The following is a 56,623-nucleotide window of genomic DNA, read 5'->3' as shown; positions in this document are numbered from 1 at the left end:
CCCCGCCGCTGCGCGACGAAGCGCTCCTCGACTGGTGCGCCAAACTCCTGCAGAACCTCACCCGCCAACCGGCCCCCACCCCCGCCTGACGTCACCAGTGGGGGTGCGTCTGCAAGTACCACCAAGCAAGATCAACATCGTCGCTAAGTGCCACCAACCCCGATGCCGTCTCTGCGGCAGGCAGGGCGAGTTGGCTGTAGTTAGCGCCCGTGATGATCTTGCTTGGGCGTACTTGCAGACACTCCAGGCTGGTGAGTGGGGCGTGGGGTGGGTTCGCCTCGCGGGGGTGACCGCCACCTTGATGGGGGCTACGAATCGGCTGATTCGCCGCGCTTTCCCGGGAAAGTGCGACTCCAGACCGCGCGCTTTCCCGGGAAAGTGCGACTTCGGTCGAATGGTGACCACCCGGTCTTGCGATTGCCCTGCGGGGCTGTGAGAGGGTAAGGCCTGTGACGAGGATCATCGGTCGCCCTCGGGTGCTGCTTACTGCTGTTGCCACCGCTCTTGTGCTCGCCGGATGCGGGTCAGGACCAAGTCAGGCCACATCCGCCGCGATCGTCGGTGATCAGTCCATCGGCCTTGGCGAGGTTCAGCATGAGATCCAGTGGCTACTGGACAACGTGCCCGAAGCCCAGCAGGCCAAGCAGCAGCGCAAGTTCGACATCGAGTCGCGCAGGATCGTGCAGAGCCGGATCATCCACCAGTTGCTCACCGTCGCCGCGCAGCGCAACGGGTTGCGGGCCGACGACCAGCAGATCGCCGAACTGATCAACTCCAGCGGGGGGCGCGAAGCCGCCGCACGAGCCGTTCAGGTCGAACCGGACCGCCTCGACGACGTCGCCGGCGATCAACTGCTGTTGCAGCAGCTGGGCCAGAAGTTCGTCGACCGCCTCTCGGTCAGTCTGGTCGGCACCACGATCAGCAGTGAGCGTCCCGGCGCCACCGCCGAGGACCAGGCGCTCGATCTCGGCCACAAGATCGCCGCCGACCCCGCTAACGCGGCGGCGGTCATCCAGGCCGGCGGCCACCAGGTGCTGGACGAGCGATTCAGCCTCGCGGAGGCGCTCCAGGCCAGCCCTGAGCTCGCCGTCAGCGCGGTGTTCGGTGCGGCAGAAGGCACCGTTCTGGTTATCCAGCCCAGCAGTGAACAGACCGGCTGGCTGGTCGCTTCCGTGCAGGAGCGGACGGTGACCGATGCGGCCGACTCCGGTTCGGCTGCCGCCCAGCAGAGTGATCCGCAGATGCTGTACCGGGTCGGCCTGCGGATGTTGCAGCCGCTGGCCGGTGAACTCGGCGTACGGATCAACCCGCGCTACGGCGTATGGGACGAGACCGCGATGACCATCGCACCCAGCGAGGACGAGGTGACCGGCTACCAGTTGCAGCCGCGTACCGTGCAGCCATGACCGTGTCACCCCCCACCGTGGTGCTCGTCTCGGCCACGCTGCCGGGGGTGCTCCCGGCAGCCGCGTGGCCGGCGCTGCGGACGGCCGAGGTGGTGTTCGCCGCCGCGGACCTGCCCGAGCCGACGAGAACCCAGCTGGACGCCAAACCGGCGCCGAGCCCGGCCGAACTCGTCCGCCTTCCCGGGGTCGTCCTCGTCGCTGGCGACGCCGAGGAGCCCGGTGCGGCGGCGCTGATCGCGGCGGGAGCCGCCGTGCTCACAGTGCCCGTGCCGCCACTCGTGCGCGCAGCCGAGGTGATGGATCGGCTCCGGTCACCAGGCGGGTGCCCGTGGGACGCCGTACAGACCCACGACTCGTTACGCCAGTACCTCGTCGAGGAGACCTACGAGTTGCTCGACGCGATCGAGGAGGACGACCGGGGCGCCCTGCGCGAGGAACTCGGCGACGTCCTGCTCCAGGTGCTCTTCCACGCACGGGTCGCTACCGAGCACGAGGCCGACCCCTTCGGTATCGACGAGGTCGCGGACGAGCTGGTCACCAAGCTGGTCGGCAGGCACCCGCACGTCTTCGCCGACGGCGAGCGGGTGGACACGGCCGAGCACCAGCAGGTCCGCTGGGAGGAACTCAAGCAGACCGAGAAGCGCCGCGAGTCCGTTGTGGACGGTGTCGCGCTCGGTCAGCCCGCGGTCGCGCTCGCCGGCAAACTGGGGCATCGCACCGGACGCGCGGGCGTGCCGTTCGACCTGATGCCCGCCGCGACCGACGAGGCCAGCCGGATCTTCCGTCTCGCCGCCGCCGCGCGCAGGGCGGGGGCCGACCCCGAGGGCGGGCTGCGGTCCGTGGCCAAGGAGTTCGCCCTGCGGGTACGTGCCGCCGAGCGTGCGGCCCGCGCCGACGGTGTCGAACCCGCCGCATTGGACGCGGACGGGTGGCGTCGCTACTGGCCCACGTAACCTGAACGGGTGGTAGATCCCACTCCATCAGGTTCCGCCGCTCACGCTGGGGAGACCGGCGAGGCGCAGCAACCCCCACGCCGATACCTGGGCCGGATCCTGCTCGCGCTCGGACTGGTCGGGACCAGCCTCGTGCTCATCCTGACCATCGGGATTCACCCGTACGGCGACGGCGGTGGCGATGCCGACATCGTGGTGCAGGAGCGACGCCCGCAACCACGTGCCGAGGTTCCCCAGCGCGCCCGCGCCGCGCCGGAGGACCGTCTCAACGCCTCCGACCAGGCCGAACTCGACAGTTGGGCCGAGGAGGTCTCGGCGGCTACCGAGATTCCCGCCCGCGTGCTCGTCGCCTACGGCAGGGCCGAGATGTGGATGCGCTCGGCCGCACCGGACTGCAGGCTCTCCTGGGGCACGCTCGCCGGAATCGGCAGGGTGGAGTCGCGGCACGGCAACATCGGCGGTGCGGATGTCGGCACCGACGGGATGACCACCAAGCCGATCATCGGCGTCCCCCTCGACGGCTCGTCAGGAGTGCGGGCCATCCCGGATTCCGACGGCGGCAGGCTGGACGGGGACACCCGGTGGGACAGAGCCGTCGGGCCGATGCAGTTCCTCCCTGCCACCTGGGCGAAATGGGGCACCAGGGCCGGCAGGGACGGCGCCGAACCGGATCCACAGAACATTGACGACGCCGCGTTGTCCGCCGCCACCTATCTCTGCTCCGCAGGCGCCGACCTGAGCACTCCACAGGGCTGGTGGGACGCGGTGCTCGCCTACAACCAGTCGTTGGAGTACGGCCAGGACGTGTTCAGCGGCGCTGCCGCGTACGCGGCAGCGACCATTGGATAGGCCGGCTCACGCGGCGGTGTAGATCCCCTCGTGTACCAGTTCGGCGTTGATCGACATCGCCGCCCTCGAGCCGTCCCCTGCCGCGCTGATCAGTTGTGCGGACAGATCCACGGCATTGCCCGCGGCCCATACCCAGGGCACGCTGGTGCGGCCGAAACGGTCCACCCGCACCTGGCCGTTCTCGTCCCGCGCACAGCCGAGGCTGCCCAGCAACGCGTCCTTCGGGGCGAACCTCGGACCGACGAAAACGGCGCTCCTGGGAACCTCTGTCCCGTCCGTCATGCGAACGCCACGCAGGCGATGCCCCTCGGTGAGCAGCCGCTCGACCTTGCCGGGAACCACCTCGACACCGCGTGATCGCAGATTCGCGAGGTCGTCTCCGGTCAGGTCCATCGAGTGCGGAAACAGTGTGACGTCCTTGCTCCACTGCCTGATGAGCTGCGCCTGATGCATCGTCAGCGGGGAACCGCCGAGCACGCCGATCGGCTGGTCGCGAACCTCCCAGCCATGGCAGTACGGGCAGTGCAGAACGTCGGAGCCCCACAACTCGCGGACGCCGGGGATCTCCGGCAACTCGTCGATGAGCCCGGTCGTCACGAGCACCCGGCGAGCCGCGAGCACGGAACCGCCCGCCAGTTCCACCGACCGGTCGTGCCGGATCCGGGTCACGACGTCCTCGACGAACTCGCCGCCGTAGCCCTCGATCTCCGCCCTGCCCGCGCGCAGCAGTTCCCGTGGCTCAAGCCCGTCGCGGGACAGGAACCCGTGCAGGTGCGCGGCCGGGGCGTTGCGCGGATTTCCCGCGTCCACGACCACTACCTTTCGCCTCGCCCTGGTCAGTACGAGTGCGGCGCTGAGCCCCGCCGCGCCGCCGCCCACGATCACCACGTCGTATGTCTCGGTCATCTCGACCACCTCCACCGACGAGAGTGCGCGCGACCCGAGCATATTGGCAAGGTTCTTTGCCAATATGGCAAGTTTTGGGATCAGCGGTTGTCGAGAGTGAGGCGTGCGCTCACTTCACCGATGGCGTCCTGGTACTCGGGGGTGGGATGCATCGCCGAGGCCATCCGCATCTGGCCCAGTGCCTCGACGAGACGGCCTAGGCGTTGCAGGGTCTTGCCGAGTACGAACCGCGCATAGTGATCGGCGGGGTCGAGTTCGACGACCCGCGTCAGTGCCCGCTCCGCGCGGCGCAGCTGGGCGGAGTGGAAGTAGGCGCGTCCCGCGAGCAGCTGCACGCTCGGCTTGTCCGGATCGGCATCCAGCACGGGTTCCAGTGCCTTCAGCGCGTCGAGCGGACGCTTGCGAACCAGATCCTCGGCCTGCCGGAACGCCCGGAGCGGATCTTCTCCGGGCCCCTGCGGTGCTGGTTCCTGCTCAACCATGGTCCGATCGACGTTACCGTCTTCCACGACCCGCTAACACCCTTGACAGCAGTGCCGATCACCAAGCGAAACCGAACTGGGAGGACTTCGTGCATGGTGCGCGTAGGGAGGTCGCGCCCGGCGCCGATTCGGGGCGGCGCTTCCGATCGGTGCGTTACGCCCTGCTGGCCGGGATCGTTCTGGCGGTCGCAGCGGGCGGATTCCAGTTGGCCCGCTGGAACAGTGACGAACCCGCGTCCGGTGGCTCCGCTGGCGACCGGCAGGCCTGGGTGCTGGACCGGGAGGATCCGTTCGCCGGGACCCCGGCACAGGACTGGCCGGACGGCGCGGCCGGGATAGTGCTGCCGGAGGCCACGCCGGTCGGCGAGCATTCGGCCGCGGAGGTCGCGGCGGCACTTGCGGACGTACGCGAACTGCTGGTCGTGTCGCGACTGGAGCGCTCGGTCATCGAGGGCGGTGACGTGGAGCCCTACCTGTCCATGCTGGCACCCGCCGAGCGGGAGGCGCGCCGCGCCGAGTTCGCGGGCGAGGGTGATCGCGGGCCAGGAACGCTTGCCACCCGCATCGATCCGCGCTTCCGGCTGTTGCCCGCGGAGCCGAAGGTCAGCGGCAGGATGTGGGCCGAGGAAGGCGCGGACGGTGCGTTGCGGATTCGCACGAACTACGTCTTCGCCTACGCTTTCGACCCCGGTGAGCAGGCACGGCCCGCCGCGCCGCTCGATCTGGTCGCGATGGTCAGGGCCGACGTCGACTACGACGTGCGCACCGGTCCTCGGTGGTACGAGCGGGATCAGGGGATCGCCTTCGGCGGCGGGCAGATCGGCGTCTACTCCATGGCGTGCGAGCCGACCCGTCGCGGTCTGCTGGCGCCCGCGTACAGCGAGTCGGAGTTCACCGGACTGCCCGAAGGACGTGGGCCTGGCACGTATTTCGACCACTCCCGGCCGATGAATTTCGGCAACAGTTGCGCGTGACCCGCGGGTCAGGTACGAGCGGATGAATCAGGTGTGATGAACTTGTCCGCCATGACGGACCCCGAGAACACCGAGTCGGCGCCGCGCTACCTCGGACTGGCGCCGTACCTGTACTACGCCGACGCCAACGCGGCCGTCGAGTGGTTGACCCGCGTATTCGGTTTCACCGAGAAGGTGCGATACGTGGACTCGGCAGGCGCGATCTTCCAGGCCACCCTCCTGGCTGGCACCGCGGAGATCCAGCTGACCGGCGTCGGCTCGGACTACTGGGATGGCAAGGGCGTCGACGGACCGGTCGGCCAGCTCAACGTCATCTACGTGGACGACGTCGACGCCCAGTACGAGCGGGTGTGCGCGGCGCTCAGCGAGCAGGCCGAGGTCTCCCAGCCCCAGGACCAGCCCTACGGCGCGCGGCTGTTCACCGTGCAGGACTGTGGCGGCAACAACTGGGCGTTCTGGCAGTGGATCTCCGACACGGTCGACCTGCCGACCGGCTGGCAGGAAGTACGGCCCGACTGAGGCGGTGACCTCCATCACCTCCCGCTCGTCCTGGCGCGACGAGCCTGCGTGCCTCCAACGGGTGATCATCGATGGCCGCTACGCTTGGTTCGAACTGGCTTGGCACAACCGGGTGAGGAGCAAGGCGTGGCTGTCATCGAGCAGGTAGGCGCCCGTGAGATTCTGGACTCGCGGGGCAATCCGACCGTCGAGGTGGAGGTGGCTCTCGACGACGGAACGCTCGCACGTGCTGCGGTGCCCTCCGGGGCTTCGACCGGGGAGTACGAGGCCGTCGAACTGCGCGACGGTGACAGCGGCCGCTATCTCGGCAAGGGTGTCGAACGCGCGGTGGCCGCCGTGCTCGACGAGATCGGCCCCGACCTGGTCGGCGTCGACGCCGTCGACCAGCGGATCGTGGACCAGAAGCTGGTCGACCTGGACGGCACTCCGGACAAGTCGCGCCTGGGCGCCAACGCCATCCTCGGCGTATCGCTGGCAGTGGCGAAGGCGGCGGCCGACTCGTGTGAACTGGAGCTGTTCCGCTACCTCGGCGGGCCGAACGCGCACGTGCTTCCCGTGCCGATGCTCAACATCCTCAACGGTGGCGCACATGCCGACACCGACGTGGACATCCAGGAGTTCATGATCGCGCCGATCGGCGCGGAGTCCTTCCGCGAGGCGCTGCGCTGGGGCACCGAGGTCTACCACTCGCTCAAGTCCGTGCTGAAGGGCCGCGGCCTTTCCACCGGTCTCGGTGACGAGGGCGGCTTCGCGCCGAGCCTGGCGAACAACCGCGAGGCGCTCGACATCATCCTCACGGCCATCGAAAAGGCGGGCTACGTCCCCGGCCGCGACGTGGCGCTCGCGCTCGACGTCGCCGCGACCGAGTTCTTCTCCGACGGCGCCTACACCTTCGAGGGCAGCAAACGCAGTGCCGAGCAGCTCATCGGCTACTACACCGAGCTGGTCGATGCGTATCCGCTCGTCTCGATCGAGGACCCGCTCGGTGAGGACGACTGGGACGGCTGGGTCCGGATGACCGCCGAGCTGGGCGAGCGCGTGCAGCTCGTGGGCGACGACCTGTTCGTCACCAACCCGGACCGGCTCGAGGAGGGCATCACCCGCCGCGCCGCCAACGCGCTGCTGGTGAAGGTCAACCAGATCGGCACGCTGTCCGAGACCCTGGACGCGGTGTCGCTGGCCACTTCCTATGGCTACAAGAGCATGATGAGCCACCGTTCCGGCGAGACCGAGGACACGACGATCGCCGACCTCGCCGTCGCGACCGGGGTCGGCCAGATCAAGACCGGCGCGCCTGCTCGCGGTGAGCGGGTCGCGAAGTACAACCAGCTGCTGCGGATCGAGGAGACCCTCGGGGACGCGGCTCGTTATGCCGGAGATCTGGCCTTCCCGAGATTCACCCCCGAGGGCTGATCCGCCGTGGCGGAGCGGGGCAGGCCGCGGAGCCGGCGCGGCGGGGGACGGGCGCAGAGTTCGTCCCCACGCCGTCCTGAGCGCGAACGGACCCAGCGCGACTGGACCCGGCGTGTCGGCAGGCGGGCCCGGCTCAGGAAGGGTCTGAACGCGACTCGTGCCTCCAGCGCGGCCAAGGTGCTCGGCCTCTCCAACACGAGGCGGGCGGCGGTGGCGGCCATCGTGGTGTGCGCACTGGCCTTCACCGTCGCCGTGCCGCTGCGTACGTACCTGACCCAGCGCTCCGACATGATCGTGCAGGAACAGCGGCAGGCGGAACTCGAGGCAGAGGTCGCCGAGTGGGAGCGACGCAAGGCCCAGGTGGAGGATCCGGCGCAGATCGAGGCCGAGGCCAGGCGCAGGCTTCGCTACGTGATGCCGGGCGAGACGCCGTACCTGGTGCAGTTGCCAGAGGACAAGCGGGAGGCGGAGCAACCCCCGCCCGGGCAGAAGCCGGAAGTGGACGGCGCCTGGTACCAGCGTCTGTGGGAAGGCACGGCCGGCCGGTAGGGACTGCCGGGACTGCCGCAGGCCCACGTCTCACACGGCGTGGACGCCCCGCGCCGGTGCTCGCGCGGAACCACTCGGAACCGCCGGGGCGCCACGCGGCTAACCTTCCCGCGTGAGTAACAGCGAGGAGCAGCAGTTCGAACCGGTCAGCGAGCAGGACCGGGAGGTGATCGCGCAGCAACTCGGCAGGCCGCCGAGGGCGCTGCGGGCGGTCGCCGCGCGCTGCCCCAGCGGCCATCCCTGCGTGGTGCAGACCAGTCCGCGGCTGGAGAACGGCACCCCCTTCCCGACCTTGTACTACCTGACCTGCCCGCGCCTGGCCTCACTTGTCGGAAAGCTGGAGGCCTCCGGTGTGATGCGGGAGATGACCGACCGGCTGGCCGAGGACCCCGAACTGGCCGCGGCCTACCAGCGCGCCCACGAGTCGTACCTCGCCGAGCGTGACGCCATCGAGTCGCTCGGGCACGAGGTGACGGCGGGCGGGATGCCGGGACGGGTCAAGTGCCTGCACGTCCATCTGGCGCACACCCTCGCGAAGGGGCCAGGGGTGAACCCGTTCGGCGACGAGACCGTGCGGCTGTTGAGCGAGGAATGGCCGTCCGGTGACTGTGCGGTGGACACGGCGACGTAACAATCCCGCCGCAGTCGGGGGCACTGCTCCAGATGGAGCAATTCGCCGGCGAATTTCCAGCGGGAACTTCGTTCGAAGGCGGCCGGGTGCGAGTCTGTCAGGGTCCGGCTACGGGGGCTTCACACCGAGCGGACGAGTATCGGGATTCCGGACAGGTTCGAGTGTTCGTCAGGGGAGGCCGGGGCGTGCGGGTTTATCGAGGGCCCAAAGCGGTGAGCGGTGCGGTCCGAAAGGCTGCAGTGCGCCACAAGGCCGCCAGTGCCGCATTGGCCGGCACCCTCGCGGTACTGCCCGCGGTCGCGGCGACCGGTGGGGCGGCCAGCTGGGTCAACCTGGCCAGCGTCCAGAACATCAACGACGCTCCGGGCAGCTCCGATGTCCTCGCGTTGCAGGGTGGCTACGACACCGGGCTCACGCCGGTCGCGGTCAACGGCAGCCTGCCCGATGCCGCGCAGCCACAGACGCTGCCCGCCTATGAGCTGCCCGAACCCTCGACAGGTCCGTTGGGGATTCCGGGATCGGCGTTGAAGGCTTACCGCAATGCCGCCGAGCGGATGGCCGCCGAGCAGCCCGGCTGCGGGATCGACTGGGCCCTGATCGCCAGCATCGGCCGCATCGAGTCCAACCACGCCCGCGGCGGCTATGTCGACGCCCAGGGCACTACGCGAGAGCCGATCCTCGGCCCGGTGCTCAACGGTATCGGTCCCGTCGCCGCCATCCGTGACACCGACGGCGGCCGTCACGACGGCGACACCGTGTGGGACCGCGCGGTCGGCCCCACCCAGTTCATCCCCTCCACCTGGGTCCACTACGCCGCCGACGGCACCGACGACGGCGCCGCCGACCCCAACAACATCTACGATGCCGCCCTCGCCAGCGCCCGCTACCTCTGCTCCGGCGGCTTCGACCTCACCGACCCCGAGCAACTCCGCGCCGCGATCTACCGCTACAACCACTCCGACACCTACGTGAACACCGTCATCCTCTGGGCGAAGGCCTATCGCGAGGGCGTCACCCCCACGCCTGACAGCACCGTTCCCACCGGCACCACCAGCAACGCCACCACCACCGGCGCTCCCGAACCGACGGCACCCCCGGTCGCCGGCAGCACATCCCCGGCCCCGAGCCCGACCGGGCAGCCGCGTGCCGACATGCCGAGCAGCGAGCCGGGTACGAAGCTCCCGCCCGAGGTGATCGCGCCGTCGGAGGACGGGTCCGAGCCGGAGCCGCCGCCATCCTCCACAAAGGATCCGGATCCGTCGACGACACCACCTTCCGACGACGAAACGGACACGCCACCCCCGTCCACCGACGATCCCGCCAAAACCTGCGAGCCGGTTCCGGTCGAGGAGGAGACGGGTGAGCCGGAGACCGACTCCTCGACGGACCAGTCCGGGGAGGAGTCCGGTGACGAGCTACCCCCGTGCGATGAGGACTCCGACGGCGACGGTATGACGGACAAGCTGCGCGAGCAGCCGTCCGGCACCGAGGAGAACAGGGACGACACCGGGAACACCGACGACACCGAGGCCACGGAGACCGCCACGCCGACCACGTGACGCTGTGCCGGTTAGGGTGACGGCATGCCTCGCGTAGCCGCCATCGACTGTGGAACCAACTCGATCCGTCTGCTGGTCGCCGAGCTGACCATTCGGCACGACGGCACTGTCGACCTGCGCGATCTGCATCGGGAGATGCGGATCGTCCGGCTCGGCCAGGGTGTCGACGCCACCGGGCGGCTCGCGCCCGAGGCGCTGGAGCGCACTCGCGCGGCGCTTGTCGACTACACGATCGCCGCCCGGCGCAAGGGTGCCGAGAAGGTGCGGATGGTCGCCACCTCGGCGACTCGGGACGCCGCGAACCGCGACGAGTTCTTCGCCATGACCCGCGAAGTGCTCGGGGTCGAGGCCGAGGTGATCACCGGCGACGAGGAGGCGCGGCTGTCCTTCGCGGGTGCCGTCGGGGAGCAGGAGCCCGACGACGGCCCGTTCCTGGTGGTCGACGTCGGTGGCGGCTCCACCGAACTCGTGCTGGGCAACTGGGACGGCAGGAGTGTCGACGTCATCTCCGCACGGTCGGTGGACATCGGTTGTGTCCGGATCACCGAGCGCACGCTGCTTTCGGATCCGACGACAGGCGACGAGGTCGCCGCGGCTCGTGAGCTGGCCGGTTCGGTACTCGAGGACGCTTTCGGTGTCGTGGATGTCGCCAAGGCGCAGACCTGGATCGGAGTGGCGGGAACGGTCACAACCCTGGCCGCGGTGGCACAGGAGTTGCCGGAGTACGACTCCGAGCGCACCCACCTCTACCGGTTGTCCCGCAACGAGATCGACTCGCTCGCGCAGCGGCTGCTGAGCGTGGATCACGAGACCAGGGCGGCGAATCCGGTGATCCATCCAGGACGGGTGGACGTCATCGGTGGCGGAGCGGTGATCGTCCAGGTCCTCGCCGAACAGTTCGCGGCCCGTGGCGGTCCGAGCGATCTGGTGGTCAGCGAGCACGACATCCTCGACGGAATCGCTCTCTCCCTGGCCTGATTCCGGCCCGCCCGAAGCCCACCGCGCCCCCAGGAATCGCACTTTCCCGGGAAAGTGCGACTCCGCCGAGTCCCCGCCCCAGCTCAGGGGCTTTTCCTCGCGCGCTTTCCCGGGAAAGTGCGAACAGGTGCGCGGCGAAACCACGCCGCTTTCCCGGGAAAGCGCGGCGGGTTGTACGGGTGTCCGAATAGGCCGAACGGACCCGCTACTTTCGTCGGAACTTCCGGCTCACGCGTGTATCTCTCAGTAGGTTCTTCTCACCATTCTCGAGGAGGAAACCGCGTGAGAAGATCCAGACTTCTGCTGGCGGCACTGACCGTGCCGCTGGTGGGTGGCATCGCCGGCTTCGCCGCACCGACGGCTGCGGCACAACCGCAACTGTCCGGCCCGGCCACCGAGTTCACCGTGCTGGCAGCCGAGGGACAGAGCGTGTTCGCGGCCGAGCGGGCTGTTCGTGCCGCGGGCGGAACCGTCGTCCGAACGAACAGGGCCGTCGGCCTGATCACCGCGACCGCGCCCGAGCAGGGCTTCACCGAGCGCATGTCGGACGATCCGGCCGTGTTCGGTGCGGCCGAGGCGCGTCCCATCGGGCAGGCCCCGAAGCGCGCGGGTGGCCCTGCGCCGGACGAGGTCGAGAAGGAGAACCGGCGCGTCGCGCCGAACAAGGCGCCGAACGGGCCGAAGCCCGCCGCTGAGCCGGTCGGCACCGACCCGCTCGACGAGGAGCTGTGGGGCCTGAAGTCGGTCCGCTCGGATATGGCGCGCACCGTGCAGCCCGGCGACAAGCGGGTCAGGGTCGGCATCATCGACACCGGTGTGGACGGCTCGCACCCGGACATCGCGCCCAACTTCAACAAGGGGATCTCCCGCAACTTCGTCCGGGACATCCCCGCGGACGAGAACGGCAACGAGGTCGACGGGCCGTGTGAGTTCCGCGGTTGTATCGACCCGGTGGACCACGACGGCAACGGCCACGGCACACACGTCGCGGGCACGATCGGCGCCGCGGCAAACGGCTTCGGCCTCTCCGGGGTCGCCCCTGGCGTGACGCTGGCGAACCTGCGCGCGGGCCAGGACTCGGGCTACTTCTTCCTGCAGCCCTCGGTCGACGCGATCACCTACGCCGGTGACGCGGGCATCGACGTGATCAACATGTCGTTCTACATCGACCCGTGGCTGTACAACTGCGCCGCGAACCCGGCCGACACCCCGGAACAGCAGCAGGCGCAGCGTACGACGGTCGAGGCCGTCAACCGCGCCCTGAGCTACGCGCACCGCAAGGGTGTGACGAAGGTGGTTTCGCTGGGCAACTCGCACAGCGATCTCGGCGACCCGAAGCCGGACTCCAGCAGCCCGAACTTCCCGGCAGGCAACGAGCACGACCGGGAGATCGACAACAGTTCCTGCCTGACGATGCCGGTGGAGGGCGACCACACGATCACCGTGGCCGCGTTCGGCCCATCGCAGGCGAAGGCGGATTACTCCAACTACGGCACCGAGCAGATCTCGGTATCCGCACCAGGTGGGTACTACCGCGATTACTTCGGCACGGACTGGTACCGCACCAACGAGAACCTGATCCTCTCGGCCTACCCGCACAACATAGCGGTGGCCGATGGCACGGTCGACGAGAACGGCGACATCACGGACCTCGGCACGCAGCTCGGGGTGCGTAAGGCGACGGCGGAGGACGGCCGCGTCGGCTACTACCAGTGGCTGCAGGGCACCTCGATGGCCGCGCCGCACGCCAGTGGTGTCGCGGCACTGATCGTGTCCGAGTACGGCAAGGCAAGGTGGGGCGGCTTCGGAATGCGGCCGGACGCGGTGCAGCGGGTCCTCGAGGGCACCGCGGCCGACATCGCCTGCCCGGTCCCGCGGACCGTCGACTACCTCGACGAGGGCAGGGACGAGTCGTACACCGCGACCTGTGCTGGCACGCCCGAGTTCAACGGTTTCTACGGCCACGGTGCCGTCGATGCCTGGGCAGCGGTGACCAGCGGCAAGCGCTACGCGCGCGGCTGATCGGCTGGTTTCGATCCGAATGGCGTTCTCCGGTTTACTCCGGAGAACGCCATTCGGCGTTTGGTTTCGCGCCCTAGCGGGCCTGGAGCGCGTCGACGGCGACGGCCTGTGCGATGACCAGCCGCCGGTCGAGCGCCGAGTCCTCGATCCGGATCGTGTAGTGGTCGCGGATCCAGGTGTTCTTGTCCACGCTGAAACTCTGCTTGCCTTCGCGGGCGAAGTCGAAGTGATAGCGGAACGGGAACGGGAGGTTCTCGATCAGCGGGATGAAGTTCCACAGCCGCCGCAGGATCGCGATCCCCGAACTACGCTCGCTACCGGTGATCGGCGGCTGCCCCGGCTGTTCCAGGTGCCAGGTGGAGCTGGTGAGTGACTTCTTGAAGTCCTTGCGGAACAGACCGATGGCGTTGCCCTCGCCGTCCAGGATGTCGTAACCGCTGCCGAGGTCGATCATCTTGCGGGCGCGGAAGCCCGCGAGTTCGCGGGACTTCGTGCTGTCCGTGTAGATCGTCACCTGCTCCTTGAGCTTCATCCGTTTCTGTTCGACGAAGGCGATCAGGTCGCCAGGTGCCCCGTTTCCGTCATCGGCGAAGATCTCGTACCGGTTCACCATGAAGGTGACCTTCTGGTGCATATGCAAGGTGTTCAGTGCCTGCAGAGGCATGTGCTTTCCTTTTGCGGTTGTCTGGTTACCGGTTCGAGGCGGACTTGACGAATGCCCCGAGGTCCTTGCCCTGCTGCACGCGGGAGGCCTCGTGGACGTACATCATGTGTCCGGCCGGGTAGTAGGCCGACTCGATGTTGCCGCGTAGTTCCTCCGGGATCTCCAGCTGGGAGAGGATGTGCTCGGCCGCGTAGTACGGCGTCGCGCCGTCGTAGTGGCCGAGTGCCACATGCACCTTCAGATGTGGGTTCGCGCGCATGGCCGAGCTGAGACTGTCTACAGCGGACACGGATCGGCCCTCGAAGTCGGAGTACGACCAGGCCTGGTTCACAGCCATCGAAAGGATCTCGTACGGCAGATCGTTCTCGTATTCCAGTTCGGCGCGAACGAAGTGGTTGAAGGCGGCGGAGTACGCGCCGATGATCCGGGAGATCGCCGGGTCGTCACTCATGTGCTCCCGGCCGCCGTCGGGCTCCCACGTGGTGAAGCGGCCATCCATCCGGCCGACCGTCAGTCCCCGGTCCCGCAGGAGTTCGGTGAAGAAGCGGATGTGCTCGATGCGCAGGTTCACCCTGTCTACATAGGACTCACTCAGTCCGGTGATGGCGGCGAGCCTGCGCACGGCGTCGGCGCGCTCCTCTGGAGACAGTCGTGACCCGCGCCGTAGTGCCCACGGCAGATCCTTCGAGGCGAACTCCTCGGCCTCGGCCAGCACGTCCTCCAGCGGCCGGTCGCCGTGCAGACCGTGGTAATGCGCGATCGCGGCGTAGGTCGGGACGTACAGCGAGTAGGGCAGGTCGTTGCCCGAGGAGAAGAACACACTGCCCAGGTCGAGGACCGAGGAGATCAGCAGCAGTCCGTTGAGGTAGAGACCGTGCCGTTGCTGCAGGTGTGCGGACAGGGCCGCCGCCCGGAGGGTGCCGTAGGACTCGCCCGCCAGGAACTTGGGCGAAAGCCAGCGTCCGTTGCGGGAGGTCCACAGGCGAATGACCTCGCCGATGGACTCGATGTCGGGGGTGAAACCGTGGTAGTCCTTGGGCTTCTCGCCCGCCGCGGCGCGGGAGTATCCAGTGGAGACCGGGTCGATGAAGACCAGATCGCTGTGTGCGAGCAGGGTGTCGGGATTGTCCGCGAGGCCGTAAGGCGGTGGTTCGGGGGAGTCCACGTCACCGGAAACCACCCTGCGTGGGCCGAGAACCCCGAGGTGCAACCAGATGCTCGACGCTCCGGGCCCGCCGTTGAAGGCGAACGTCACCGGCCTGCTGCCCGGCTCGGCGCCGTCCAAGGTGTACGCGGTCAGGAACACCTCGGCCTTGGGGAGGTGCCCGTCGAACTTCCCGTCGGTGAGGACCTCTTTACGCAGCACGACGCGCCCGGTCTGGGCGGTGTAGGCGAGCTTGCGGCGCTTGACCGTGACGGTGTGCTTGGTGGTGACGAGGTCGTCAGTGGGTTCGGGCTTGGCGTTCTCCGCCTCGGCTTGTGGCTCGGCGGACTCGTCGGGTGGTGTCTGTGGCATGTCCACCAACCTAGAGCAGACACAATGGAGGGGTGACCGACTTCGCCGCACCGATGGCAGCCCTTGATGCGGCTGTGTCCGAGTGCCGTGCCTGCCCACGCCTGGTGGCGTGGCGCGAGGAGGTGGCCACGACCAAGCGGGCCGCCTACGCCGACGAGGAGTACTGGGGCCGTCCGGTGCCCGGCTTCGGGCCACCGGATGCGGCGCTGGCGATCGTCGGCCTCGCCCCCGCCGCGCACGGCGGCAATCGCACCGGCCGGATGTTCACCGGGGACCGTTCAGGAGACGTGCTCTTCCAGGCCATGTACGACGTCGGGCTCGCGTCACAGCCGACGTCCACCCACCTCGGTGACGGGCTCGAACTGCGCGGCACGAGGGTGACGGCCCCGGTGCACTGCGCCCCGCCGGCCAACCGGCCGACGCCCGGTGAGCGGGACACCTGCAGGCCGTGGCTGTCCCGGGAACTGGAACTGCTGCGTCCGAGGCTGCGCGCGGTGGTGGTCCTTGGCGCGTTCGGGTGGCAGGCACTGCTGCCGGTGCTCGCCGAAGCGGGGTGGCAGGTGCCAGTGCCACGACCCAGATTCGGCCACGGAGCGCAACTGGTCCTGCACGGTCCGAGCGATTTGCGGGTTTTCGGGTCGTACCACGTGTCCCAGCGCAACACGCAGACCGGAAAGCTCACTCCCGCGATGCTCAGGGAAGTCCTGACTCAGGCGGCCGAGGTCGCGTTCGCGGCGTGAGGGCGCGGCTCTGAATCGTTTCCAACCGGGGGGCGACGCCGGTCACAAGCGGCCCGGGGTGCGCGAGCGTGATGGGGGTGGAGGTGGGAGCATATGCGTATGGCCGCAGTGAAGTCGGAACCGACTCGGATCTTGGTTCTCGGTGGTGGATACGTTGGGCTGTACGCAGCCCTGGGTCTGCAGAAGAAGCTCCGAGCCAACGAGGCGTCGGTAACCGTCGTGGACCCCCAGCCGCACATGACCTACCAGCCGTTCCTCCCGGAGGCGGCAGCCGGAGCGATCGAGCCCCGGCACGTGGTCGTCCCGTTGCGCAGGGTGCTGCGGCGTTGCCATGTGCTCACCGCACGGGTGACCCAGATCGAGCACGAGCGCAAGGTCGTGACGGTCGAAGCCGCCGACGGGCATGTCGAGCAGCTGTCTTATGACGTGCTGGTGGTGGCACTTGGTTCGGTGGCGCGCCTGCTGCCGATCCCCGGCCTCGCCGAGCAGGGGATCGCCTTCAAGACCATCGGTGAGGCGATCTACCTCCGTAACCACGTGATGACGAAGCTGGACGAGGCGGCCAGCACGCTGGATCCCGAGCTGCGCAAACGCTTGCTCACGTTCACCGTGGTCGGCGGCGGCTTCGCCGGTATCGAGGCACTCGCGGAGCTCGAGGACATGACTCGCTTCGCGACCAGGTACTACGAGAACATCGATCCCGAGGACATCCGCTGGGTGCTGGTTGAGGCCGCGGGCCGGATCCTGCCCGAGGTGCGAGAGACGCTCGGCGTCTGGACCGCGGAGCAGCTGGAGAAGCGCGGTATCGAGGTGTACCTCTCGACTGCTGCCAAGTCGTTCGAGAACGGTCGCGTCGTGCTCTCCGACGGGACGGAGTTCGACAGCGACACGATCATCTGGACCGCGGGTGTGAAGGCCAACCCGGTGCTGGCCAGCTCAGATCTGCCGATCGACAAGCGCGGCCGGCTGCAGGCCACCGCGACGCTGCAGGTTCCGGGGCACCCGGATGTGTGGACGGCGGGCGACAACGCGGCCGTGCCGGACCTGTCGAGGACCGAGTCGGACCCGACGGCGGTCTGCCCCCCGAACGCCCAGCACGCCGTGCGTCAGGCCAGGCACCTGGCGAAGAACATGATCAAGGTGCTGCGCGGGGAGAAGCCGCAGGACTACTGCCACAAGAACGTCGGTTCGGTGGCCAGCCTCGGTCTGCACAAGGGCGTCGCCGATACGTTCAACGTCAAGGTCAAGGGCTTCCCCGCCTGGGTGATGCACCGCGCCTACCACGTCAAGGCGATGCCGACGTTCAACCGTAAGGTCCGCATCACCTTCGACTGGCTGCTCGGTGGGCTGTTCCGCCGCGAGGTCGTCTCGCTCGGCCAGATCAACAAGCCGAAGGAAGAGTTCGAGAGGGCCTCGAAGTCCTGACCCACGGCCCCATCCAATAGGCTCTCGGGTGCCCCCGTAGCCCAATTGGCAGAGGCAGTCGACTTAAAATCGACCCAGTGCGGGTTCGATCCCCGTCGGGGGCACTTCAAGGATGGGAACAGGTGGGGTGTCTTCGGGCATGGTGTCCTCCTGGCTCTTTTCGTTGTGTTTGCGCCGATTTTCCCGTTTGGTGTGGTTGATGGGCACGATGACGGCGTCTTTCGCGGCGTCGTGTGTGGCGGTGAGGGTGGGGGCGCTGGGTGTTGCGGTGCACGGGAGCTGGTTTCGGTTCTTGTCGTAGCGCAGTTCGAGGCGGAGCGCTTCGAACAGTCGTCGGGCGAGATCGGCTGGTAGGTCCTCGATAGCTATGTTGCCGATGGGCAGGGTGTCGAGCAGGTCGGGGTTGGGTGCCTGCTGGTTGTCGTGTTCGGCCTCGGCGAGTTGGGTTTCGAGGTCGACTTTGCGGCGGTGCAGCTCGGTGCGTTGTTGCTTGATGTCTCGGACGAGGTCTTCGGTGGGTTCGTCGACGAGGGCGAAGTTGCGCATGAAGTTTTTGATCATGCGGTTGGTGTCGTCGAGTTGGCGGCGGAGCGCGGCGAGGTGCTGCTCGCGTCGTTGGGTGGCCGCGTTGTCCAGTGTTCGCGTTCGCGTCGAGGAGGTTGCGGCGGTAGTCGGGTACGTAGCCCTTGGCTGCTGAAGGGTTATGTGACATCTGATTTCGCTTGCCGAGACGTAAGCGTGGGGAAGGATGTCATCGTGCTCAAGCCTTATCCGCGTGAGTTCCGTGAGGGCGTTGTCCGTGTCGCGCGTAACCGTGAGTCGGGTGTGACGATCGAGCAGGTCGCCAGCGGCTTCGGGGTCCATCCGATGACGTTGCAGAAGCGGCTACGAGCGGCCGAAGCCGAGGACGGCGTCAAGCCGGGCCTGACTGCTGATGCCGCGGCCGAGTTGCGGGAGCTTAAGCGCCGGAACCGGTTGTTAGAGCGTTCAGTTCCGCGAGTTGGCGTTGAAGTCGTCGAACTCGAGTATGAGGGAGACGCCGAGGCCGGCGAGGAGTGCCCAGAATGGGCTGGAGATGCCGAAGATGGTCACGTCTCCCATGGCGACGACAAGGGCGATCAACGCGCCGAGCTTGTATCGCCCCTCGGAGAACGCGCCCCGGAAGGCGATGATGAGGACGCCGAACATCGCCAGTCCGGCGACGGTGGCGATAAGTTCGCCCGGGAGCGCGGTGACCAGTCCCACGGCGATGCTGGCGAAGAAGCCGAATACGACGAAGATGACGCCGTTCACGACGGCCGCGGCATAGCGCCGGTCGTGGTGGGGACCGGCCTGACCTGAGCCGCAGATGGCGGTCATCGGGCCGGCGATGCTGGCGTTGTGACCGCCGAATCCGGAGACGAGGAGGCTGGCAGCTCCGCTGACCACAGTGATGTTGTTGACCGGGGGACGGTACTTCTCGGCGATGAGGACACCCATGGATTGGATATTCTCCGCCTGGATCACCAGTGCGAGCGGGATTCCCACACCCAACATGGTCAGTGGGTTGAAGTCCACACCGACCCACGTCGGCAGGGCGAGGTCGGCGCCGATCTGGGCCGACGCGAACGAGTCCGTGAGAATGGCTGCGACGATGCCGAATGCGAGGGCGCCGATCACTCCCGGGACCGCCTTGACGAAGCGGCTCAGCAGCAGGAAACCGACGATGGCGGCACCGACCAGGAATGGTCGGGTTTCAGCGGCGCCGACGATGTTGAGGGCGTACTTGAACAGGACACCGCCGATCATGGCCATCAAGATCGGCATGGGGAGCCAGCGCACCAGAGTGCGGACGAATCCGGAGAGTCCGAGGAGTAATACCAGTACGCTGGCGGTGAGGTAGGCGCCGACCATCTCCGGGAGGGAGTGGTCGGCCAGGCTGGAGACGACCAACGCGGCAGCCGGAATGCTCCAAGCGCCGACGATGGGCTGCTTATAGTACAGCGCCATGATCAGCGAGATGAAACCTCCGACCAGGTAGACCGTGCTGACCCAAGACACCGTTTGTGCGGTGGTGAGTCCGGCGTCGGTGGCACCGTTGACAACGATCAGCGCCGGGCCGGTGCAGCCGAAGACCGCCGCGACGACACCGGCGCCGATCGTCGAGATGTCGAGGGAACGCGGGAGGCCCCGCAGCCCGGCCCGGTAGCCCGGGCCGCGCTCGATGAGCCGGTCGGGCTCGTCAGAGCCGTCGATCTCATGGTCTTCGATGCTCTGGGACATACGTGATCCATTCGTCAGGCTGCACAGCGTCGTGCAGGTCAGCTGATTCGGAGAGCGCCGACGTGGCCCGTCCCTGGTGATGCGGGTGCGGGGGTGCCGGTGAGAGACGCCGAAAGGATCGAAACTTGAGCGACTGGCGTCGCGAGGAGAGGCGTCGGGTCGCCCGGGACCGCCTCGAGCCGGGGGCTGCCGGCTCGAGGCGAGGGCGATCAGAAGAACCAGTGCTCCGGTTCGGCTCCGTGGGGAGTGATTTCGCTGAACCGACCTTGATAGAAACCGAGCGGGTCGCCGTCCCTGGTGCACACGTCGGTGACCTTGCCGAAGACCACCGTGTGGTCGCCGGCTTCGACGATCTGGCCGACCTCACATTCGAGGTGGGCCAAGGCATTCGGTACCACCGGAACACCGTGGTTGCCGTAGTCCAGGCCGAGGCCGCCGAAATGGTCCTCGCCACGCTTCGCGAACCGTAGGGCGATCGGTTGTTGCCGTTGCGAGAGAAGGTTGACGACGAAGCGTCCCGAGGCGGTGACCGCCGTGGTGCTGCGCGCGCCGTGGTTGAAGCACACCAGTAGCAGTGGCGGATCCAGCGACACCGAGGTCAACGAGTTCACGGTCATGCCATGGGGGGTGCCTGCGGACTCGGTGGTGATGACCGCGACACCGGTGGCGAACCGCCCCATGGTCTGACGCATCGTGGTGGGGTCGATGAGATGCGGAGTCATGGCGGGCATCTCACTACTCCGTTGGGGCCGGGTATCGGACCTCGTAGGTGGTCACGCCCTCCTCGGAGCGCCACGGTCCGTGAGGCATGCCCGGAGGCCGGCAGGCGAACTGGCCGGCGTAGAAGGTCTGGCCCAGCGTCAGGTCGGTGAAGGATCCCTCGATGATGTAGACCTCTTCCCAGAACTCGTGTTTCTGCACGCCCATCGGGGTCGAGTCGGCACCCGGCTCGTAGCGCAGGATCCGGGTGGCGAAGCCGGTCACCGGATCGGTGGCGAGGATCCGTTCCTTGATCAGCGGGTTGTCGCCGGGACACACGGTGTACTCGATATCGGTGATATCGGTGAACTCGATCGTGGGCTTGCTCATCGTGTTGCCTCCGTGCCGGTGGAGTCGTAGCTCGCGAGGAAGTCGTCGACCTCGGCGAGCGGCTGGTCGTAGCCGTAGTTGCGGTAGGCGTAGCCCTTCACCACGAAGGGCGCGCCCGCATAGAAGAGTTCGTACTGCTGGTGCCGTCCGGCGAACTCCGAGCCGATGGCGTCCCAGACAAGCTTGAAAAGCTTGATTCGTTCCTCGGCGGACGTACCGGGGCTGCTGACGTAGCGGTCCATGTGAGCCCGGGTCGTCTCGTTGTGCAGTTCGGCGACACTCGCAGGCAGTTGCAGGACCCCACCGCCTGCGAGATCTCGCAGGATCCCGATCACACGTGGGTGGATCTCCGACTGCAGCCCCATGGCCCCGTAGAGTGCGCGGGCTCCAGGACGGCACAGTCCCCGGTCGTCGTTGCCAGCGGTGTGTTCGGCGGCGAGCACGCCCGATTCGACCACGGACACCAGGCTGGCCAGTTCGCCCAGCTTCTCAACGACCCCGGGAAACTTGTCGACGCCGTTGACCTCGGCGACCTTGCGGGCCAGCCCGGCCAGGAAACGCAGTTTGGTGGCGAATCGGATCTGAGCCTGCCAGTTTCCGAGAATATGAGCGCCGGTATCGAAGAACTGCCGGCGGAGTCCGGGCACGTCCCGGTAGACGAAGACGTTCTCCCAGGGGATGAAGACTTCGTCGAACACCAGGAGCGCATCGGTCTCGTCGTAGCGCGACGTGAGCGGGTAGTCGTACTCGCTGCTGGCGCCGGGGGCGTAGGGGCGCCGGCAGTACAGCGTCAGCCCGTCGGTGTCGACCGGAACGGTGAAGCTGACCGCGAAGTCTTCGTCCTCGGCCTGCAGCGGTTTGATGCAGGACACCAGGATCTCGTCGGCCACGGCGCCGCCTGTGGCAAGCATCTGCGCACCCTGCACGACGATGCCGTCGGGCCGTTCCTCCTTCACGCCGACCTGGATGAAGTCGCCTTCCCAGGCATGTGCCGTCGTGGCGCGCGAAACCTGTGGCGGGATGATCGCGTAGGAGACGTAAAGATCGTGCTCGACCACACGGCGATGGAAGGCGAGCACGTTGTCGGCCAGGTTCTTGCCAGGACCGCGGTCGTCGGCGAATGCCTCGGGGTGGCTGGAGAAGGCGGCCAGGAACGCACCGACGTGGTCGGGAGAACGTCCCACGAAACCGTGGGTTTCGGTGGCCCAGACCTGGGCGGCTTCGCGATAGGCCGTCAGCTCCGCTGTGTCGCGTGGCGGGAGGAAGAGCCGGTTGACAGCCCGTCCCGTCACCGGATCGTCGGCCTGCATGTTGTTGGCCGGGTCCGCCGCCAGGTCGAAGAGGCGCCCGATCGTGCGGGCGATCGGCGCGAAGGCCGGGTGCTCGACGACGTCCTTGACCGGCTCACCGTCGACGACGACATGGCGTCCGTCGTCGAGCGAAGCCAGGTAGTCGGCGCTGGTACGCATCAGTTCTTCCTCACAGACGTTGTGTAGGTGAATTCGACGGCCGGCTGCCCGGGAACCCGGAGCCGCATTCGCCATTCCCAGCCGAACCGGAACCCGCCGTCGAGGAGCGGCATCGTCCCTCCGAAAAGGACCATCGAGGTATCGCCGGAGTCGAGCGATTCCCATTCGGCGAGGACCCGGGTGATGGGGAGCAACTGGGCGAGGGAGCCGTCCTGGTAGGGCTCGTCGTCCAGCCACGAGGATGCTGTGATCTCGTCCCAGGGCAGCGACGAGGGCTGCCCGCCCAGGTCGATGACGGTGCCCGCGACCGGCTTGGGGCACGCGCCCTTGGATGCCTTGATGTCGTGGCGCTCCAGCTCCCGGTCGGTGTGGTCGCTGCCCACCGTCAGGTAGTAGCGCCCGTCGTTGCGGATGAGGACGGGCTCGACTTCGCCCGAGGTCTGCTCCCCGGCGACCTCGACGTCCTTCTCCACGGCGAGGAGATCGGTGTCCAGTTCGTAGAAGGCCGGGATGCTGTCCGGTTCGGGGACGCCGATGGCTGCCAGTTCATCGATGTGGTGTCGGACCGCGTCCTGGTCTCGTCCGGTGTAGCCGGCGATGACGAGACGGCTGGGTGTCACGTCGACCGATTCGCCCTCGACGGTGCGTAGCCGGAGTGTGGTGGCGGTGCGAGCCATGACTCTCCTTGACTGTTGGGGGTACGTTCTGGATGGAGGAAGGGGTGATGCCGGACCGGGAACCCGCTGGTGCGGCGTCATGAGGTGGGCACCGGCCAGCGCCGGTCGGCGAGTGCGGAGAATTCGGCGCGTGTCGTACGCGGAAGGTCGGAATCGACGTCGGCGTAGGTGAAGCCTTCCTCGGTACCTGCTTCCGCCAGAGTCTCACCGGTCGGCGCGACCACTCGGCTGTGTCCACCGAGCGTGACGCCGTCCTGTTGGCCGACGGCGTTGCAGGCGATCAGGTTGGCCTGCTGTTCGACGGCACGGACCGAGGTGAACAACCGCCAGTGTTCGAGCCTGGCCGCCGGCCAGGCCGCGCAGACGATCAGCTGTTCGGCCCCTTCGTCCACGAGGCTGCGGAACAGCTCGGGGAAGCGAAGGTCATAACACGTGGTGATGCCCGTGGCGGGCCCGGCGACGTGCCCAAGACCGAGCCGGTCGCCGGGCGTGAGCAGCTCCGACTCCCGTGATCCGTAGCCGAACAGGTGCACCTTGCGGTAGGCCGTGACGACGGTCCCGTCCGGGGCGACGATTGCCGAGGTGTTGTGGAGCCGCCCATCGGTGCCCACCTCCACGAAGCTCCCGAGGTGGACGAACAGGTCCCACGCACGCGCCCACGTGCGTGCGGCCGCCAGTGTGGGACCTTCGAACGGTTCGGCCCGAGCGGTGTACTGCTCGAAGGAGAAGTATCCGGCGGTCCACATCTCCGGAAGGACGAGCAAGTCGGTGTCGTGGAGATCGTGTTCGGCGTTGATCATGCGTGTCGCGCGGGCGATTCGGTCCTCGACGGACTCCTCTCCCGGGCTGGCGAGTTGAAGGAGAGCAATCTGCATGCCCTCCACCATCGCGTGATGCGGGGCGCACTGATATCGGAAAGGCGCCGAGCCTTGCTCGGAATCGCGCAACAGGCCGTTCGCGCCAGGAGCCGGACCGGGGCCGAGGATCAGTGTCGTGTTGTCAACAACTTCGAGGGCGTGGTGCCGTAGCGACGACGGAAGGCGGCTCCAAATTCGCCGAGGTGGAAGAAGCCGCAGCGGTAGGCGATGTCGGTAACGGACAGACCGGGTGCTGCCGTGGTCAGCAGTGCGTGTGCGCGTTCCAGCCGCTGTTCCCGGAGCCATTGCAACGGTGAGGAGCCGGTCTCGCGCCGGAACGTCTGCTGCAGGGTTCGGACGCTCGTGTCGCATGCCTCGGCGACGGTCGTAACGGTCAGTGGTTCGCTCAGCTGGCCCAGCATGAACTCCATCGCCTGGCGTACGCGTGGCGAGTTCGGCCGGCTCCGGCCGGCGTCGGTCATGCACAGCCTGTTGTTCGGCTGAGTCATGAGCAGTGTCTCGAGGATCAACTGCTCGAACTGCCACACCAGTCGCGGGCGATGCTCGGCTGTGTCGGAGCCGGCCAGGGTCACGGCCGACTCCAGAAGGCCGTCGAGAGCCCCCACTCCCGGTGCGAGGGCGAGGTCGAAGTCGACGGGCCCGACCTCGCCGGTCAACGCCGCCGCGGCCGACTCGACCCGATCGCGATCGAGCCGTATCACCAGTTGGTCCCAGTCCGGGTCGAAACCGAAGTCGAACTCACGGTGCGGGCCGATGATGACGCCACTGTCGGGCGAAGCGGCAGCGACGTCGTTGCCGTAGCGGAAAGTACCGCGGCCCGACAGGGGAAGCGTGAGCAGGTAGTCGTCGAGCGCACCGTCGCCGGAACTGACGGTGACCTCGGTGCCGTAGCGAAGCCGGTTGACAGACGTGTCCTGCAGCCGGACATGCACCAACCTGGTGGCCAGGGACGAGGATCCGGTCTTCACGGTGAGGGAGTGGGGACGCAGCGTGCCGGTGCAGGCGTGGACCGTCCGTCCGGCATCGCCGATGTCGTTCAGAATGGTGTGGCCGCGACGCTCCGCGAGCCGCGCCAGCGACGGGGCGCTCATCTCATCACCCCAATGTGAGCAGGTGAGCAATTCGAGTTCGGGTGCTTCCTCTTCAGAAACGTCATCCTGTTCGATGTCGTGCGCTGCGTCAACGGCCGATGCGGACGGAAGCGTGACATCGGGCCGTGTGGTATTCACGACCCCGCAATCCTCGGACGGATCAGACGCACCGGTGTGGCGCGATTCCGTACCGTCAACCCGGCGGGCCGTGATCCGTCGGCATCCCCGCCAATCCCTCGACTGCGTCGGTGACGACGAGTGGCCGGTCGTACGCGCTCATCCCGAGTACGACCCGGAGGTTGGTGATCGGCCAGTGCACATCGGAGGCCACTTCAGGTACGTCAGGTCAGCCGACGAACCTCCGTTCGAAACTAGGAACTGCGGTCGCTGCTGCGCGAATACTACCCGGGGTTCCAGGGGACGTTCTCCGGAAAAGCAGCACGGAAACGCCGTATCACCAGTACAGCGACTTCGATCCGCGACGCGCTGCGCGGTGGCCGGGAGGTGAGCTGTGGGCAAGGAACATCGTTCCCCAAAGGGAACGAGGCAGCAATACGCCCGAGACTGAAGTAAGTCTCCGTGCCGGGGACTGCCGCCACCGACGCGCGCCTTCCCGGCCCGGCAAGTGATCACCATATGAAGGGGAGAGCCTCGACGCCGTTGTCGGATCGGCGCTCCTGTCGAGGGCGAAGGTGCGGCCGTGATGTTAGGAGATGTAGGCGGCGCCGAGCGCACCGAGCAGTGTGCACGCGCATTGGGTCTGGAAGGTCCGGTCCGGGCTGGTCATGACGTGCACCGGGACGATTCGGGAAGGTCGAATACCGTGTTGGCGGTCAAGGTGCCGGTGAAGGCGCCCTGGTTAACCCTGTTCCCATCCTCTGCTGTCCCCGTCGGGGGCACGACCCAGGTCAGAGGGTCGGGGAGGTGGCCCCTCAGGATCATCTCCCCGACTTGTCTGTCGTGCGGGGTATCCCAGGCGGATTCCGGAATGCCGCGCCTTTCGAGTGCACGTAGCGTGTTCGACGGGTATCGAAAGGCTTCGCGGCGGCGTCGGAGATCCGGGCTGAAGGGTACGCGCGTGTGAGAACGAGGAAGTGGATCCTCCGCGTCAGTGCTGCTGCCCTGATCACGTCAGTATTGATGATCACGGCACTAGTGCTTGCCGCTGTCGGACAACGGCAGTATGTAAGCGACTACTGCATTACCCGAGTACCCGAGCCCATCGGAATGACCGAGGCAACTGGTGGTGGACGACCCGCATACCTCGTCGATCCGATCACTATCCGCTGCGAATACGATCATTTTCCGAGTGTCATGCGCACTGATCTGTTTCCGCTATTCTGGATTGTCGGTACGGTCGGCGCGGCAGTTGTAGTAAGTGCGCTGCTGTGGCGGGCTATGGTGCTCCGTCCATCGCGTGCCATCAAAGATCTTGAGTCTCAATTTTGACCCACTCGCTCGGCGTCCTTGACGGTTTCGCGGGGCCGAGCTGATCAGCGGGTGACGAGACGAGACGTATCGAAGCGTTTCGTGGTCGTCGCTGTGGTGGCCGAGATCGCGGATCTCACGCCGGGAGAAGTGGGTGTTCAAACCGCGGGTGCAACTCGGCGGATGACGTGCTCCAACGTCTTTCGCGCTCTGTCGATCGGCGCACCGTAGAGGGCGACGTCGGAGCCGAGGCCGCGAGCGAGCGTGAAGAGCGCGTAGCCGTCGAGTTCGGGGTCGACGTCCGCGGCGACGCGTCCCGCTGCTTTCGCCTGCGCGATCACCGCCACTGCCAGCGCGAGGATTTCCGCGTCCCCGTCGGTGAGTACTGCCGCCATCCGTTCGTTGTCCGAGGCGCGGGCGGCGAAGAAGGCGTGGACTCGGATCGCGTCCCGGGTTTCGGGGTGCTCGCCGAGTAGTTCGTCGAGAATGGTGATCAGCATGCTGCGCTCGTCACCTCCGACCGCCTCGACGCGTTCTACGATTCGCGCCTCCATGCGTCGGTGGGCGTGGTCGAGGCTGTACAGCAGCAGGTCGTCCTTCGTGGCGAAGTAGTACTGCACGCGGCCCATCGACACGTCCGCCTCCGCGGCGACCGATCGCAGCGATACCGACTCCAGACCCCTGCGGGCGACGAGTGCCCAGACGGCGCGGGCAAGACCGGACTTCTGGGCGTCGTGATCGACCGAACGGGGCACTGGCCGAGCATATCAATGCGATCGCATTGACACCGGTCGGCCGTCAGTGTTTCAATGCGATCGCATTGGATCGGGCATGCAAGGGGGACAGATGACGGCGAAGACAGCGGACGCCTGGCAGGGGCTGGCCGGGCTGATCGGGATCACACTCGGAGTCATTCCGCTGGTCATGATGGTGTTCGGGTCGAGCAACGGGCTCTGGTCGCTTGTGCTGGACGATTCAGCAGGCGCGCTCCGCTGGGTCTGCCCGCTGCTGGTGCTCCTCGGCGGCGTGACCGCGATCGCGATCCTGGAGCGGCGGAAGCGCTGACCCGCGACCGCGGTGTGAGTGAGCACTTTTGGCCGGGTAGGAGACGGCCTACCCGTTGTCGCTCGTGCGCGGCCGTCGGCGCTCCAGGATCTGCCCGACCAGCATGCCGGTCGCGCTGAACACCATCAGCCCGCCGAACAGCCACATCTGCCAGCTTGACTCTCCGAGTACCGCCATCACGACCAGCATGGCGATTCCGAGGGGAAGCAGCATGGCCACCGCCCTGAACTGGCGTTTTCGCAGCTTGTCCTCGTCTTGTTCGGCCATCGGAGCCGATCCTGCCAGATCGCGGCGGATGGGGGTGGACCTTTGCCCGACGACGTGCGAGAAAGAATCCGAAAAAAACTTCTCCGGCCGTGTCGATCCGGCAAGCTGTCGATCGACGCGTCAGTAACGGCCAGGCGGAACTGGCCGGGACCGGCCGGACAGCGGACCGGTTACGCGGACGAGAAGGAGATTCGAGATGCGGTTCATGATGATCGTCAAGGCTTCCGCCGACTCCGAGTCGGGCGTCCTGCCCACGGAGGAGGAGCTGAATGACATGGGGAAGTTCAACGCCGAGTTGGTGAAGTCCGGCGTGATGCTCGCCGGGGACGGCCTGCAACCGAGTTCGAAGGGCGCGCGGGTCACGTTCTCCGGCAAGGAGGCGACCGTGACCGACGGTCCGTTCACCGAGGCCAAGGAACTGATCGCCGGCTTCTGGATCATCGACGTCAAGTCCAAGGACGAGGCGATCGAGTGGGCCAGGCGAGTTCCGTTCGTGGACGGCGAGGTCGAGGTGCGCCAGGTGTTCGAGACCGAGGACTTCGCCGAGGTCATGTCTCCCGAACTCCAGGAGGCCGAGAACAAGCTGCGTGCTCAGGTGGCCGCGCAGAACTCCTGACGCCTGCCGGATTCTCAGCCGAGCATCAGTTCGAGCGGTGGCTCGTCGATGCCGAATCGATCGCGCAGCGCATGGCCCGCGGCGTGCACACCAGCCATTCCGTGCACGCCCGGGCCAGGCGGCGTGGAGGCGGAGCAGAGGTAGACACCCGCGATTGGAGTCCTATAGGGATTCCAGCGGGGTACCGGCCGGAAAACGGTCTGCCGCAACGACATCGCGCCCGCCGAGATGTCACCGCCGACGTAGTTGGGGTTCCAGCCCTGTAGCTCGGTCGCCGTTCGCACCCACCGATGCAGTACGACGTCGCGGAAGCCTGGTGCGAACCGTTCGATCTGCGCGGTCACGAGGTCGCCGATGTCGGCCGGGTAGCCCTGGGGCACATGGGCGTAGACGGACAACGTCGCCTTGCCCCGGGGTGCCCTGCTGTCGTCGACCACCTCGGGCTGCACGGCGAGTACGTACGGCCGCTCCGGGCAGCGGCCGGCGGCGACCTCACGCTGCACCGCGAGGGCTTCCGCTCGCGACCCCGTGAGATGCAGCGTCCCAGCGAGTTCGCAGCCTCGGGCGCTCCACGGGACCCGTTCCGACAGGGCGAAATCCACCTTGCAGGCCGCGCCGCCGTACCGGTACGCCGTGGCGGCGGTGCCGTACCGGCCGGGTAGCCGCTCGGCAGCGAGCCGGAGAAGCTCCGCCGGACTCACGTCGAGCAGTACGGCGCTCGCGCGCGGCAGCTCGGCGAGCGTCCGCACCCGGCGCCCGAGGTGCAGCCGGCCACCGTGCGTGCGCAGGTCGGCCACCAGTGCGTCGGCGATCGCCTGGCTCCCGCCGCGGACCAGTGGCCAGCCGACGCTATGTGCGAGCGCCGCGAGCATCAACCCGACTCCGGCCGGAGGCAACGCCCTCGGCGGGCGAATGGCGTGCGCGCTGACACCGGTGAGCAGCGCAGGCGCCACCTCCTCGCGGAAGCGCAGATTCCACAACGGCGACCCCTGCTCCAGCATTCGCCTGCCGAGTCGTGCCGCGGCTACCGGATGGGCGGGCAGATGGCGCAGGTCGGACATCCCCGTCGCCACGACCCCTTGCCAGTTCCCTGCCAGCGGGCCGAGCAGTCTGCGCCAGGCTGGGCCGTCACGGCCGAGGCCCTCGACCGTGCGGTTCAGGTCGCGCCATGCCAGCCCGGCCCTGGCACCGTCGAGCGGGTGCGCGTAGGCGACCTCGGGCTGCAACATCTCCACGCCGTGTTCCGCCAGTCCGAACGCGCGGAAGAACGGCGACGCGAGACCCATGGGGTGAACGGCAGAACACTCGTCGAACCGGAACCCGGGCATCGGCTCGACCGTGCGGGTACCCCCGCCTGCCGCCTCGGCGGCCTCGTAGACGTCGACCGAGAGCCCGGCGCGGGCCATGATCACCGCGGCCGCCAGCCCGTTGGGCCCCGATCCGACGATCACCACATCGCGCTCGTCCGCAGCCGAGCCGAGCCCCGAGGGGGAACGTCCACCGCTGTGCAAGGGCCTCACTCCGGATCAACTTCCAGTGTCGTCCCCGCACTGTACGACCCGGGCGAGGACGTTGATATTCGTAATCTGACGCATTTACGCGGGACTCCACGCAGCTGCTACTGGCCGGTAAGGTTTCGGTATGACCTGGACGGCAGTGGACATCGCGCGCTCGGTACGCAACGGCGAACTCGATCCGGTGGAAGTGACCGAGCAGGCGCTGTCCAGGATTCGAGCGGCGGACGGTGTGGTGCAGGCGTTTCGCCGAGTACGGGACACGGCGGCGCTCGCCGAGGCCGCCGCCCTGCGCGAGCGCTCCGATCTCGCCGGGCTTCCGCTCGCGGGTGTGCCGATCGCCGTAAAGGACGTCGTCGAGGTCGAGGGCGAGCACGCCGAATGGGGATCGCTGGCGAGTTCGCGCGAGCCCGCAACTGCTGACGACCACATCGTGCGGCGACTGCGCGGCGCGGGAGCGGTGGTCGTCGGCATCACGCGGGTGCCGGAACTGTGTGTCTGGCCGATGAGTGACAGTCCCAGCGGCGTGGCCCGCAATCCGTGGGAACCCGCGTACGTCGCGGGTGGTTCCTCCGGCGGCAGTGGTGCCGCGGTCGCGGCCGGCCTCGTTCCGCTCGCGCACGGTACCGACGGGCTGGGTTCGGTCCGACTGCCCGCGGGGATGTGCGGCCTGGTGGGGATCAAGCCCGGAGCAGGCGTGGTGGCCGAACCGCACGACGGTGGCTGGTTCGGTATGTCCACCCACGGATCGCTGGCTACCACTGTCGCCGATGCCGCGCTCCTGCTCGGTGTGCTCGCCGAACGTCCGGACCTCGGCGAGATCGCCGATCCGTCAACGGTGCGGGTAGCCATCTCGACTCAGGTCCCGCTCACCCGGGCACCGGTTCCGCGACCGCTGCGGGACGCGGTCACCAGGACCGGCCTGTTGCTGGGCGAGGCGGGGCACCGGGTGGTCACCGCCCAGCCGCGTTACCCGGCGGCCGCCGTCGCCGGGCTCCTGACCCGCTGGCTCGCGGGGCCCGCGGAGCAGGCGGCCGATCTGGACCGTGCCCTGCTGCAGCGCCGCTCGCGGGCGCACGTCAGAGCCGGCGATGTCGTGCGCAGGACGGGACTGGTGCGGGCCGGCGCGGCACAGGACTGGCGGCTGCGTGCCGAGGAGTTCTTCGCCGACCATGACGTGCTGGTGACGCCGACCCTCGCCACGCTGCCGCCGAAGGCACGCCGCTGGCACGAGCGCTCGTGGCTGGGCAACGCCGTGCCTTCGATGCGGCTCGCGGGATTCACCGGACTGTGGAACCTGGCCGGCTATCCGGCGTTGTCCGTCCCCGCGGGCAGGCATCCGGCAGGTGTCCCACTGGGCGTGCAACTCGTCGGCGCGCCGGGCAGTGAGCCACTGCTGCTCGGCATCGCGGCGCAGCTCGAACGGCTCAACCCCTGGCCCCGCACCACCACGGAGTCCTGACTCCCCAATGCGGGAAGTGCCCCTCCGCACGGGGTTTGGGGCGTCTGCAAGTACCACCAAGCAAGATCGAAGTCGCCTTCAACCGCTACCAAGTCGGTCGGGCGTGCGTTCCTGTTGGTGGTAGAAAAAGGCGTAGTCGATCTTGCTTGGGCGTACTTGCAGACGCTCCAACCCGGGTGGGCTAGGAGGTGCGCTTGCCTGCGGACTCGAGGGGCTTCTTGGTCTCGTCGTCGGGGGCGGAAGCGCCTGGGTCCTGGGAGGAGACGTCGGCCAGCTCGGCTGCCTCCTCCTCCAGCGGGGTCAGCGTCGACTCGCTGCGTTCGAGGACCTCGTTCGCCTCACGCAGCCTCGTCAGCGCGTCCTCCCGTACCTTCGTCAGGCGGTTGACGATGTCGTTCGCTTCCGTCGTGCGCCGCTGTGCGTCCGCCGTGGCCTCGTCCACCAGTCGCTTGGCCTCGGCCGTGGCCTCCTCGACCTTCCGTCGCGCCATGGCTGTCGCCTCGGAGATGCGCCGCTCGGCCTGGTTCTTGCTCGCGGTCTGCTGGTCGGCGATGTGCTTTTCCAGGGCGGCACGTTCGGCACTCATCCTGGCGTCGAACTCGCGCTCCACGGTGCGCCGCCGGTTCTCCGACTGCGAATCCATCTGCTTACGCCTGCGCGCGGCCTCGCTGGTCAGCTCCCGGACCTCGACACGGGTGGATTCCAGTGCGACCTCGTGCTCGTGTTGCATCTGCTGGGTGTGCGAGTCGAGCGTTTCGAGCAACGAGCGGTAGCGCTCCCGCAACTGCTCCGACGCCTCGGTGGTCTTGGCCCAGTGCTCCTCGGCCGCGACCTGGGCGCGGGCGGTGATCTCCTCGGCCCTGGCGTTCGCCAGATCCACCGTGCGCTGCATGCGCTCGTCGAGATCCTCGGGCCGCTCCGGCGGCTTCTTGAGCTCCTCGACCCGCTCGCGCAGCTTCGCCATCTCGCGGCGTGCGTTCTCGAGTTCACGGGACATCGTGCTCGCCTGTGCCATCGCCGCATCACGGTCGGAGATCAACCGACCGACGTGCATTTCAAGATGATCCACGTACTGGCGCACCTGATTGCGGTCGAATCCGTGCCAAACCTGATCGAACTCGCGGCGCAGGGGGGTGAGTCCGTTGTCTCGCTCAGACACCATGCCCTGAACGGTACCCGCGCACCCCGTGTCATCGCCGTCAGGCGGGCCTTGTGAGTGACGTGTTCCCTCTCGCGGCGCCAAGATCCCGCCCGGTTGGCCCTGTGCCGGTTACCGAGCGTGCGGTGTCACCAGTGGAATCCGCGGGTGAGTTTGGCCAGAGCGGTGGCTGCTTTGGACAGATGCCGGTCGCCGCGGCCGATCTTCAACCCGCCGGATCCGCCCGCCGCCGCCGAGTCGGGGAAGATGCGGAAGCCTTGGTAGGCAACTGCGTCGGTCAGTCCGGGGGTGAGGGCGTATGCGAGCTGGATGGCCTGGCCGATGGGCGTGCCGATGTGTTTCGGCCGGTCCTTGAGCGCCTTGAGCACCATGTCCGCGGCCTGGTCCGGCGACTTCGTCGGGAACGCGTCGTAGATCTTGGTCGGCCGGATCATCGGTGTGCGGACCAGTGGCATGTGAATGGTGGTGAAGGTGATCCCGTCGCCGTGGGTCTCGGTCGCCGCGATCTTCGAGAAGTAGTCCAGCGCCGCCTTGGACGCGGCGTACGCGGAGAACCGCGGCGCGATGCCCTGCACCCCGATCGACGACACATTCACGACATGCCCGAACTTCCGCTCGGACATGTGCGGCAGCACGGCGAGGATCAACCGGACCGCCCCGAAGTAGTTGATCGCCATCGCGCGCTCGTAGTCGTGGAAGCGGTCGTAGGAAAGCCGGATGGAACGGCGGATCGACCGGCCCGCGTTGTTGACGAGCATGTCCACCCTGCCGTGGTCGGCGAGCATCGCGGCCACCGCCTTGTGGACCGACTCCTCGTCGGTCAGGTCGGCCGGGTACACCGACGCCTGCCCGCCGGCGGCGATGATCTCGTCCCGGACCTCTTCCAGCTCGGTCTGGCGCCGGGCGACCAGCAATGGAACCCCGCCCTCCTCGGCGACCTTGAGCGCGGTCGCCCTGCCGATACCTGAGGAAGCGCCGGTGATGACCACTCGCCTGCCGTCCAGTTCCCCACGCGGGCCGTGCTTACGTGCCCGGAACGGATCGAGATGCTCGCGCCAGTAGCGCCACAGGGCCGGTGCGTACTCCTCGAGGCTGGGAACCTCGATCCCGGACCCGGCGAGAGCCTTGCGGGTGGACGCGGACGCGAACACCGACGGGAAGGTCATCGTCTCCAGCAGCACCGGCGGGATTCCGATTCGTTCCAGCACCGCGTCCCTCGCGATGGTGACGCCGGGAACGTGCTCGCTGAGCCTGGCCAGTTGCACGATCCTGTTCGAAAGGCCCGTGCCCAGCTCCATCGAGATGGTGGGCGCTCCCGCGGCGGAGGCGAACGCGTTGTACACCGAGGTGACCGACTGCGGTTCGGGATTCACCAGGTGGAACGTCCTGCCGTCGAGACCTTCCTTCGTCACCAGCTCGCGCATGGCCGCTGCGACGTAGTCCACTGGGACGACATTGACGTCGCCGATGTCCGGGCCGACGACCGGCAGGTTCGGCACGGAAGTCAGCCTGTTGATGGCGTTGAACAGGTAGTACGGACCGTCGATCTTGTCCATCTCGCCGGTCTTCGAATGCCCGACCACGACCGCGGGGCGGTAAACCCGCCATGGCACCTCGTGCTGCTCGCGAACCAGGCGTTCGGCCTCGAACTTCGTCCGGTGGTACGGGGTGACCAGCCGCTGTCCCGCGTCGAACATCTCCTCGGTGAAGACGCCGTCGTAGTCCCCGGCCACCGCGACCGAAGACACATGGTGGAGGCAGCCGGCCCGCAGGTCGGCGGCGAGTTCGATGACGTTGCGCGTGCCCTCCACGTTCGCCTTGATACTGGCCTCGTCATCGGCGGTGAGGTCGTAGAGGGCGGCGAGATGCACGATGTGGTCGACCGAATCACGCAGCCGCTCGCGAAGTTCTTCTTCGACACCGAGCATGGAGCCGGCGAGGTCGCCGGTCACCAGACTGACCCGCTCGGGATGCGGCCAGGACGCGACGAGTGCGGCGAGCCGTTCCCGGGAGGATTCGCGCACCAGCAGTGCGACCTGCTCGGTGTCCTCCCGCTCCAGCAGCAGCCGGGTGAAGTGGCGGCCGATCAGGCCAGTGGCACCGGTCACGAGATAGGTCGCCATCGATCCCTCCTCGTCAGGCGTGAGTGCGAACCATGGGGATTCTGCCTTGAGCCGCGCCTGTTGGGAACGCCGCAGGCAGGGCTACGCCGGATCGGCGATCACGATTCGGTTCTCCGCGTAGCCCGTGGAGCCGCCCAGCCAGCGTCCGCCACAGGTGACCAGCACGATCCGGTGTGCTCCGCCCTGGCTGAACAGCTCGTCGGCCTTGGCGGGCAGCTCGTCCTTGTGCACGGTGACCAACTGGGAGACGCGGTACTTCCACTCCTTGCCTGCCTCGTCCTTGACGACGACCTCCTCGTTCACCTGCGCCTGCCAGAGTTCGGCGAACGGGCCGATCCGTCCCTGCCAGTTCACGTGACCGGCGAAGACGCTCGCGCCACCGTCGGCGCCGAGGCCTGCGCCCCACCACGTGGCCTCCCCGAGGTTTTCCGGGACGGGAAGCACGGCGTTCGGCCCGACGATCTCCTTGCGCACCAGCGTCGCCGTCCCGCCGTCGGGTAGCCGGATGGTGTTCGGCCGCTGTCCCTGGGGCGGGGCGGCCGGGGGAGGCGGTTGTGTCTTCGGCTTCTCGGCGGGTTCCTCGGCCGGCTTCTCCTCGGTCGCCGCGGCCGGAGCGGGTTTCGCCTCGACCGCCGGAGCGGGCTTTTCCTGCGCAGCCGGTTCCTGCGGTGCGACGGCCGCGGGCCTTGCGGTGCCCGCGACGGTCTCCTCGGCGGGCAGCAGCATCGCTCCCGCGACGACGAGTTCGACGACGAGCAGGCTGGCCACACCCGCGAGGAACGAGGTGGCCGGCCCGTGCCGCCGGAGAATCTGTGCGGGCATGACTTACTGCTTAGCGAACCGCCGGCGCGCCGTCCAGCCGACCAACGCCGTGCCGAGCAGGGCGAGGCCGCCGATACCCGCCAACGCTCCGGTGGACGGGCCGGACGTGCCCGCGGTGCTCGCGATCACCGTGGGCTGGGTGCCTGCGGGGATCGTTCGCGGCACCTCGTTGGGCGCGTTGGCGAGTTCGAGGGCAAGGGTTTCCCCCGGTGCCAGTTGGCCGCAGGCGGATGGCGGGTTGTCCGGGTCGAAGTCCTGATCGAATCCGGCCGGCGCGCTGACCTCGACGATGCAGACCTCCTGCGGGGTGCGCAGATTCTCGATGGTCGCCACACCACTGTCGTCGGTCTTGAGGACGACCGGCTTGCCTTCGGAATCTGCGAGGGGAGCGCCGTCCTGGCCGACGGCCGGAGCGGTCTTGTCCTTCCCGGTCAGCCGCAGGGAGACGCCGGCGATGCCGGCTCCGGTCTCGGAGTTCTTCTTGGTGACCTGCACGATGCCCGGCTGAGTACGGGCGATCGTGGTGGCCTCCGCGGTCAGTTCCTGCTCACCGCCGGTGGAGACCACTCGCTGGGTCTCGCCGTCGACGGGGAACTGCACATACGGCCGGTCCGCCGGCGCGGACAGCGCGGCGGTCAGCTTCGGCTTCTCACCGTTGGGAACCAGGCTGACGCTCGCGGTGCCGTCCTTGCCGGTGGTGACCGTGGTTTCGGTTGTCTTCGCCTTCTCCTCGGCCTCCGAGGCCTGGGCGTCTTCGGAGTTCTCGGTTGTTTCCGCGGCTTCCGTGGCTTCCTCGTCTTTCGAGGCTTTCGCGACTTCTTCCGGCTCCGGGGTGGCCTTCTCCTCCAGCGTGGCGCCGGAGGAGGTGAGGGTGACGGGCACGTCCGGCACACCGGCGCCCTTGGCGTTCTTGACCTCGACCGTCCACTCGGCCGGGCTGCCGATCAGTTGCTCACCCTCGGGCGGGGTGATCTCGGCCGTCCACGGGCCCCGGTTGGCCTCGGCGTCGGACCGCAGCCGCTCGACGGCCTCCTTCGCCTTCGCGGGCAGACCGTCGAAGTGCAGGTCGATGTCGTACCCGATCTCCTTGAACCCCTTCTTCGGGTCGAGATCGTTCTTGCCGTCGCGGGGTGCGGCCGTCCAGGAGTGCAGCAGGTGAGCGAGGGCGGCTGCCTCGTCGGCGCTCTTCGTGTCCCCGTAGCGCAGCAGCAGGTAGGAGATGTTCGCCGCGACGTCCGCGGAGAGCTTGTCGCCCCACTTGGTGAGCAGCTCGTCACCGGGCTCGTACTGCTCGTCGGTGTCGGGTGCCTTGTACTGGAACTGGACGCAGAACACCTGCTGACCGTTGACTACGTAGGATCCGAGCCAGTCGGTACCCCCGCCGCTGTCCCTGTAGGGCTGGCCGGTGACCTCGTGGCCGATGCCCTCTTTCGGATCCGCGGCTGCGGGCTGCGCGAGTGCGACCAGAGACAGCGCGCCGAGCAGGGTCGCTGTGAGTAGCCCCACCAAACGGCGCGGCGCGCGCACTGCGACATCCGGGTGTGTCGTGCACCGCATATCCTGTTGACTCCTTAGTACTGTGGCCACGCCGTCGCCCCCGATGGCGGTCGCGCCCTCGGCTGATGCCGATCACGGCCTGCTGTCTGTGTCCTTTGCCCAGGTCAAAGGGCACACGATCGATAAGACCCCCGACGCGCCCCAGGTAATGACGCGGACACTGCAGGTGAGCATCGCGCGAGTCACGGTGAACAGGCAATAGGCCAAGGGATTGACGTATGACGAACGGTCGGTGCGGTCCGGCCACCGCATTCACGTCCGCGATCGACAATATGGGTAAAGTCGGCTTTACCGACGGGAACCGGCCGGCACGGGCGGTCGTTTAACCCAATGCAAGTGCCAGGAGATCCAGGAGGATCAGGTGCGTACCTCAAGCAACCCCGCTTTCCGTAACCTCCCGACGGGTGGTGCGGCGCACAGCCAGTACGCGGGCTTCAACCAGCCGCAGGGCGGCGTGCCGGGCTACGGCGCACCGCAGGCGCCCGCGGATTCCGCCGACCGTCCGATGACGGTCGACGACGTCGTCATGAAGACCGGTGCCTCCATCGGGACAGCGTTGCTGACCGGGGTGCCGACAGCCATCTGGGCACAGGGCCAGCTCGAGGCCGGAGCCACGGGTGGCGTGTTCGGTGCGCTCATCATCGGCATGCTCGTCGGCCTTGGCCTCTCGTTGTTCATCATCTTCAAGCAGAAGGCCAGTGGGCCGCTGACGCTGGCCTACTCCGCCGCCGAGGGTGTCTTCCTCGGGGCCTTCACGGGTGTCTTCCAGACCTTGGTCGCACCTGGTGAACCCATCGCCATGCAGGCGATCCTCGGCACCGCGCTCGTCTTCGTCGCGATGCTGGTCGTCTACAAGACCGGTGCGGTGAAGGTGACCCCCCGGCTGACCAAGTGGGTCATCGGCGCGGCCGCGGGCGCGGCCATGCTGATGTTGGTGAACCTCGTTGTCGGCATGTTCAACGGTGAGGGCATCGGCATCCGTGGAACGGGTCCGCTGGCCATCGGCGTCAGCCTGCTGTTCATCGGGATCGCGGCGTTCATGCTGCTGCTCGATTTCGACATGGCCGACAAGATGATCCGCGAAGGCATGCCGTCCAAGTGGGCGTGGTTCGCCGCATTCGGCCTGATGACCACGCTGGTCTGGCTGTACCTGGAAATGGTCCGGCTGCTGGCGGCGCTGAACAGCGACTGACCTACAACAGCTCAGGCGAAAGGGGTTTCCGGCCAATGGCCGGAAGCCCCTTTCGGCGTTCGGTTGTCACTCTTTCGAGGCGACGGCGGCCTCACCTACAACGAGCCACCCACCAGCATCTGTGTGCGCTTCTTGGAGTAGCGGTTGTCAGCTCATCGGCGGGGCAGCATCAGCATGGCGACGAGAAACGCGCCGCAAGCCGCCGCCGCGTTGGTGAGGCCGGACTCGGCGCCTGCGATGGTGAACCCGTCCGCCCGCTCGAGTGCCCACAGTGCGGTCGGCAAGAAGCACAGCACGAGCGCGACCGCGAGAATCAGCCTGAGGCGGGTCAGCAGGCCGATGACGCCTGCGGCAATGGCCAGCGCCAGCAGGAACGCGATGGACGTGAAGAATCCGGAGCTGCCGGCATCGGCGTCACCGAAGAGGCCGGCGAGGCCGAACTCCGATGCCGTACGGCCGTCCTGCCACGGGCGGATCATGGCGAACACCGCGGCGGCGGCGCCGGCCAGCGTGAACACGGCTGCCAGCAGGAACCTCATGTGCTCACCCTATTGATGCAGGCCACCCTCGGGCAGCCTCCGTTGGTGGCATCCAGCTCGCGCCCGGTGCGGGCAGGGAACGTCCCCAATGCCACATTGGGGACGTTGAAGTTCCCGAATGCCACATTGGGGAACTCCTGGAACCCCGCTCGCACCGAGCGCTGGTGTCAGCTGAGGCGCTCGAGCACCATGGCCATGCCCTGGCCGCCGCCGACGCACATGGTCTCCAGGCCGAACTGCTTGTCGTGGTGCTGCATCGAGTTGATCAACGTCGACGTGATGCGCGCGCCCGTCATCCCGAACGGGTGGCCGACGGCGATCGCTCCACCGTTGACGTTCAGCCGGTCGAGGTCGATGCCGAGGTCCTTGTAGGACGGGATGACCTGTGCGGCGAAGGCCTCGTTGATCTCGACCAGGTCGATGTCGCCGATTCCCATTCCGGCGCGCTCCAGCGCCTGCGTGGACGCCTCGACCGGGCCGTAGCCCATGATTTCCGGCGAGAGACCGGAGACGCCGGTGGAGACCACGCGTGCCAGCGGGGTGATGCCCAGTTCCTTGGCCTTGGTGTCGGACATGATCACTAGTGCTGCCGCGCCGTCGTTCAGTGCGCAGCAGTTGCCCGCGGTGACCCGGCCGTCGGGGCGGAACACGGGCTTGAGCCCGGACACGCCTTCGAGGGTGACCCCGGCACGCGGGCCGTCGTCCTGCGCCACGACCGTGCCGTCGGGCAGGGTGACCGGGGTGATGTCCTTCGCCCAGAACCCGTCGGCGATGGCCTTCTCGGCGAGGTTCTGCGAGCGCACCCCGAATTCGTCCATCTCCTCGCGGGAGACGTTCTTCAGCCGCGCCAGGTTCTCCGCGGTCTGACCCATCGCGATGTAGACGTCGGGCAGCTGGTCGTTCTCCCGTGGGTCGGTCCAGGAATCCCCACCCTGTTCGGCAGTGGCGGCCGTACGGGCCTCGGCATCGGCGAACAACGGGTTGTGGGTGTCCGGCCAGGAGTCGGAGCTGCCCTTGGCGAAGCGCGAGACGGTCTCCACGCCCGCGGAAATGAACACGTCCCCCTCGCCCGCCTTGATGGCGTGCAGCGCCATGCGCGTGGTCTGCAGGCTCGACGAGCAGTACCGGGTGATCGTGCAGCCGGGCAGGTGGTCCATGCCGAGCTCGACGGCCACCGCGCGCCCCATGTTGAACCCGGACTCGCCGCCGGGCAGGCCACAGCCCAGCATCAGGTCTTCGATCTGCGTCGGGTCGAGCTGCGGCACCTTGTCCAGTGCCGCCCGCACCATCTGCGCGGTGAGATCGTCTGGGCGCATGTTCACCAGCGATCCCTTGCCTGCGCGGCCGATCGGCGAGCGGGCTGCGGAGACGATCACGGCTTCGGGCATTGCGGACACTCCTTCGGGTCGGCTCTGCTCATGCTGGCGCTCGTGGTCCGAGTGTTTCCGCTCGGTGGCACACGCACACGTAGCTAAGCGGTTGCTCAGCACATCCTGCCCGCTCCGGCGTTCCAGGCAAACCGGAACGCGATTCGAAACACGTCCCCCGGACGACGCCGTTACGCTAAGCACGTGGACTACGTCGAACATGTCGTCGACCTCGTGGGCAACACCCCGTTGGTCCGACTGAACACCGTTACAGCCGGAATCGGCGAAGGCCCGCTCGTGCTGGCCAAGGTCGAGTACGTCAATCCGGGCGGCAGCGTCAAGGATCGCATCGCCCTGCGCATGGTGGAGGCCGCCGAGCGCTCCGGCGAACTGCGGCCTGGCGGCACCATCGTCGAGCCCACCTCCGGCAACACCGGGGTCGGCCTGGCAATGGTCGCGCAGCGCAAGGGATACAAGTGCGTCTTCGTCTGCCCGGACAAGGTCAGCGAGGACAAGCGCAACGTGCTCAAGGCCTACGGAGCCGAGGTGGTGGTGTGCCCGACGGCGGTTCCGCCGGAGCACCCGGACTCCTACTACAACGTCTCCGACCGGCTGGTGCGCGAGATCGAGGGCGCGTGGAAGCCCAATCAGTACGCCAACCCGGAGAACCCCGCCAGCCATTACCACACCACCGGGCCGGAGATCTGGCAGCAGACGGACGGCAAGGTGACGCACTTCGTCACCGGCGTCGGCACCGGAGGCACGATCAGCGGTACGGGGCGGTACCTCAAGGACGCTTCGGACGGACGCGTTCAGGTGGTCGGAGCCGACCCGGAGGGGTCCGTGTACTCCGGCGGAACCGGACGTCCGTACCTCGTCGAAGGTGTTGGTGAGGACTTCTGGCCGGAGACCTATGACCGTGACATCGCCGACGAGATCATCGCGATCTCCGACTCGGACTCGTTCGACCTCACCCGCAGGCTCGCCCGTGAGGAGGGGCTGCTGGTCGGCGGCTCGTGCGGAATGGCGGTCGCGGCCGCACTTCGCCTCGCCGAGCGGCTCGCCGCGCAGGGACAGCGGGACGCGGTGATCGTCGTGCTGCTGCCCGACGGTGGTCGCGGATACCTGACCAAGGTCTTCAACGACGCATGGATGTCCTCCTACGGCTTCCTGCCGCCGGACTCCTCGCATGCGACGGTCGGTGACGTGCTCCGCGGCAAGAGCAGCGTCGCCGGGGCGATCCCGGACCTGGTGCACACCCACCCCACGGAGACGGTTGCCGAGGCCGTTTCGATCCTGCGGGAGTTCGGTGTCAGCCAGATGCCGGTAGTCAGCGCGGAACCGCCGGTGATGGCGGCGGAGGTGGTCGGCGCGGTGAACGAGCGGGATCTGCTCGAGGCGTTGTTCACCGGAAAGGCTGAGCTCGCCGATCGGCTGGACCGGCATATGTCTGCACCGCTGCCCACGATCGGGGCAGGCGAGCAGGTCAGTTCCGCGATGAAGGCGCTGACCACCGCGGACGGCGCTCTCGTGCTGGAGGACGGCAAGCCGGCGGGCGTGGTGACCCGTCAGGATCTGCTCGCCTTTCTGGCGGGCAAGTAGCCGCGGCAGGGCGGAACATACCCATCGTGTGGCCTGACCGGGGCGTTACGCACGCTGCGGCGGGCTATCCGATAGCGTGTGCGCAAGCCATCACACAAGGTCCTCGTCAAGGGGGTTCAAGTCCCACATGAGCGCTCCGCAGCCACCTAACCAGCCCTGGGGCGGTGGGCAGCAGCCGTCGCCGCAGGGCCCGCCCAGTGGCCCTCAACCGCAACAGGACAACCCGTTCGGTTCAGCCGAGCCGACCCAGGTCGTGCAGCCGGGGCAGCCCCAGCAGCAGGACCAGTCGCAGTCGCAGGGCGACCAGTTCGGCGACAGTCCTGAGCCCACACAGGTGGTGCACCCGGGGCAGGGTGACACCGGCGGGGGAGCCGAGTCCACCCAGCTTGTCCCGCCGGACCAGCAGCCGCAGTCGATCCCGTACGCGCCGCCGCCGAGCGCGGCCGACAACCCGGCCGCGATGAACCCGCAGCAGGGCGGCTTCGGGCAGCAGCCAGGTGGCTTCGGCCAGCAGCCAGGCCAGCAGCCCGGTCAGCCACAGGGGTTCGGCGCGCCGCAGCCGGGCCAACAGCCTGGTGGGTTCGGGCAGCCAGGTGGTTTCGATCCGCAGCAGGGGCAGGGCGGCTTCGGTGCGCCTTACCCCGGGCAGCAGCAGGGCGGGTTCGGTGCCCCGCCGCAGGCCCCGTTCGGCGGACCTTCCGGTGGTGGCGGCAACAAGCAGTTGTTCGGCTGGATAGCGGGCGGTGTCACCGCGCTGCTCGGTCTCGTCGCGCTGATCTTCTCGATCATGGATTTCGTCGACGTTGGCGAGTACGCGGACGGGTTCAACAGCCTGCCCGGTGACCAGCGTGCCCAGTTCGACGAGTTCGGTTTCCCCAGCCCCGGAACCCTGTACCTCTACATCGGTCTGGTGCTGGTCGGCTCGTTGGCCACGCTCGCGGCGGGGGTCTGCATCGCGCTGGCAGGCAAACTCGGCGCGGGATTGCGGAAGGTCGCGCCCATCGTGGCCGCGGTCGGTGGCCTCCTGATGCTCGTCGGATCGATCCTGATCTTCACCGCGTTCCCGAGTGAGGCCAACGTCGACACGGCCGGTACGCCGACGCTGTACATGGTTTTCGGCATCATCGCGATCGCGGTCGGCGTGCTCGGACTGATTCCCGCGACGGCGCAGTTCGTCGGCCTCGGTGGCGGCTCGAACCAGAGTGGCCCCGGTGGTTACGGCGGTCCCGGCGGCTTCGGTCCGCCGAACGCCGGTTTCGGCCCGCCTCCCGGCGGATACGGCCCACCCTCCGGCGGATTCCCGCCCCCGGGGCAACAGCAGCCCGGGCAGCCGGGTGGTTACGGTGGCCCGCCTCCCGGACAGCAGCAGCCCGGCGGTTACGGCCAGCCCGGCGGTTACGGTCAGCCTGGTGGTTACGGTCAGCCTGGTGGTTTCGGCCAGCCCGGTGGGCAGAACCCGCCGAGCGGTGGTTTCGGCCAGCCGGGCTACCCGCAGCAGCCCGGGCAGCCGGGTGGTTACGGTGGCCCGCCTCCCGGACAACAGCAGCCCGGCGGTTACGGCCAGCCTGGTCAACAGGGACAGCCGCCGCAGCAGTGGTGATGCGCTGAACTTCGAGGTGCCCCCGGTCGTCGGCCGGGGGCATCTTCTTTTTGCGGTGAGTTCAGCGAAGCGCACCCGGCTGTCGCCGATGGCCGTTAATCTGGGCGCCGTTCATCGCTGCCGCGAACCATCCTGGGGAGTCGTGACCAATCCTTACGGTTACCAGGCGCCACCCGGCGTGCATTTCGGTTACCCGCCCCAGCTTCCGCCCCGAAACCCCAACGGCGCCACGGCGATCATCGCGGCCCTGCTCGGTGTGGCGCTCTGCGGCATGGTCGGCTACCTACCGGTTTACACCTTTATCGACATTCCTTCGGGGGTCAGCATCGGTGACCTCCCTGGCGAGGCACTCACCGTCATCGGGATGTACTTCGGTGCTGCCATCGTGCTGCTGCTCGGGGCCATGGTCACCTTGTTCCGTAGCGTGGCCGGGGCGATCCTGTTGATCATCGGCGCGCTGCTGGCGCTGGCCTCGGCGTTACTCGAGCCCGCGCTGCTCTTCCGCTCCGAGTACGGCGTGTACTTCGAGCTGGTCTTCCAGTTCGAGTTCGATGCCGCTATCGCTCGGGCCGCCGCCATCGCGCTCTCGCCCGTCGTGCTGGTGCTCGCCGCCGTCCCGCCGACATTCAGGTATCTCAGGCATAAGCCGCCGCCCCCGGGTGTTTACGGGCCGCAACACGGCTACTCTGCTCCGCAACAGGGCTACCCGTCGCAGCAGGGAGGGCAGCCGCCGGCGTGGTGAGGCCATTCCGGCCGTGATCTGAGGGACATGCAGTGTCGTACCAGCACTATCCGGTGTCAGGTGGATTTGATCCGCGGCTCCAGCCAGGGGCGATGTCACCGCAGCCCAGGCCCGCCGCCGCCACGGCGATCACCAGCGCCGCACTCGCAGCGCTTGGCACCGTGTGGCATGGAACAGGAGCCATCACCGGTCTGATCGGAACCGCCCAGGGCGGATTGAGTTGGGTCGGCAATCTGGCGCTGTTGTTCGATCTCGTGCTTGTCGTTCTGTTGTCGTTGGGCGCCGCCCTGGTGTTCGGCAGAAAATCCGCAGGTAGGGCTCTGCTGATCACGGGCTCCGCGATCGCCGTCCTGTTGTACCTGCTCGCGTTTGTGCTGGGGCTCAACGGAATTCCACACCTGGTCGCACGGGGTGTCTTGCCCGGCGTGCTGGTGCTGCTACCCGCGATCCCCGCGATCGCCACCGTCGTTCTCGTCCTGTTGCCTGCCACTTCGCGGTGGCTGAACCAGCCGGTCCCGCGGTTCCCGCACCATCAACACGGGTACCAGCCCCAACCCGACCCTCGGCAGGGCGTTCGCCCGTTCGGTTGGTGATCCGCGATGGACGATCGCGGACAGGACACGTCGTATCCCGACTTCGAGTACGACCTGCCGGAGGAACGGAGCGCGACGGCGTTCTTCGCGGCCGCACTGGCCATTGTCGGCGGTGTTTGGCACCTCGGCGGCGTGGCGGGCAACGTGCTGAACCTTGTCGAGGGGCGGGTCTCGGTGTTCAGCCTGCTCGTCGGGTTCGCGCTGAATCTCGCGCTGGCCGCCGTACTCATCTGCGGTGCGGTCCTGCTGCTCCGGCAACGGCGCAAGGGACGTACCTTCGTTGTCGCGGGTGCTTCGGCAGCGCTCGTGTTGTACGCGCTCACCGCGACGTTGTCGCTGATGGACCTGGCATTCGTCGGTTTCGTGGGGGTGGGGCTGGTCGGTGGCCTGCTCGCGCTGCTGATCGTGGTCGTGCCCGCGGCGATCACCCTGGCCCTGGCATTGGCGCCGTCGACCGCCCGGTGGGTCGAGGAGCCGGACCCCTGCCTCGGGTATCCGGCCCACGGTTGGTGAGGCAACGGTCGTAGGGTGGGGTCATGGTTCACGATCCCGCCAGGTTTGGTTTCGAAACTCGCGCTATTCATGCTGGTCAGGAGCCTGACCCGCGTACCGGTGCGGTCATCGTGCCGATTTACCAGACTTCCACGTATGCGCAGGACAGTGTCGGAGCCACTCGAGAGGGTGACTACGAGTACTCCCGCACGGCCAATCCCACGCGCACCGCACTGGAGGAGGCGCTGGCCGCGCTGGAGGGTGGCAGGCACGCGCTGGCGTACGCCTCCGGTATGGCCGCCAGTGACGCGGTGCTGCGGGCGACGCTGCGTCCCGGCGACCATCTCGTGCTCGGCAACGACGTCTACGGCGGCACGTTCCGGTTGATCGACAAGGTGCTGACCTCGTGGGGTATCTCCTACGATGTGGCGCATCTGTCCGATGTGGACGAGGTGCGGGCAGCGATTCGTCCCGAGACGAAGCTGGTCTGGTGCGAGACGCCGACCAACCCCCTGCTCGGCATCGCCGACATCGCCAAGCTCGCCGAGGTCGCGCAGGCGGGTGGCGCCAAGCTGATCGTCGACAACACCTTCGCCACGCCATACCTGCAGAACCCGCTTGCACTCGGCGCGGACGTGGTGCTGCACTCCACCACCAAGTACCTGGGCGGGCACTCCGATGTCGTTGGTGGCGCCGTGGTCACCGACTCCGACGAGCTGCGCGAGCAGTTGTTCTTCCTGCGCAACGCCTCCGGTGCGGTGCCCGGTGCCTTCGACGCGTGGCTGACCCTGCGTGGGCTGAAGACGCTCGGGGTGCGGATGGAACGCCACTGCGACAACGCCGAGCGGATCGTGGAGATGCTGGTCGAGCACCCCAAGGTCGGCGAGGTCTACTACCCCGGCCGCGCCGGCCATCCGGGCCACGAGGTGGCCGCGAAACAGATGCGCCGATTCGGCGGCATGGTCTCGTTCACCCACGTCGACGGGGAGCAGGCGGCCCTTGATGCCGCGGCGGGAACGGAACTGTTCATCCTGGCCGAATCGCTTGGCGGCATCGAGTCACTCATCGAGCACCCCGGCCGGATGACGCATGCGAGCGTCGCCGGCTCGCTGCTGCAGGTCCCGGCGGAACTGCTGCGCCTGTCCGTGGGGATCGAGGACGTGCGGGACCTGATCGCCGATCTGTCGACGGCCCTTGGCTAGGGCCATCCGGCCAGGGCTGCGGTTGGGTCAGGGGCGGTAGTTGCTGGTGCCCGCGACGTCCGCGGGGCCGCGCTGATTCCGGGTCGGGTCGACGGCTGGCAGCTTCGCGCCGTCCACACAGCTGCCGACGAGTTCGATGTGGCTGTCATGGCGGATGTACTGCCCCGGTTCGCCGCACCCCGCGTACTCGACGGTGTAGAAAGCGGCGCCGGTCAGCGCCAGCGCGGAGGCGACCCCGGCGATCAGCGGAAGTGCGCCCGCCGCTCGGGTGGCGCGGAGTCCGCGCGCTGTGCCCGACGTGGTCGCGCCTGCCATGCTGTCTCCCCGGTCGATCGTCGAGTTCGGCACCAGAGTACCTGGTTCACGGTGGCATTACGTCCCCAGTCGCACTGGTGGCATCATCGGCGTTCATGCAACTCGTCAGTGTCGACCGCATCTGGGAAGCCAGGGGCCTGCTCGATGGCGTAATCCGCCACACGCCCATGGAACACGCCCGTGACCTGCAAAAACTGCATGGTGGATCGGTGTATCTCAAGTGCGAGAACCTCCAGCGGACAGGTTCTTTCAAAATCAGGGGTGCGTACACCCGAATTCACGGCCTGAGTGATGAGGAACGTGCTCGCGGTGTGGTGGCCGCCAGCGCGGGCAACCACGCGCAGGGAGTGGCGCTCGCCGCGCGACTGCTCGGCGCGAAGGCGACCGTGTTCATGCCACAGCGTGCGCCGCTGCCCAAACTCGCCGCGACCAGGGGATACGGGGCCGACGTACACCTGCATGGTGAGGTGATCGAGGAGACGCTGGACGAGGCGATCGCGTTCGCCGAACGTACCGGCGCGGTGTTCATCCACCCGTTCGACCACCCGGACATCATCGCCGGTCAGGGCACCGTCGGCCTGGAGATCCTCGAGCAGGTGCCCGACGTGGCGACCGTGCTCGTCGCCACCGGCGGCGGAGGGCTCGTCGGCGGTGTCGGGTGCGCGTTGAAGGCGCTGAAACCGGACGTGCAGGTGGTCGGTGTGCAGGCCGAGACCGCGGCGGCGTATCCCGCTTCGCTCAAGGCGGGCGAGCCGGTGCGGCTGCCGGAAATGCACACGATGGCCGACGGGATCGCGGTCGGCCAGCCGGGCCCGGTGAGTTTCGCCCATGTTTCCGCGCTTGTGGACGACGTCGTCACGGTGACCGAGGAGTCGCTTTCCCGCGCGGTGTTGCTGTGTCTGGAACGGCGCAAGCTAGTGGTGGAACCCGCTGGGGCCGCCGCTGTCGCGGCGCTGCTCGAGCACGGGGGCAGGTTCCGGGCCCCGGTCGTCGCCGTGCTTTCCGGCGGCAACGTGGATCCCTTGCTGCTGTTGCAGATCATCCAGCACGGGATGACGGCGGGCGGCCGCTATCTGAAGCTGCGGCTGCTGGTGCCGGATCGGCCCGGGTCGCTGGCGGGTGTCCTGTCGAGGGTGAGCGAGCTCGGGGCGAACGTGCTCGACGTCGAGCACTCGCGGATCTCCGGCCGGCTCGCGCTCGGTGAGGTCGAGGTCGCGCTCAACCTCGAGACCCGTGGCCCCGAGCATTGCGAGGAGGTCGCGGCCGAGCTGCAGCGAAGCGGGTTCACCGTGGTGTAGACAACGGGCGCTTCGGGGCGCGGAGGATGTCCCCAATGCCACATTGGGGACGTTCAACGTCCCCAATGTGGCATTGGGGTACTCCCACGAGCCGCCTCAGAGGTTGCCGCGGCGCTCCTGCTCGCGCTCGATCGCCTGGAACAGCGCCTTGAAGTTGCCGATGCCGAAGCCGAGCGAGCCGTGCCGCTCGATCAGCTCGTAGAACACCGTGGGACGGTCGCCGATCGGCTTGGTGAAGATCTGCAGCAGGTAGCCGTCCTCGTCGCGGTCCACCAGGATCCGGTGCTCCTTGAGCGTCTCGATCGGCACCCGGACCTCGCCGATCCGCTTGCGCAGCTCGGGATCGTCGTAGTAGGAGTCCGGGACCTGCAGGAACTCGATGCCCGCCGCGCGCATCGCGGTGACAGTGGCGAGGATGTCGCCGGTCGCCAGCGCGATGTGCTGGCAGCCTGGTCCGCCGTAGAACTCCAGGTACTCGTCGATCTGTGACTTCTTCTTCGCGATCGCCGGTTCGTTCAGGGGGAACTTCACCCGGTGGTTGCCGTTGGACACCACCTTGCTCATCAACGCCGAGTAGTCGGTGGCGATGTCGTCGCCGACGAACTCCGCCATGTTCACGAAGCCCATCACGCGGTGGTACCAGTCCACCCAGTAGTCCATCTTGCCGAGTTCGACGTTGCCGACGCAGTGGTCGACGGCCTGGAAGAGGCGCTTCGGTGCGCCCTCCGGGCGCCGGACCGTACTTTCCCGTGCCTGGTAACCCGGCAGGTACGGACCCGCGTACCTGGAGCGGTCGATCAGCGTGTGGCGGGTGTCGCCGTAGGTGGCGATGGCGGCCCTGCGCACCGTGCCGTGCTCGTCGGAGACGTCGTGCGGCTCCTCCAGGACCGTGGCGCCCTGGGCGCGCGCGTGGTCGATGCACTTGTCCACGTCGGTGACCTCCAGCGCGAGGTCGATCACGCCGTCGCCGTGCCTGCGGTGGTGGTCGAGCAGCGGGGAGTCCGGGCGAACGCCTCCGGTGATGACGAAGCGCGCGGAGCCGGACTTCAGCACGAACGATTTGTGGTCGGGGTTGCCGGTCTCGGGTCCCGAGTAGGCGACGAGCTGCATGCCGAAGGCGACCTGGTAGAACCAGGCCGTCTGGGTGGCGTTGCCCGCGATGAACACCACTGCGTCCAATGCCCTGACCGGGAACGGGTCGGCCGATGCGTCGTGGTCGACGAGTCCGACGAGCTGGCGCAGCTGGTCGTAGCTGACGTCGTCGAGTGGGCCCTTCGGGTCGATCGTGTGTGTCATATCGGCTTCCTCCGGTGGTGGAACTGCGGTAGCCGAAGGATGCGCCGGTAAGGCAAGATGAGCAATAGAGCCGGATTTCATTGGACAATCTGCCCAGTGAGGCTGCGTTGCGGCCGGTTCTTCTGGACAGTCTGTGTAGACGGAGGCGTAACCGTGGAAGAGGCACTGGACGCGCTCGACGCGCGCCTGCTCCTGCTGCTCACCGATGTTCCGCGGCTCGGCGTGCTCGAATGCGCTCGCAGACTCGGTGTCGCGCGGGGCACCGTGCAGGCACGGCTGGACCGGCTCACCGAGCGCGGGATCCTGGACGGGTTCCCGCCCGCCCTCGACCTCGCCGCCATGGGCTACGGGCTGACCGCGTTCGCGGTGCTCGAGATCGCCCAGGGCAGGCGCGCCGAGGTGGCCGAGGCACTCGCCGCCATCGACGAGGTGTGCGAGGTGCACGCCACCACCGGACAGGGAGATCTGTTCGTGCGCATGGTCGCGCGTTCCAACGACGACCTGCAGCGGGTCATCGACGAGGTCGTCGGCGTGCCGGACGTACGTCGTACCTCGACGTCGATCGCGCTCTCCACGCCGGTACCGCCGCGGGTGCGGCCACTGCTGGAGCGGACCGCGCAGGACTCGAACTGATCGAAGGGTTCAGTTGCCGCGACTGGCCTACTTGGCGGCGATGAGGGCCTGCGGGGCTGCTTGCTTGATCCGGGTCCGTAACCACTGCAGTTGCCGTGAGGTTTCCTCGTCGCACGAGTGCACGATGTGCAGGAGTTCCCTGTCGCGAAGACCCTGCGCCGCCTGTCCGACGACCGTCCAGGTCATTTCCACGAACGAGCTCAGCATGTACAGGTCCTGCAGGTCCCGCAACAGTCCGAGGCCGCCACTGCGGGTGTTTCGCAGTCCGGCCGCATACAGTTGTTCGGGCTCCTGCTCGCGTTTCTCACCGTAGCGCCGCACTATCGGGGCCAGCGTTTCCACCTGCCCGTCGATCCGTCCGGCGAGAACGTTGCAGAGGTGGTGGACGTCGGGCTCCTCGCCGTGTCCCTCGCTGACCTGACGAAAAGCGTCGGCAAGGGTGCGCAGCGAGGAGTCGAGCAAGCCGACATAGGTAGGCAGGTGCATGGTTCAGCCCTTCCTCGCGGCTCGCGGCAACACCGGGGCCGGTATGCCGGGACTGTGCTCCGGACTGGGTACCGGGGCAGGCGGGGCGGCCGCCTCGGGCTCCTCCCGCGTTTCAGCGTCCTGATCTCCACGGGTGGGCGGTGCACCGGCCGGGTCGTGCGGGGCGGACGCGGTCGTGGTGGGCGCCGGAGCGGGACCGTGGCCTGGGGCGAGCTTCGTGACCCGGACGGCGGACACCTTGAACAACGGTTGTTTGGATACCGGATCCCATTCGGTCTGCGTCAGTTCGTTCGCCGCGCGCGGCTGCCCGCCATCCGGGCCGCCGGTACCGGTCGAGTCCCAGTATCCATAGTGGAACGGGAGGAAAACCGTGCCGTCGATGCCACGACCGACCCTCGCGGGTGCCTCCATGGCCCCACGACGGGATTCGACGCGAACCAGATCACCCTCGGCGACGCCCAGAGCCGCGGCGTCGCCAGGTGAGAGTTCCACCCACGGCCCCGGAGCGGCGTTGCGAAGCTGCCGGGAGCGGCCGGTCTTCGTGCGGGTGTGGAAGTGGTAGACCGTGCGCCCGGTGGTGCAGACGTACGGGTAATCCTCGCTCGGGCCTTCCGGCAACGCCGTGTACTCGGCGGCCCTGAGGAAAGCCCGTCCATCCGGTTGTGACGCGCGGTACTTCATCGGTGGGATCACACCGCCGGTCAGCAGATCGTGCCCGAAGCTCTCACACACCTCGGGAGCAGTGGGGAACACGCCGTCGGCGTACAGCCGGTCGCTGCCTTCGGGATGGTCCTCATTACAGGGCCAGGGAATTCCGCTGCCACCGCGGAGCTTTTCGTAGGAAAGGCCGGTGTAGTCGCACAACCGGCCTCGAGTACATGCCTTCCACGCCTCGAACGCGTCTTCGGGACCACTCCACTTGATGATCGGTTCCCCGTCGCGATCGCGCAGGTCCATGCGCCGGGCGTAGTCGAGGAAGATGTCGAGATCGCTGCGAGCCTCGCCGGGTGGATCGACCGCCTTGTCCGACAGGTGCACGGTGCGGTTGACATTGGTGAAGGTGCCCTGCTTCTCTCCCCAGAGCGCCGCGGGCAGCACCACGTCGGCGAATTCGGCGGTCTCGTTGCGGAAGCCGTCCTGCACGACCACGAACAGGTCCTCACGCCGGAGTATTTCCCGGATACGCGGGAGTTCGGGCATCGACACCGCGGGGTTGGTCGCCGAGATCCACAGGAAGTTGATCGATCCCTGCTCGGCGTAGCGCCAGATCTGCATCGCGTGGGTCGGCGGCGCCCAGTGCGGAATGACGAGCGGGTCCACGTTCCACAGTTCGGCCAGCTGGTCGATATGGTCCTGATTGTCCCAGTTGCGGAACCCGGGCAGATCGCCGTCGGCGCCGCACTCTCGGGTGTTCTGGGCGGTCGGCTGCCCGTTCATCTGCAGCACGCCGCAGCCGGGACGCCCGATCAGTCCGCGCAGCAGGTGCAGGTTGTTCACCTGGCAGGAGGCCGCAGTGGCCTGATGGGACTGATAGAAGCCCTGCAGAACGGTCGACAGCACGCGCCCGGACGTACCGAAGATCTCGGCTGCCCGGCGAATGTCCGCTGCTGGGACCTGGCAGATCTCGCCGACCGCTTCCGGAGTACAGGACTCGACCGTGCGCGCGAGCTCGTCGAAGCCCAGCGTGTGGGCCGAGACGTACTCCTCGTCGACCCATCCTTGCTCGATGAGCTGCTGCACCAAGCCGTTCATCAACGCCAGGTTCGTACCGGGCAGCGGCGCGAGGTGAACGCCCCCCGAGTCGATCGCGGCCTCCGCCACCTTGGTCAGTCTCGGGTCGACCACGACGATCTTTGGCCGGTCCGGCCCGTGCAGCCGGTCCAGGATCCGCATCCACAACACGGTCTGCGTTTCGGCCATGTTGTGTCCGAACAGGAAGATCGCGTCACAGGAATCGATGTCGGTGTAGCTACCGGGCTGGCCGTCGGAGCCGAAGCTTTCCTTCATCGCCGCGGCGGCCGTGGCCGTACACAATCGGGTGTTGCCGTCCATATGCGGCGTGCCGAGGCCGGCTTTTCCGATGACGGCGAGCGTGTAGTACTCCTCGAGAAACAACTGGCCGCTGGTGTAGAAGCCGTGCGATGAGGGGCCGACGTCGTCGAGCAGTTGCCGCGAGCGACGCACGATCCGATCCATGGCGGTGTCCCAGTCGGACTCGACCAGCTCCCCGCCCTCGCGGACCAGTGGCCGGGTGAGCCGGTCCCGTCCGTTCCACTGCCAGGAGCTGTACAAGCCCTTCGGGCCGAGTCTGCCGTGATTGACGACGTCGTCCACCCGGCCACGGATCCCGACCATCCGGCCGTCCTTGACGGCGATATCGCAGGCACACCCGTTGCTGCACAGCACGCACGCCGACTGCACCCACCGCTGCACGTCGGCTTCCGCCACGCCCTGCTCGAGATGCTGATCGAGCCGGACCGGCCATGGCGTGTCCCGCGCATGTGGATTTCGCTGGCCCCAGATGTTGGCGATGCGATCAGACATGTCCCACTCCGGTCTCCGTCGGCGATGGACCAAGCGATACCCGGCGTTCCTGCTCGGTCAAACCTCGATCACGAACGGGAACACCCCGGAGACAGGTGCGCACCCTCATGCGCGGCGTTCGGGGCCGTCTAGGACGACGAGACGTGGTCCAGGTAGCGCCGGGCGGACCGCTGGACGATCTCGTGCCCGTCCTCGGGGACGACGGCGTCCCACCAGGCGCCGTAGATGGCGTCGAACCGGTACGGCTCCAGCATGCGTGCGGCGTCGCGAACCACGCTCGGCCGTTCCGGAATCAGATTGGGGTAGCTGTACATGAATCCCACATGCGTCCGATCCGGGATTACCTGGACGATATCGCCGGACAGCAGCGCACCCCTGCCCTGTTCGCCGTCACGCCAGTGCAGCACGGTCCCGCCCGCGAAGTGGACACCGAGGTTGATCAGCGTCAGATCCGCCGCGAGCTGTTTCGTGCTGCCGCTCCAGAACTCGATGGCCGGATCGGGACGGCCGACCCACTGCCGGTCGTTCTCGTGCAGGTGGACCGGCACGTCGAAGGCGCGACTCCAGTCGATCATCGTCGTGTAGTAGTGCGGGTGACTGATGGCGATGCCGGTGATGCCGCCGAGGTCGTTGACGGCCGACACGACGTCGTCGTCGAGGTAGTCGACACAGTCCCACAGGAGGTTGCCCGACTCCGCCTGGACGAGCAGCGCCCGCTGTCCGATGGCGAACGAGGGCTGGGAACCGATGCCGATGATGCCCGCGCCCTGCTTCTCGGTCCGCACGGCGTAGTCCCCGGCGCGCAGCGTCTCCAGATCGGTCCACTGCTGTCCGTTCCGGGGGACGTACTGGCGCTCGTCCGTGCAGATCGGGCAGTCGGTCCGCGCCTTGGCGTACTGCGTGCCACACGCCACACAGATGGGCAGGTGTTCAGCCATCGTCGAAACCCCAGTTCAGCGCGCTCGTCAACAACCCGTATCCGTCAACTTACCGCTTCACGAAGCTGGATACACACAGTTCGGGGCCCCTCGGTGCATCGAATGCACCAGGGAGCCCCGAACTGTTGTCCGCGTTGTCGCGTCAGCCGCGCTGGCGCTGGATCGCTGCCTCAGCGCTGGATACAGCGGCTTCGGCGGGCGCTAAAGACGGTGGCCGCTCGGCCGCAGGCTCAGCTGCTGTACGGCACGGCCTTCACGAGCGTGACCTTCTGCTTGTTGCCGTTGGGCAGCTCGTACTCACGCGCCTCGCCCTCCTTGGCGCCGAGCAGGGCCTTGCCGAGCGGGGAGTCGGGCGAGTAGACCTCCATCGCCCCTTCCGCACCTTCTTCACGGGTCGCCAGCAAGAACTGCTCGTCCTCGTCATCGCCTTCGTAGCGCACGGTCAGAACCATGCCGGGTTCGGCGACACCGTCATTCGCCGGCGCTTCGCCCACCTTCGCGGTGCGCAGCAGCTCCTGCAGGTGCCGGATACGGGCTTCCTGCTGGCCCTGTTCCTCGCGGGCCGCGTGGTAGCCACCGTTCTCCTTGAGGTCTCCCTCTTCCCGGCTGTCGTTGATCTTCGCAGCGATGACCGGACGATTCTCGATCAGCTCGTCGAGCTCGTGCTTGAGCCTGTCGTAGGCATCCTGGGTCAACCAGGTCACCTTGGTGTCGCTCACGGTCACCATCTCCTCCTAGGGCCTGCCGGTCTTGGGTATACAAGCCGGCTGCCGCGCGGGCGTGGCGTGCCAACGCGGCAGAGATATGGAAAAACACGGCCCGCCAGGGGCCGTGCCGGTAGATCAGGATATCACGATATGCGGTGTCAAGCCCGGACGCGCAATCCATTTCCCGGCGCTGACCGCACCATTCACCCCGTTGGCCGCTATTGGCTTGACAGGTAGGCAGGCACATCGTACGAGCAACCGAACACGTCGGCGGTGACCGGGCGTCCGATGCTCTGGATGGTAGCGGAGATCACGGTGTCGCCGGGCGGAACGAGGACTTCTCGCCTGCCGCTCTCCGTCCCGTTGAGCGCACGCACCCGCACGATGCAGACCGCGGGGCGTTGCGGGTCATCCCTGCGCACGTCGAGGGTGATCTCCATGGCATTGTTCGGCAGCTCGTCGAAGCTGAGCCGCTGTGCTTCGATCGGGGCCGCCGCGAGGTTGCTGTAACCCACATAGGCGGCAACCGACCCGGCGACAATGGCGATCAGCGCGATTACCCACACCCGCCAGCGCGGGGTCGGGCGTCGTGGCCGCCCGTACCGGCCCGCCGGAACCGACCGGACGGTATTGCCGCCTGGGGCGGCGGTGTGGCCGTTGCTCAAACCCGGGCCTCCGATCGGTCAGGACGTGGTGGTGGGGACAATGGAATAAACACCTCGCTCTACGAGTATCCGCTTACGCGAGGAACTGGGGCCGCGAGGGTCCGAACCGTTCGGACGAGAAGGGACCATGCCGGTGATGGCGGGAGTTGGCGGAGAGACGGGTACGAGTTCGGGATTCCGGCTGATGGCGGTGCACGCGCACCCGGACGACGAGTCGAGCAAGGGCGCGGCCACCATGGCGCGGTACGTCGCCGACGGGCACGAGGTCATGGTCGTGACCTGCACCGGAGGCGAGGCGGGCAGTGTGCTGAACCCGGCGATGGATCGTCCGGACGTGCACGAGAACATGACCGAGATCCGCCGCGAGGAGATGGCACGGGCCGCGAAGCTGCTCGGTGTTCAGCACCGCTGGCTCGGATTCGTCGACTCCGGGCTGCCCGAGGGTGATCCGCTGCCCCCGCTGCCCGAGGGCTGTTTCGCCGTCGTTCCGCTCGAGGAGGCCACCGGGCCGCTGGTGCAGGCGATTCGTGAGTTCCGCCCACACGTCGTGCTCACCTACGACGAGAACGGCGGCTACCCGCACCCCGACCACATCCGCTGCCACGAGGTCTCCATGGCCGCGTTCGACGCGGCCGCGGACCCGGATCGCTACCCCGAGGCGGGCGATCCGTGGCAGCCGTTGAAGCTGTACTACATGCACGGCTTCTCCAGGGCCAGGATGCAGGCGTTCCACGAGGCGTTGATCGAGGCTGGCATGGAGTCGCCCTACGGCGAGTGGCTGGAGAAGTGGGATCCCGACAAGCCCGACGTCATGGAGCGGGTGACCACGAGGGTCGAGTGCGGGGAGTACTTCGACGTGCGGGACGAGGCCCTCAGGGCACACGCCACGCAGATCGACCCGAACAGCAGGTGGTTCGCGGTGCCGCTGGAGGTGCAGCGCACACTGTGGCCGACCGAGGAGTACGAGCTGGTCCGTTCGCTGGTGGACAGCACGCTTCCGGAGGATGATCTGTTCGCGGGAATTACGGAGAAGGTGCACACATGACCCTCGCGCTACCGGCCTTCGCGGCCGCGCCGGTCACCACCGGTGCCCTGCTGCTCGCTCAGCAGGACGACGGTGAGGGCGGCGGGCAGGGGCAGGACTTCGGTAAGTCCTCGCCGGTCGGCCTGCTGTTGCTGATCCTGTTCCTGATCGCGGTGGCGTTCCTCGTGCGTTCGATGACCAAGCACCTCAAGCGCGTACCCGCGAGTTTCGACAACGACGAGCCGCGGACCGAGACGAACCGCGAGTCGGACGAGGCCGCCCAGTCGGCCACCAGTGGCGACGCCACCCCCGAAGACCCCACC

General features: G+C 67.6%; 56 protein-coding genes, 1 tRNA gene and 1 pseudogene (1 of these 58 cut by a window edge). 30 read left to right on the top strand and 28 right to left on the bottom strand.

The features are described from left to right. The 4 genes from mfd to D0C15_RS24890 all read left to right on the top strand — a co-directional run. On the top strand, positions 1-89 hold the 3' portion of the coding sequence (gene mfd, locus D0C15_RS24905) for a transcription-repair coupling factor (RefSeq protein ID WP_116049996.1). The gene continues 3,502 nt to the left of window position 1, outside the view; 89 of the gene's 3,591 nt are visible here — the last part of the coding sequence; its start codon lies off the left edge, out of view; it ends in the stop codon at positions 87-89. A gap of 360 nt (positions 90-449) precedes the next feature. Next, positions 450-1,406, top strand: coding sequence for a SurA N-terminal domain-containing protein (locus D0C15_RS24900; RefSeq protein ID WP_116049994.1), 957 nt, complete (start codon positions 450-452; stop codon positions 1,404-1,406). After that, complete coding sequence (locus D0C15_RS24895) at positions 1,403-2,359, top strand: nucleoside triphosphate pyrophosphohydrolase (protein ID WP_116049991.1); 957 nt, start codon at positions 1,403-1,405, stop codon at positions 2,357-2,359. Before D0C15_RS24900 ends, D0C15_RS24895 begins: the two co-directional genes overlap by 4 nt. A 9-nt stretch (positions 2,360-2,368) precedes the next feature. Then, positions 2,369-3,208, top strand: a complete 840-nt coding sequence (locus D0C15_RS24890) for a lysozyme family protein (RefSeq protein ID WP_245976206.1) — start codon at positions 2,369-2,371, stop codon at positions 3,206-3,208. Between the two features lie 6 nt (positions 3,209-3,214). On the opposite strand, the gene D0C15_RS24885 is transcribed toward D0C15_RS24890, so the two are convergent. Together D0C15_RS24885 and D0C15_RS24880 are read right to left on the bottom strand one after the other, a co-directional pair. Then, positions 3,215-4,114: an NAD(P)/FAD-dependent oxidoreductase gene (locus D0C15_RS24885; protein ID WP_116050016.1), complete on the bottom strand. Its 900-nt coding sequence runs from the start codon at positions 4,112-4,114 to the stop codon at positions 3,215-3,217. A gap of 80 nt (positions 4,115-4,194) precedes the next feature. After that, complete coding sequence (locus tag D0C15_RS24880; RefSeq protein WP_116050013.1) at positions 4,195-4,596, bottom strand: tetratricopeptide repeat protein; 402 nt, start codon at positions 4,594-4,596, stop codon at positions 4,195-4,197. A gap of 89 nt (positions 4,597-4,685) precedes the next feature. Here D0C15_RS24880 and D0C15_RS24875 point away from each other — a divergent pair, with 89 nt between their 5' ends. From D0C15_RS24875 to D0C15_RS24840, 8 genes are all read left to right on the top strand, one after another. Further along, positions 4,686-5,570, top strand: a complete 885-nt coding sequence (locus D0C15_RS24875; RefSeq protein WP_116049989.1) for a hypothetical protein — start codon at positions 4,686-4,688, stop codon at positions 5,568-5,570. Positions 5,571-5,621: 51 nt separating this feature from the next. Next, positions 5,622-6,089 carry a VOC family protein gene (locus D0C15_RS24870; RefSeq protein ID WP_245976201.1) on the top strand — a complete coding sequence of 156 codons (468 nt, stop codon included), beginning with the start codon at positions 5,622-5,624 and terminating at the stop codon, positions 6,087-6,089. A 126-nt stretch (positions 6,090-6,215) separates the two neighbouring features. Then, the gene (gene eno, locus D0C15_RS24865; protein ID WP_116049983.1) at positions 6,216-7,502 is read left to right on the top strand and encodes a phosphopyruvate hydratase; all 1,287 of its coding nucleotides are present in this window, start codon (positions 6,216-6,218) and stop codon (positions 7,500-7,502) included. Positions 7,503-7,712: 210 nt separating this feature from the next. Continuing rightward, positions 7,713-8,051: an FtsB family cell division protein gene (locus D0C15_RS35780; protein WP_425455421.1), complete on the top strand. Its 339-nt coding sequence runs from the start codon at positions 7,713-7,715 to the stop codon at positions 8,049-8,051. 112 nt (positions 8,052-8,163) lie between these two features. After that, the gene (locus D0C15_RS24855) at positions 8,164-8,682 is read left to right on the top strand and encodes a DUF501 domain-containing protein (RefSeq protein ID WP_116049978.1); all 519 of its coding nucleotides are present in this window, start codon (positions 8,164-8,166) and stop codon (positions 8,680-8,682) included. Between the two features lie 185 nt (positions 8,683-8,867). Next, the gene (locus tag D0C15_RS24850; RefSeq protein ID WP_116050011.1) at positions 8,868-10,241 is read left to right on the top strand and encodes a lytic transglycosylase domain-containing protein; all 1,374 of its coding nucleotides are present in this window, start codon (positions 8,868-8,870) and stop codon (positions 10,239-10,241) included. A 24-nt stretch (positions 10,242-10,265) separates the two neighbouring features. Beyond that, a complete protein-coding gene (locus D0C15_RS24845) occupies positions 10,266-11,219 on the top strand; it encodes a Ppx/GppA phosphatase family protein (RefSeq protein WP_116049975.1) in 954 nt (317 codons plus the stop codon). Between the two features lie 282 nt (positions 11,220-11,501). Then, positions 11,502-13,241 carry a S8 family serine peptidase gene (locus tag D0C15_RS24840; RefSeq protein ID WP_162830249.1) on the top strand — a complete coding sequence of 580 codons (1,740 nt, stop codon included), beginning with the start codon at positions 11,502-11,504 and terminating at the stop codon, positions 13,239-13,241. A gap of 73 nt (positions 13,242-13,314) precedes the next feature. Here D0C15_RS24840 and D0C15_RS24835 read toward each other — a convergent pair whose 3' ends face one another. Beyond that, positions 13,315-13,905, bottom strand: a complete 591-nt coding sequence (locus tag D0C15_RS24835) for an LURP-one-related family protein (RefSeq protein WP_116049973.1) — start codon at positions 13,903-13,905, stop codon at positions 13,315-13,317. Between the two features lie 25 nt (positions 13,906-13,930). Then, positions 13,931-15,421, bottom strand: coding sequence for a S10 family peptidase (locus D0C15_RS24830; RefSeq protein WP_116049970.1), 1,491 nt, complete (start codon positions 15,419-15,421; stop codon positions 13,931-13,933). A gap of 53 nt (positions 15,422-15,474) precedes the next feature. Between D0C15_RS24830 and D0C15_RS24825 the strand changes: the two genes are divergently transcribed. The 4 genes and pseudogenes from D0C15_RS24825 to D0C15_RS35600 all read left to right on the top strand — a co-directional run. Further along, positions 15,475-16,161, top strand: a complete 687-nt coding sequence (locus tag D0C15_RS24825) for a uracil-DNA glycosylase (RefSeq protein ID WP_116050006.1) — start codon at positions 15,475-15,477, stop codon at positions 16,159-16,161. A gap of 99 nt (positions 16,162-16,260) precedes the next feature. Beyond that, positions 16,261-17,586, top strand: coding sequence for an NAD(P)/FAD-dependent oxidoreductase (locus D0C15_RS24820; RefSeq protein ID WP_116049968.1), 1,326 nt, complete (start codon positions 16,261-16,263; stop codon positions 17,584-17,586). A gap of 30 nt (positions 17,587-17,616) precedes the next feature. Further along, positions 17,617-17,690 (top strand) — tRNA-Leu (locus D0C15_RS24815). A gap of 319 nt (positions 17,691-18,009) precedes the next feature. Next, positions 18,010-18,498 (top strand): annotated as a pseudogene (locus tag D0C15_RS35600) (transposase); the annotation flags it as partial. Positions 18,499-18,573: 75 nt separating this feature from the next. Here D0C15_RS35600 and D0C15_RS24805 read toward each other — a convergent pair. The 9 genes from D0C15_RS24805 to D0C15_RS24770 form a co-directional block, all read right to left on the bottom strand. After that, the gene (locus D0C15_RS24805; protein ID WP_116049965.1) at positions 18,574-19,848 is read right to left on the bottom strand and encodes a benzoate/H(+) symporter BenE family transporter; all 1,275 of its coding nucleotides are present in this window, start codon (positions 19,846-19,848) and stop codon (positions 18,574-18,576) included. 209 nt (positions 19,849-20,057) lie between these two features. Next, positions 20,058-20,579: a flavin reductase family protein gene (locus D0C15_RS24800; protein ID WP_116049962.1), complete on the bottom strand. Its 522-nt coding sequence runs from the start codon at positions 20,577-20,579 to the stop codon at positions 20,058-20,060. A 4-nt stretch (positions 20,580-20,583) separates the two neighbouring features. Continuing rightward, entirely contained in the window at positions 20,584-20,937 is a 354-nt protein-coding gene (locus D0C15_RS24795) for a cupin domain-containing protein (protein ID WP_116049960.1), read from the bottom strand. Then, positions 20,934-22,406, bottom strand: coding sequence for a 4-hydroxyphenylacetate 3-hydroxylase family protein (locus D0C15_RS24790; protein ID WP_116049957.1), 1,473 nt, complete (start codon positions 22,404-22,406; stop codon positions 20,934-20,936). The genes D0C15_RS24795 and D0C15_RS24790 overlap by 4 nt, the downstream gene beginning before the upstream one ends. Further along, entirely contained in the window at positions 22,406-23,083 is a 678-nt protein-coding gene (locus D0C15_RS24785; RefSeq protein ID WP_116049954.1) for a DUF2848 family protein, read from the bottom strand. The genes D0C15_RS24790 and D0C15_RS24785 overlap by 1 nt, the downstream gene beginning before the upstream one ends. Positions 23,084-23,160: 77 nt before the next feature. Further along, positions 23,161-23,958 (bottom strand): nitrilase-related carbon-nitrogen hydrolase, encoded by a 798-nt coding sequence (locus D0C15_RS24780; RefSeq protein WP_116049952.1) that lies wholly within the window; start codon positions 23,956-23,958, stop codon positions 23,161-23,163. Between the two features lie 110 nt (positions 23,959-24,068). Next, entirely contained in the window at positions 24,069-25,052 is a 984-nt protein-coding gene (locus D0C15_RS24775) for an AraC family transcriptional regulator (RefSeq protein ID WP_162830248.1), read from the bottom strand. Positions 25,053-25,245: 193 nt separating this feature from the next. After that, positions 25,246-25,383: a hypothetical protein gene (locus D0C15_RS34285; protein ID WP_162830247.1), complete on the bottom strand. Its 138-nt coding sequence runs from the start codon at positions 25,381-25,383 to the stop codon at positions 25,246-25,248. A gap of 1,255 nt (positions 25,384-26,638) precedes the next feature. Beyond that, a complete protein-coding gene (locus tag D0C15_RS24770; RefSeq protein WP_116049946.1) occupies positions 26,639-27,235 on the bottom strand; it encodes a TetR/AcrR family transcriptional regulator in 597 nt (198 codons plus the stop codon). 91 nt (positions 27,236-27,326) lie between these two features. Here D0C15_RS24770 and D0C15_RS24765 point away from each other — a divergent pair, with 91 nt between their 5' ends. Continuing rightward, positions 27,327-27,545, top strand: a complete 219-nt coding sequence (locus tag D0C15_RS24765; protein WP_116049944.1) for a hypothetical protein — start codon at positions 27,327-27,329, stop codon at positions 27,543-27,545. A 48-nt stretch (positions 27,546-27,593) separates the two neighbouring features. On the opposite strand, the gene D0C15_RS24760 is transcribed toward D0C15_RS24765, so the two are convergent. Further along, positions 27,594-27,812, bottom strand: coding sequence for a hypothetical protein (locus tag D0C15_RS24760; protein WP_116049941.1), 219 nt, complete (start codon positions 27,810-27,812; stop codon positions 27,594-27,596). 196 nt (positions 27,813-28,008) lie between these two features. Here D0C15_RS24760 and D0C15_RS24755 point away from each other — a divergent pair, with 196 nt between their 5' ends. Beyond that, entirely contained in the window at positions 28,009-28,428 is a 420-nt protein-coding gene (locus tag D0C15_RS24755; RefSeq protein ID WP_116049939.1) for a YciI family protein, read from the top strand. 14 nt (positions 28,429-28,442) lie between these two features. Here D0C15_RS24755 and D0C15_RS24750 read toward each other — a convergent pair whose 3' ends face one another. Continuing rightward, positions 28,443-29,948: a phytoene desaturase family protein gene (locus D0C15_RS24750; protein WP_245976199.1), complete on the bottom strand. Its 1,506-nt coding sequence runs from the start codon at positions 29,946-29,948 to the stop codon at positions 28,443-28,445. A gap of 121 nt (positions 29,949-30,069) precedes the next feature. Between D0C15_RS24750 and D0C15_RS24745 the strand changes: the two genes are divergently transcribed. Beyond that, complete coding sequence (locus D0C15_RS24745) at positions 30,070-31,404, top strand: amidase family protein (protein ID WP_116049937.1); 1,335 nt, start codon at positions 30,070-30,072, stop codon at positions 31,402-31,404. 181 nt (positions 31,405-31,585) lie between these two features. On the opposite strand, the gene D0C15_RS24740 is transcribed toward D0C15_RS24745, so the two are convergent. The 4 genes from D0C15_RS24740 to D0C15_RS24725 form a co-directional block, all read right to left on the bottom strand. Beyond that, positions 31,586-32,566, bottom strand: coding sequence for a coiled-coil domain-containing protein (locus D0C15_RS24740; RefSeq protein ID WP_116049934.1), 981 nt, complete (start codon positions 32,564-32,566; stop codon positions 31,586-31,588). Between the two features lie 125 nt (positions 32,567-32,691). Beyond that, complete coding sequence (locus D0C15_RS24735; RefSeq protein ID WP_116049932.1) at positions 32,692-34,686, bottom strand: SDR family oxidoreductase; 1,995 nt, start codon at positions 34,684-34,686, stop codon at positions 32,692-32,694. An 81-nt stretch (positions 34,687-34,767) separates the two neighbouring features. Continuing rightward, the gene (locus D0C15_RS24730; RefSeq protein WP_116049929.1) at positions 34,768-35,508 is read right to left on the bottom strand and encodes a class F sortase; all 741 of its coding nucleotides are present in this window, start codon (positions 35,506-35,508) and stop codon (positions 34,768-34,770) included. Between the two features lie 3 nt (positions 35,509-35,511). Beyond that, positions 35,512-37,065 carry a SpaA isopeptide-forming pilin-related protein gene (locus D0C15_RS24725; RefSeq protein ID WP_116049927.1) on the bottom strand — a complete coding sequence of 518 codons (1,554 nt, stop codon included), beginning with the start codon at positions 37,063-37,065 and terminating at the stop codon, positions 35,512-35,514. Between the two features lie 361 nt (positions 37,066-37,426). Here D0C15_RS24725 and D0C15_RS24715 point away from each other — a divergent pair, with 361 nt between their 5' ends. Next, positions 37,427-38,257 carry a Bax inhibitor-1/YccA family protein gene (locus D0C15_RS24715; RefSeq protein ID WP_116049922.1) on the top strand — a complete coding sequence of 277 codons (831 nt, stop codon included), beginning with the start codon at positions 37,427-37,429 and terminating at the stop codon, positions 38,255-38,257. Positions 38,258-38,409: 152 nt separating this feature from the next. Here the strand turns inward: D0C15_RS24715 and D0C15_RS24710 are convergent, their stop codons facing one another. Further along, positions 38,410-38,796, bottom strand: a complete 387-nt coding sequence (locus D0C15_RS24710) for a hypothetical protein (protein WP_116049919.1) — start codon at positions 38,794-38,796, stop codon at positions 38,410-38,412. 167 nt (positions 38,797-38,963) lie between these two features. Next, complete coding sequence (locus D0C15_RS24705) at positions 38,964-40,184, bottom strand: acetyl-CoA C-acetyltransferase (protein ID WP_116049917.1); 1,221 nt, start codon at positions 40,182-40,184, stop codon at positions 38,964-38,966. A 183-nt stretch (positions 40,185-40,367) separates the two neighbouring features. Here D0C15_RS24705 and D0C15_RS24700 point away from each other — a divergent pair, with 183 nt between their 5' ends. The 6 genes from D0C15_RS24700 (at position 40,368) to D0C15_RS24675 (ending at position 46,394) form a co-directional block, all read left to right on the top strand. Then, entirely contained in the window at positions 40,368-41,765 is a 1,398-nt protein-coding gene (locus D0C15_RS24700) for a cystathionine beta-synthase (RefSeq protein ID WP_116049914.1), read from the top strand. A gap of 127 nt (positions 41,766-41,892) precedes the next feature. Further along, positions 41,893-43,365: a DUF4064 domain-containing protein gene (locus D0C15_RS24695; protein WP_116049911.1), complete on the top strand. Its 1,473-nt coding sequence runs from the start codon at positions 41,893-41,895 to the stop codon at positions 43,363-43,365. A gap of 142 nt (positions 43,366-43,507) precedes the next feature. Next, positions 43,508-44,107, top strand: coding sequence for a hypothetical protein (locus D0C15_RS24690; RefSeq protein WP_211323314.1), 600 nt, complete (start codon positions 43,508-43,510; stop codon positions 44,105-44,107). 92 nt (positions 44,108-44,199) lie between these two features. After that, positions 44,200-44,700, top strand: coding sequence for a hypothetical protein (locus D0C15_RS24685; RefSeq protein ID WP_116049908.1), 501 nt, complete (start codon positions 44,200-44,202; stop codon positions 44,698-44,700). Positions 44,701-44,706: 6 nt separating this feature from the next. Beyond that, positions 44,707-45,213, top strand: a complete 507-nt coding sequence (locus D0C15_RS24680) for a hypothetical protein (protein WP_116049906.1) — start codon at positions 44,707-44,709, stop codon at positions 45,211-45,213. A 23-nt stretch (positions 45,214-45,236) separates the two neighbouring features. Continuing rightward, complete coding sequence (locus tag D0C15_RS24675; RefSeq protein ID WP_116049903.1) at positions 45,237-46,394, top strand: cystathionine gamma-synthase; 1,158 nt, start codon at positions 45,237-45,239, stop codon at positions 46,392-46,394. A gap of 27 nt (positions 46,395-46,421) precedes the next feature. Here the strand turns inward: D0C15_RS24675 and D0C15_RS24670 are convergent, their stop codons facing one another. Then, positions 46,422-46,709, bottom strand: a complete 288-nt coding sequence (locus tag D0C15_RS24670) for a hypothetical protein (protein WP_116050002.1) — start codon at positions 46,707-46,709, stop codon at positions 46,422-46,424. 95 nt (positions 46,710-46,804) lie between these two features. Between D0C15_RS24670 and ilvA the strand changes: the two genes are divergently transcribed. Further along, entirely contained in the window at positions 46,805-48,007 is a 1,203-nt protein-coding gene (ilvA, locus tag D0C15_RS24665; RefSeq protein ID WP_116049900.1) for a threonine ammonia-lyase, read from the top strand. Between the two features lie 96 nt (positions 48,008-48,103). Here the strand turns inward: ilvA and hppD are convergent, their stop codons facing one another. Further along, on the bottom strand, positions 48,104-49,303 hold the full coding sequence (gene hppD, locus D0C15_RS24660) for a 4-hydroxyphenylpyruvate dioxygenase (RefSeq protein WP_116049898.1): 1,200 nt from the start codon (positions 49,301-49,303) through the stop codon (positions 48,104-48,106). A 153-nt stretch (positions 49,304-49,456) separates the two neighbouring features. Here hppD and D0C15_RS24655 point away from each other — a divergent pair, with 153 nt between their 5' ends. Then, positions 49,457-49,936 carry an Lrp/AsnC family transcriptional regulator gene (locus D0C15_RS24655; protein WP_116049896.1) on the top strand — a complete coding sequence of 160 codons (480 nt, stop codon included), beginning with the start codon at positions 49,457-49,459 and terminating at the stop codon, positions 49,934-49,936. Between the two features lie 27 nt (positions 49,937-49,963). On the opposite strand, the gene D0C15_RS24650 is transcribed toward D0C15_RS24655, so the two are convergent. From D0C15_RS24650 to D0C15_RS24630, 5 genes are all read right to left on the bottom strand, one after another. Then, positions 49,964-50,422 carry a hypothetical protein gene (locus D0C15_RS24650; RefSeq protein ID WP_116049893.1) on the bottom strand — a complete coding sequence of 153 codons (459 nt, stop codon included), beginning with the start codon at positions 50,420-50,422 and terminating at the stop codon, positions 49,964-49,966. 3 nt (positions 50,423-50,425) lie between these two features. Continuing rightward, complete coding sequence (locus tag D0C15_RS24645) at positions 50,426-52,966, bottom strand: molybdopterin oxidoreductase family protein (RefSeq protein WP_116049890.1); 2,541 nt, start codon at positions 52,964-52,966, stop codon at positions 50,426-50,428. Positions 52,967-53,094: 128 nt separating this feature from the next. Next, positions 53,095-53,904 carry an MBL fold metallo-hydrolase gene (locus tag D0C15_RS24640; protein ID WP_116049888.1) on the bottom strand — a complete coding sequence of 270 codons (810 nt, stop codon included), beginning with the start codon at positions 53,902-53,904 and terminating at the stop codon, positions 53,095-53,097. 230 nt (positions 53,905-54,134) lie between these two features. Then, the gene (gene greA / locus D0C15_RS24635) at positions 54,135-54,632 is read right to left on the bottom strand and encodes a transcription elongation factor GreA (RefSeq protein WP_116049885.1); all 498 of its coding nucleotides are present in this window, start codon (positions 54,630-54,632) and stop codon (positions 54,135-54,137) included. A 197-nt stretch (positions 54,633-54,829) separates the two neighbouring features. Then, entirely contained in the window at positions 54,830-55,276 is a 447-nt protein-coding gene (locus D0C15_RS24630) for a DUF4307 domain-containing protein (RefSeq protein WP_116049882.1), read from the bottom strand. A gap of 136 nt (positions 55,277-55,412) precedes the next feature. On the opposite strand from D0C15_RS24630, the gene mca reads away from it, so the two are divergent. Next, complete coding sequence (mca, locus tag D0C15_RS24625) at positions 55,413-56,321, top strand: mycothiol conjugate amidase Mca (RefSeq protein ID WP_116049999.1); 909 nt, start codon at positions 55,413-55,415, stop codon at positions 56,319-56,321. Then, the coding region (locus tag D0C15_RS24620; protein ID WP_245976197.1) for a hypothetical protein at positions 56,318-56,623 on the top strand (306 nt) is incomplete at its 3' end. The genes mca and D0C15_RS24620, both read left to right, overlap by 4 nt.

The organism is Amycolatopsis palatopharyngis (genome assembly GCF_003385185.1).
GTDB lineage: Bacteria > Actinomycetota > Actinomycetes > Mycobacteriales > Pseudonocardiaceae > Amycolatopsis > Amycolatopsis palatopharyngis.
The sequence above is the reverse complement of the archived record's forward strand: the minus strand, read 5'-3'. Positions and strand labels throughout refer to the sequence as shown.

Coding starts and splice junctions, on each gene's coding strand:
- D0C15_RS24895 (WP_116049991.1), top strand. CDS start 1,403: ATGACCGTGTCACCCCCCACCGTGGTGCTCGTCTCGGCCACGCTGCCG.
- D0C15_RS24885 (WP_116050016.1), bottom strand. CDS start 4,114: ATGACCGAGACATACGACGTGGTGATCGTGGGCGGCGGCGCGGCGGGG.
- D0C15_RS24880 (WP_116050013.1), bottom strand. CDS start 4,596: ATGGTTGAGCAGGAACCAGCACCGCAGGGGCCCGGAGAAGATCCGCTC.
- D0C15_RS24870 (WP_245976201.1), top strand. CDS start 5,622: ATGACGGACCCCGAGAACACCGAGTCGGCGCCGCGCTACCTCGGACTG.
- D0C15_RS24845 (WP_116049975.1), top strand. CDS start 10,266: ATGCCTCGCGTAGCCGCCATCGACTGTGGAACCAACTCGATCCGTCTG.
- D0C15_RS24835 (WP_116049973.1), bottom strand. CDS start 13,905: ATGCCTCTGCAGGCACTGAACACCTTGCATATGCACCAGAAGGTCACC.
- D0C15_RS24830 (WP_116049970.1), bottom strand. CDS start 15,421: ATGCCACAGACACCACCCGACGAGTCCGCCGAGCCACAAGCCGAGGCG.
- D0C15_RS24825 (WP_116050006.1), top strand. CDS start 15,475: ATGGCAGCCCTTGATGCGGCTGTGTCCGAGTGCCGTGCCTGCCCACGC.
- D0C15_RS24820 (WP_116049968.1), top strand. CDS start 16,261: ATGGCCGCAGTGAAGTCGGAACCGACTCGGATCTTGGTTCTCGGTGGT.
- D0C15_RS24805 (WP_116049965.1), bottom strand. CDS start 19,848: ATGTCCCAGAGCATCGAAGACCATGAGATCGACGGCTCTGACGAGCCC.
- D0C15_RS24800 (WP_116049962.1), bottom strand. CDS start 20,579: ATGCCCGCCATGACTCCGCATCTCATCGACCCCACCACGATGCGTCAG.
- D0C15_RS24795 (WP_116049960.1), bottom strand. CDS start 20,937: ATGAGCAAGCCCACGATCGAGTTCACCGATATCACCGATATCGAGTAC.
- D0C15_RS24790 (WP_116049957.1), bottom strand. CDS start 22,406: ATGCGTACCAGCGCCGACTACCTGGCTTCGCTCGACGACGGACGCCAT.
- D0C15_RS24785 (WP_116049954.1), bottom strand. CDS start 23,083: ATGGCTCGCACCGCCACCACACTCCGGCTACGCACCGTCGAGGGCGAA.
- D0C15_RS24780 (WP_116049952.1), bottom strand. CDS start 23,958: ATGCAGATTGCTCTCCTTCAACTCGCCAGCCCGGGAGAGGAGTCCGTC.
- D0C15_RS24775 (WP_162830248.1), bottom strand. CDS start 25,052: ATGAGCGCCCCGTCGCTGGCGCGGCTCGCGGAGCGTCGCGGCCACACC.
- D0C15_RS24765 (WP_116049944.1), top strand. CDS start 27,327: ATGACGGCGAAGACAGCGGACGCCTGGCAGGGGCTGGCCGGGCTGATC.
- D0C15_RS24760 (WP_116049941.1), bottom strand. CDS start 27,812: ATGGCCGAACAAGACGAGGACAAGCTGCGAAAACGCCAGTTCAGGGCG.
- D0C15_RS24755 (WP_116049939.1), top strand. CDS start 28,009: ATGCGGTTCATGATGATCGTCAAGGCTTCCGCCGACTCCGAGTCGGGC.
- D0C15_RS24745 (WP_116049937.1), top strand. CDS start 30,070: ATGACCTGGACGGCAGTGGACATCGCGCGCTCGGTACGCAACGGCGAA.
- D0C15_RS24740 (WP_116049934.1), bottom strand. CDS start 32,566: ATGGTGTCTGAGCGAGACAACGGACTCACCCCCCTGCGCCGCGAGTTC.
- D0C15_RS24735 (WP_116049932.1), bottom strand. CDS start 34,686: ATGGCGACCTATCTCGTGACCGGTGCCACTGGCCTGATCGGCCGCCAC.
- D0C15_RS24730 (WP_116049929.1), bottom strand. CDS start 35,508: ATGCCCGCACAGATTCTCCGGCGGCACGGGCCGGCCACCTCGTTCCTC.
- D0C15_RS24725 (WP_116049927.1), bottom strand. CDS start 37,065: ATGCGGTGCACGACACACCCGGATGTCGCAGTGCGCGCGCCGCGCCGT.
- D0C15_RS24710 (WP_116049919.1), bottom strand. CDS start 38,796: ATGAGGTTCCTGCTGGCAGCCGTGTTCACGCTGGCCGGCGCCGCCGCC.
- D0C15_RS24705 (WP_116049917.1), bottom strand. CDS start 40,184: ATGCCCGAAGCCGTGATCGTCTCCGCAGCCCGCTCGCCGATCGGCCGC.
- D0C15_RS24695 (WP_116049911.1), top strand. CDS start 41,893: ATGAGCGCTCCGCAGCCACCTAACCAGCCCTGGGGCGGTGGGCAGCAG.
- D0C15_RS24685 (WP_116049908.1), top strand. CDS start 44,200: ATGTCACCGCAGCCCAGGCCCGCCGCCGCCACGGCGATCACCAGCGCC.
- D0C15_RS24680 (WP_116049906.1), top strand. CDS start 44,707: ATGGACGATCGCGGACAGGACACGTCGTATCCCGACTTCGAGTACGAC.
- D0C15_RS24675 (WP_116049903.1), top strand. CDS start 45,237: ATGGTTCACGATCCCGCCAGGTTTGGTTTCGAAACTCGCGCTATTCAT.
- D0C15_RS24670 (WP_116050002.1), bottom strand. CDS start 46,709: ATGGCAGGCGCGACCACGTCGGGCACAGCGCGCGGACTCCGCGCCACC.
- ilvA (WP_116049900.1), top strand. CDS start 46,805: ATGCAACTCGTCAGTGTCGACCGCATCTGGGAAGCCAGGGGCCTGCTC.
- hppD (WP_116049898.1), bottom strand. CDS start 49,303: ATGACACACACGATCGACCCGAAGGGCCCACTCGACGACGTCAGCTAC.
- D0C15_RS24650 (WP_116049893.1), bottom strand. CDS start 50,422: ATGCACCTGCCTACCTATGTCGGCTTGCTCGACTCCTCGCTGCGCACC.
- D0C15_RS24645 (WP_116049890.1), bottom strand. CDS start 52,966: ATGTCTGATCGCATCGCCAACATCTGGGGCCAGCGAAATCCACATGCG.
- D0C15_RS24640 (WP_116049888.1), bottom strand. CDS start 53,904: ATGGCTGAACACCTGCCCATCTGTGTGGCGTGTGGCACGCAGTACGCC.
- greA (WP_116049885.1), bottom strand. CDS start 54,632: ATGGTGACCGTGAGCGACACCAAGGTGACCTGGTTGACCCAGGATGCC.
- mca (WP_116049999.1), top strand. CDS start 55,413: ATGGCGGGAGTTGGCGGAGAGACGGGTACGAGTTCGGGATTCCGGCTG.